At 71.1% G+C, this 57,131-nt stretch carries 53 protein-coding genes and 1 pseudogene (1 of these 54 running past the window's edge); 23 read left to right on the top strand and 31 right to left on the bottom strand.

Features of this window, described 5'->3' with window-relative positions; all coding sequences use genetic code 11:
- The 8 genes and pseudogenes from IF12_RS0113580 to IF12_RS25000 all read left to right on the top strand — a co-directional run.
- Positions 1-360 carry the 3' portion of a CdaR family transcriptional regulator gene (locus tag IF12_RS0113580; RefSeq protein ID WP_030159108.1) on the top strand. Its footprint begins 810 nt before the window's first position, so 360 of the gene's 1,170 nt are visible here — the last part of the coding sequence; its start codon lies beyond the left edge, outside the window; its stop codon occupies positions 358-360.
- Positions 361-453: 93 nt separating this feature from the next.
- Positions 454-1,389 (top strand): annotated as a pseudogene (locus tag IF12_RS0113575) (ACP S-malonyltransferase); the annotation flags it as partial.
- 23 nt (positions 1,390-1,412) lie between these two features.
- Positions 1,413-2,366, top strand: a complete 954-nt coding sequence (locus IF12_RS0113570) for a beta-ketoacyl-ACP synthase III (protein ID WP_030159102.1) — start codon at positions 1,413-1,415, stop codon at positions 2,364-2,366.
- A 26-nt stretch (positions 2,367-2,392) separates the two neighbouring features.
- Complete coding sequence (locus IF12_RS0113565; RefSeq protein WP_030159099.1) at positions 2,393-2,629, top strand: acyl carrier protein; 237 nt, start codon at positions 2,393-2,395, stop codon at positions 2,627-2,629.
- A 1-nt stretch (position 2,630) separates the two neighbouring features.
- Positions 2,631-3,848, top strand: a complete 1,218-nt coding sequence (gene fabF / locus IF12_RS0113560; RefSeq protein WP_030159097.1) for a beta-ketoacyl-ACP synthase II — start codon at positions 2,631-2,633, stop codon at positions 3,846-3,848.
- Between the two features lie 299 nt (positions 3,849-4,147).
- Complete coding sequence (locus tag IF12_RS0113555) at positions 4,148-5,347, top strand: DUF418 domain-containing protein (RefSeq protein ID WP_030159095.1); 1,200 nt, start codon at positions 4,148-4,150, stop codon at positions 5,345-5,347.
- Positions 5,348-5,420: 73 nt separating this feature from the next.
- A complete protein-coding gene (locus IF12_RS25660) occupies positions 5,421-5,957 on the top strand; it encodes a hypothetical protein (RefSeq protein WP_133884353.1) in 537 nt (178 codons plus the stop codon).
- A 131-nt stretch (positions 5,958-6,088) separates the two neighbouring features.
- Complete coding sequence (locus tag IF12_RS25000) at positions 6,089-8,698, top strand: Dyp-type peroxidase (protein ID WP_035749076.1); 2,610 nt, start codon at positions 6,089-6,091, stop codon at positions 8,696-8,698.
- A gap of 51 nt (positions 8,699-8,749) precedes the next feature.
- Here the strand turns inward: IF12_RS25000 and asnB are convergent, their stop codons facing one another.
- A complete protein-coding gene (gene asnB / locus IF12_RS0113540; RefSeq protein WP_051704372.1) occupies positions 8,750-10,690 on the bottom strand; it encodes an asparagine synthase (glutamine-hydrolyzing) in 1,941 nt (646 codons plus the stop codon).
- A gap of 284 nt (positions 10,691-10,974) precedes the next feature.
- Here asnB and IF12_RS0113535 point away from each other — a divergent pair, with 284 nt between their 5' ends.
- Entirely contained in the window at positions 10,975-11,628 is a 654-nt protein-coding gene (locus tag IF12_RS0113535) for a response regulator transcription factor (RefSeq protein WP_030159086.1), read from the top strand.
- Positions 11,625-12,791 carry a sensor histidine kinase gene (locus tag IF12_RS0113530; RefSeq protein WP_051704371.1) on the top strand — a complete coding sequence of 389 codons (1,167 nt, stop codon included), beginning with the start codon at positions 11,625-11,627 and terminating at the stop codon, positions 12,789-12,791. Before IF12_RS0113535 ends, IF12_RS0113530 begins: the two co-directional genes overlap by 4 nt.
- Before the next feature lie 72 nt (positions 12,792-12,863).
- On the opposite strand, the gene IF12_RS0113525 is transcribed toward IF12_RS0113530, so the two are convergent.
- A complete protein-coding gene (locus tag IF12_RS0113525) occupies positions 12,864-13,709 on the bottom strand; it encodes a phosphoribosylaminoimidazolesuccinocarboxamide synthase (RefSeq protein ID WP_030159082.1) in 846 nt (281 codons plus the stop codon).
- A gap of 157 nt (positions 13,710-13,866) precedes the next feature.
- On the opposite strand from IF12_RS0113525, the gene lipA reads away from it, so the two are divergent.
- Both lipA and IF12_RS0113515 read left to right on the top strand, forming a co-directional pair.
- Positions 13,867-14,796 (top strand): lipoyl synthase, encoded by a 930-nt coding sequence (gene lipA / locus IF12_RS0113520; protein WP_369807726.1) that lies wholly within the window; start codon positions 13,867-13,869, stop codon positions 14,794-14,796.
- A 43-nt stretch (positions 14,797-14,839) separates the two neighbouring features.
- On the top strand, positions 14,840-15,535 hold the full coding sequence (locus tag IF12_RS0113515) for a DUF4191 family protein (RefSeq protein ID WP_030159079.1): 696 nt from the start codon (positions 14,840-14,842) through the stop codon (positions 15,533-15,535).
- A 297-nt stretch (positions 15,536-15,832) separates the two neighbouring features.
- Here IF12_RS0113515 and IF12_RS0113510 read toward each other — a convergent pair whose 3' ends face one another.
- The 17 genes from IF12_RS0113510 to hisI all read right to left on the bottom strand — a co-directional run bounded on the left by IF12_RS0113510 (position 15,833) and on the right by hisI (position 32,612).
- A complete protein-coding gene (locus IF12_RS0113510) occupies positions 15,833-16,246 on the bottom strand; it encodes a DUF3040 domain-containing protein (protein ID WP_030159077.1) in 414 nt (137 codons plus the stop codon).
- A 161-nt stretch (positions 16,247-16,407) separates the two neighbouring features.
- Positions 16,408-17,658, bottom strand: a complete 1,251-nt coding sequence (gene dinB / locus IF12_RS0113505) for a DNA polymerase IV (RefSeq protein ID WP_030159075.1) — start codon at positions 17,656-17,658, stop codon at positions 16,408-16,410.
- A 538-nt stretch (positions 17,659-18,196) separates the two neighbouring features.
- Positions 18,197-19,360: an alkaline phosphatase family protein gene (locus IF12_RS0113500; RefSeq protein ID WP_051704370.1), complete on the bottom strand. Its 1,164-nt coding sequence runs from the start codon at positions 19,358-19,360 to the stop codon at positions 18,197-18,199.
- A gap of 88 nt (positions 19,361-19,448) precedes the next feature.
- The gene (locus IF12_RS0113495) at positions 19,449-20,111 is read right to left on the bottom strand and encodes a response regulator transcription factor (protein WP_030159071.1); all 663 of its coding nucleotides are present in this window, start codon (positions 20,109-20,111) and stop codon (positions 19,449-19,451) included.
- 48 nt (positions 20,112-20,159) lie between these two features.
- Positions 20,160-21,305: a sensor histidine kinase gene (locus IF12_RS24180; RefSeq protein ID WP_051704369.1), complete on the bottom strand. Its 1,146-nt coding sequence runs from the start codon at positions 21,303-21,305 to the stop codon at positions 20,160-20,162.
- A 183-nt stretch (positions 21,306-21,488) separates the two neighbouring features.
- Positions 21,489-22,259, bottom strand: a complete 771-nt coding sequence (locus IF12_RS0113485) for a bifunctional 2-polyprenyl-6-hydroxyphenol methylase/3-demethylubiquinol 3-O-methyltransferase UbiG (RefSeq protein ID WP_051704368.1) — start codon at positions 22,257-22,259, stop codon at positions 21,489-21,491.
- A gap of 212 nt (positions 22,260-22,471) precedes the next feature.
- Positions 22,472-23,236: a WecB/TagA/CpsF family glycosyltransferase gene (locus tag IF12_RS0113480; RefSeq protein WP_030159065.1), complete on the bottom strand. Its 765-nt coding sequence runs from the start codon at positions 23,234-23,236 to the stop codon at positions 22,472-22,474.
- A 19-nt stretch (positions 23,237-23,255) separates the two neighbouring features.
- The gene (locus tag IF12_RS0113475) at positions 23,256-24,233 is read right to left on the bottom strand and encodes an NAD-dependent epimerase/dehydratase family protein (protein WP_030159063.1); all 978 of its coding nucleotides are present in this window, start codon (positions 24,231-24,233) and stop codon (positions 23,256-23,258) included.
- 38 nt (positions 24,234-24,271) lie between these two features.
- Positions 24,272-25,279 (bottom strand): hypothetical protein, encoded by a 1,008-nt coding sequence (locus IF12_RS0113470; protein WP_030159061.1) that lies wholly within the window; start codon positions 25,277-25,279, stop codon positions 24,272-24,274.
- A 13-nt stretch (positions 25,280-25,292) separates the two neighbouring features.
- A complete protein-coding gene (locus IF12_RS0113465) occupies positions 25,293-25,793 on the bottom strand; it encodes a GNAT family N-acetyltransferase (protein WP_030159058.1) in 501 nt (166 codons plus the stop codon).
- A gap of 586 nt (positions 25,794-26,379) precedes the next feature.
- Complete coding sequence (locus tag IF12_RS0113460; RefSeq protein WP_133884354.1) at positions 26,380-27,534, bottom strand: NAD(P)/FAD-dependent oxidoreductase; 1,155 nt, start codon at positions 27,532-27,534, stop codon at positions 26,380-26,382.
- Between the two features lie 30 nt (positions 27,535-27,564).
- On the bottom strand, positions 27,565-28,677 hold the full coding sequence (lgt, locus tag IF12_RS0113455; protein WP_051704366.1) for a prolipoprotein diacylglyceryl transferase: 1,113 nt from the start codon (positions 28,675-28,677) through the stop codon (positions 27,565-27,567).
- Between the two features lie 108 nt (positions 28,678-28,785).
- Positions 28,786-29,574, bottom strand: coding sequence for a tryptophan synthase subunit alpha (gene trpA / locus IF12_RS0113450; protein WP_030159051.1), 789 nt, complete (start codon positions 29,572-29,574; stop codon positions 28,786-28,788).
- The gene (trpB, locus tag IF12_RS0113445; protein ID WP_051704365.1) at positions 29,571-30,785 is read right to left on the bottom strand and encodes a tryptophan synthase subunit beta; all 1,215 of its coding nucleotides are present in this window, start codon (positions 30,783-30,785) and stop codon (positions 29,571-29,573) included. The genes trpA and trpB overlap by 4 nt, the downstream gene beginning before the upstream one ends.
- A gap of 100 nt (positions 30,786-30,885) precedes the next feature.
- Positions 30,886-31,686 carry an indole-3-glycerol phosphate synthase TrpC gene (gene trpC, locus IF12_RS0113440; protein WP_030159045.1) on the bottom strand — a complete coding sequence of 267 codons (801 nt, stop codon included), beginning with the start codon at positions 31,684-31,686 and terminating at the stop codon, positions 30,886-30,888.
- A gap of 6 nt (positions 31,687-31,692) precedes the next feature.
- Entirely contained in the window at positions 31,693-32,271 is a 579-nt protein-coding gene (locus IF12_RS0113435) for a Trp biosynthesis-associated membrane protein (RefSeq protein ID WP_051704364.1), read from the bottom strand.
- Positions 32,268-32,612, bottom strand: coding sequence for a phosphoribosyl-AMP cyclohydrolase (hisI, locus tag IF12_RS0113430; protein WP_035749071.1), 345 nt, complete (start codon positions 32,610-32,612; stop codon positions 32,268-32,270). Before hisI ends, IF12_RS0113435 begins: the two co-directional genes overlap by 4 nt.
- A 79-nt stretch (positions 32,613-32,691) precedes the next feature.
- Between hisI and IF12_RS0113425 the strand changes: the two genes are divergently transcribed.
- The 4 genes from IF12_RS0113425 to IF12_RS23065 all read left to right on the top strand — a co-directional run bounded on the left by IF12_RS0113425 (position 32,692) and on the right by IF12_RS23065 (position 37,399).
- Positions 32,692-33,363 carry a dihydrofolate reductase family protein gene (locus tag IF12_RS0113425; RefSeq protein WP_030159036.1) on the top strand — a complete coding sequence of 224 codons (672 nt, stop codon included), beginning with the start codon at positions 32,692-32,694 and terminating at the stop codon, positions 33,361-33,363.
- Positions 33,364-33,556: 193 nt separating this feature from the next.
- Complete coding sequence (locus IF12_RS0113420) at positions 33,557-35,308, top strand: BCCT family transporter (protein WP_051704363.1); 1,752 nt, start codon at positions 33,557-33,559, stop codon at positions 35,306-35,308.
- A 50-nt stretch (positions 35,309-35,358) separates the two neighbouring features.
- The gene (locus IF12_RS0113415; RefSeq protein WP_030159033.1) at positions 35,359-36,321 is read left to right on the top strand and encodes a quinone oxidoreductase; all 963 of its coding nucleotides are present in this window, start codon (positions 35,359-35,361) and stop codon (positions 36,319-36,321) included.
- A 106-nt stretch (positions 36,322-36,427) separates the two neighbouring features.
- Positions 36,428-37,399, top strand: a complete 972-nt coding sequence (locus tag IF12_RS23065) for a hypothetical protein (protein ID WP_133884355.1) — start codon at positions 36,428-36,430, stop codon at positions 37,397-37,399.
- Positions 37,400-37,542: 143 nt separating this feature from the next.
- Here IF12_RS23065 and IF12_RS0113405 read toward each other — a convergent pair whose 3' ends face one another.
- The 3 genes from IF12_RS0113405 to hisF form a co-directional block, all read right to left on the bottom strand.
- Positions 37,543-39,369, bottom strand: a complete 1,827-nt coding sequence (locus IF12_RS0113405; protein WP_081913574.1) for an ABC transporter ATP-binding protein — start codon at positions 39,367-39,369, stop codon at positions 37,543-37,545.
- Complete coding sequence (locus IF12_RS0113400) at positions 39,366-41,309, bottom strand: ABC transporter ATP-binding protein (protein WP_197034710.1); 1,944 nt, start codon at positions 41,307-41,309, stop codon at positions 39,366-39,368. Before IF12_RS0113400 ends, IF12_RS0113405 begins: the two co-directional genes overlap by 4 nt.
- 392 nt (positions 41,310-41,701) lie before the next feature.
- Entirely contained in the window at positions 41,702-42,466 is a 765-nt protein-coding gene (gene hisF / locus IF12_RS0113395; protein WP_030159026.1) for an imidazole glycerol phosphate synthase subunit HisF, read from the bottom strand.
- 93 nt (positions 42,467-42,559) lie between these two features.
- Between hisF and IF12_RS0113390 the strand changes: the two genes are divergently transcribed.
- From IF12_RS0113390 to IF12_RS0113375, 4 genes are all read left to right on the top strand, one after another.
- The gene (locus tag IF12_RS0113390) at positions 42,560-42,796 is read left to right on the top strand and encodes a hypothetical protein (protein WP_030159023.1); all 237 of its coding nucleotides are present in this window, start codon (positions 42,560-42,562) and stop codon (positions 42,794-42,796) included.
- A complete protein-coding gene (locus IF12_RS0113385; protein WP_030159020.1) occupies positions 42,796-43,077 on the top strand; it encodes a hypothetical protein in 282 nt (93 codons plus the stop codon). Before IF12_RS0113390 ends, IF12_RS0113385 begins: the two co-directional genes overlap by 1 nt.
- Before the next feature lie 177 nt (positions 43,078-43,254).
- Complete coding sequence (locus IF12_RS0113380) at positions 43,255-43,659, top strand: hypothetical protein (RefSeq protein WP_030159017.1); 405 nt, start codon at positions 43,255-43,257, stop codon at positions 43,657-43,659.
- A gap of 18 nt (positions 43,660-43,677) precedes the next feature.
- The gene (locus IF12_RS0113375) at positions 43,678-44,427 is read left to right on the top strand and encodes a TetR/AcrR family transcriptional regulator (RefSeq protein ID WP_197034709.1); all 750 of its coding nucleotides are present in this window, start codon (positions 43,678-43,680) and stop codon (positions 44,425-44,427) included.
- Positions 44,428-44,484: 57 nt separating this feature from the next.
- Here IF12_RS0113375 and IF12_RS0113370 read toward each other — a convergent pair whose 3' ends face one another.
- From IF12_RS0113370 to IF12_RS0113345, 6 genes are all read right to left on the bottom strand, one after another.
- Positions 44,485-44,895, bottom strand: a complete 411-nt coding sequence (locus IF12_RS0113370) for an SCO5389 family protein (protein WP_030159012.1) — start codon at positions 44,893-44,895, stop codon at positions 44,485-44,487.
- Between the two features lie 129 nt (positions 44,896-45,024).
- Positions 45,025-45,993: an ATP-binding protein gene (locus tag IF12_RS0113365; RefSeq protein WP_030159009.1), complete on the bottom strand. Its 969-nt coding sequence runs from the start codon at positions 45,991-45,993 to the stop codon at positions 45,025-45,027.
- A 129-nt stretch (positions 45,994-46,122) separates the two neighbouring features.
- Positions 46,123-47,022 carry an amino acid ABC transporter permease gene (locus IF12_RS0113360; protein WP_030159006.1) on the bottom strand — a complete coding sequence of 300 codons (900 nt, stop codon included), beginning with the start codon at positions 47,020-47,022 and terminating at the stop codon, positions 46,123-46,125.
- Between the two features lie 13 nt (positions 47,023-47,035).
- Positions 47,036-47,692 (bottom strand): amino acid ABC transporter permease, encoded by a 657-nt coding sequence (locus IF12_RS0113355; protein WP_051704362.1) that lies wholly within the window; start codon positions 47,690-47,692, stop codon positions 47,036-47,038.
- A 66-nt stretch (positions 47,693-47,758) separates the two neighbouring features.
- Positions 47,759-48,700: a glutamate ABC transporter substrate-binding protein gene (locus IF12_RS0113350; protein ID WP_051704361.1), complete on the bottom strand. Its 942-nt coding sequence runs from the start codon at positions 48,698-48,700 to the stop codon at positions 47,759-47,761.
- Between the two features lie 47 nt (positions 48,701-48,747).
- Positions 48,748-49,500 carry an amino acid ABC transporter ATP-binding protein gene (locus tag IF12_RS0113345; protein ID WP_030158998.1) on the bottom strand — a complete coding sequence of 251 codons (753 nt, stop codon included), beginning with the start codon at positions 49,498-49,500 and terminating at the stop codon, positions 48,748-48,750.
- Positions 49,501-49,754: 254 nt separating this feature from the next.
- On the opposite strand from IF12_RS0113345, the gene lipB reads away from it, so the two are divergent.
- Entirely contained in the window at positions 49,755-50,525 is a 771-nt protein-coding gene (gene lipB, locus IF12_RS0113340) for a lipoyl(octanoyl) transferase LipB (RefSeq protein ID WP_081913573.1), read from the top strand.
- Between the two features lie 27 nt (positions 50,526-50,552).
- Here the strand turns inward: lipB and IF12_RS24175 are convergent, their stop codons facing one another.
- Complete coding sequence (locus IF12_RS24175; protein WP_051704360.1) at positions 50,553-51,935, bottom strand: alpha/beta hydrolase; 1,383 nt, start codon at positions 51,933-51,935, stop codon at positions 50,553-50,555.
- Positions 51,936-52,372: 437 nt separating this feature from the next.
- On the bottom strand, positions 52,373-53,164 hold the full coding sequence (locus tag IF12_RS0113330; RefSeq protein ID WP_035749069.1) for an ABC transporter ATP-binding protein: 792 nt from the start codon (positions 53,162-53,164) through the stop codon (positions 52,373-52,375).
- A 276-nt stretch (positions 53,165-53,440) separates the two neighbouring features.
- Here IF12_RS0113330 and IF12_RS0113325 point away from each other — a divergent pair, with 276 nt between their 5' ends.
- On the top strand, positions 53,441-54,472 hold the full coding sequence (locus IF12_RS0113325) for an ABC transporter ATP-binding protein (protein ID WP_051704359.1): 1,032 nt from the start codon (positions 53,441-53,443) through the stop codon (positions 54,470-54,472).
- Positions 54,469-55,497: an ABC transporter permease subunit gene (locus IF12_RS23055; protein ID WP_035749068.1), complete on the top strand. Its 1,029-nt coding sequence runs from the start codon at positions 54,469-54,471 to the stop codon at positions 55,495-55,497. The genes IF12_RS0113325 and IF12_RS23055 overlap by 4 nt, the downstream gene beginning before the upstream one ends.
- Positions 55,498-55,562: 65 nt before the next feature.
- Here the strand turns inward: IF12_RS23055 and IF12_RS0113315 are convergent, their stop codons facing one another.
- Entirely contained in the window at positions 55,563-56,732 is a 1,170-nt protein-coding gene (locus IF12_RS0113315) for an ROK family transcriptional regulator (RefSeq protein WP_030158984.1), read from the bottom strand.
- Positions 56,733-57,131: the final 399 nt, after the last annotated feature.

The following is a 57,131-nucleotide window of genomic DNA, read 5'->3' as shown; positions in this document are numbered from 1 at the left end:
GCCCCCGCGTGGCCCGACGCGCCCCGGCCGACCACGGCGACCCAACTGCTGCCGGAGCGGGCGATCGCCGGGGACGAGGCGGCCCGCCAGGGCCTGCGCGAGGGCGTGTTCCTGACGCTGCGCCGGGCCGGCGGCGAGCTGCTGGAGACCATGGACGCGTTCATCGCCTCCGGCGGCGTCCTGGAGGGCACCGCCCGGGAGTTGTACGTCCACCCCAACACGGTCCGGTACCGGCTGCGACGCATCCAAGAGGTGACCGGTTTCTCCCCCACCGATCCCCATGAGGCCTTCGTCCTCCGTGTGGGGTTGACCATAGGACGCCTGGAGAACTCCCCGGTCACCCGGCGTTCTCGCAGTTGACAACGAGTGTTGTAGATTTCCTACAAGAACCGAACGGGCTTTCAGTCCTCTGACTGCTCCCGTATCCCATGCTGCCGATGCGAAAGTCGTAATGTGCTTGCCATTCTCGCTCCCGGGCAGGGCTCCCAGAAGCCCGGGTTCCTGACGCCGTGGATCGAAGACCCCGCCGCCGCCGCGCGCCTGCGCGAGTGGTCCGACCTCATCGGTCTCGACCTGGTCCGCCTCGGCACCGAGGCCGGCCAGGACGAGATCACCGACACCGCCAACACGCAGCCGCTGCTGGTGGCCGCCGGGCTGCTCGCCGCCGAGCGGCTGCTGACCGAGGGGAGCGCGCTCGCCGCGGCCGACCTCGTGGTGGCCGGGCACTCGGTCGGTGAACTCACCGCGCTCGCGATCGCCGGGGTCCTCAGCCCCGAAGCGGCCGTGCGCCTCGCCGCCGTTCGCGGACGCGAGATGGCCGCCGCGTGCGACATCGAGCCGACCACGATGGCCGCGGTCCTCGGCGGCGTCGAGGAAGAGGTCCTCGCCGCGATCGAGGCCGCCGGCGCGTGGCCGGCGAACCGCAACGGCGCGGGCCAGATCGTCGCCGCCGGACCGGTGGCGGCCATCGAGAAGCTCACCGGGGACGCGCCCGCGCGGGCCCGGATCATCCCGCTCAAGGTCGCCGGGGCCTTCCACACCCCGCACATGGCCCCCGCGCAGGAGGCGCTCGAAGCGGTGGCGGCCGACATCGCCGTCGCCGACCCGACCCGTATCCTCCTTTCCAACCGGGACGGGAGGCCCGTGCCCAGTGGCAAGGCCGCATTGCGGCAACTGGTGGCCCAGGTCACCTCACCGGTCCGGTGGGACGCGTGCATGAGTACGCTTGGAGACCTGGGCGTCACGGCGGTCGTGGAGCTCCCGCCTGCGGGGACGCTCACCGGGTTGGCCAAGCGGGCGCTCAAGGGCGTCGAGCGCGTCAACGTCAACACCCCCGAGGACCTGGCGGCCGCCGCCGACCCGGTGCTCAACGACAGCGCCGCCGACGGCGGCGCGGCGAACGAAGGAGTCGAGTGAGCGTCAACGGATCGCGCGTCGTCAGCGTGGGGCACTACCAGCCGGAGAAGGTGCTCACCAACGACGACCTCGCCAAGATCGTCGACACCAACGACGAGTGGATCGTCTCCCGTGTCGGCATCAAGGAGCGGCGCATCGCCGCGGACGACGAGAAGGTGGCCGACATGGCCGTCCACGCCGCCCGCCAGGCCCTGGAGCACTCCGGCTACGGACCCGGCGACATCGACATGGTCATCGTCGCCACCGTCTCGGCCAAGGACGTGTGTCCCAACACCGCCTGCCGGGTCGCCGAGGCGCTCGGGATCGAGCACCCCGCGGCCATGGACGTCAACACCGCCTGCTCGGGCTTCGAGTACGCCCTCGCCCAGGCCGACATGGCCATCCGCACCGGAGGCGCCAAGCGCGCCATCGTCGTCGGCGCCGAGAAGCTCACCGCCGTGACCGACTGGGAGGACCGCACCTCGTGCGTCCTGTTCGGCGACGGCGCGGGCGCGGTGGTCGTGGAGGGCACCGACGACCCGAAGGCCGCGATCAGCCCGGTCGTGTGGGGCTCGGAGCCCTCGATGGCCGACGTCATCCGCATCGAGGAGGACGTCCCCTACATCAAGCAGGCCGGCCAGACCGTCTTCCGCTGGGCGACCACCCAGCTGGCCCCGCTCATCGAGAAGGTCGCCGAGCGGGCCGACGTGAAGATCTCGGAGCTGGCGGCCTTCGTGCCGCACCAGGCGAACCTGCGGATCATCCAGGGCATCGCCAAGCGACTCGACTTCAGCGAGGACTGCGTCGTCGCCGAGGACATCGTCTACTCCGGCAACACGTCGGCGGCATCGGTGCCGCTGGCGCTGTCGAAGTTGGTACAAAGTGGCAAGGTGGCCTCCGGCGCTCCGATCCTCCTGTTCGGATTCGGCGGCGGTCTCACCTACGCCGGGCAAGTCATCCGCTGCCCGTAATTATCGAGAGGAAATACATCATGGCTCTGTCTCGTGACGAGATCCGCGAAGGCCTGTCCGACATTCTCGAAGAGGTCGCGGGCGTCAACCCCGACGATGTCGCCGACGGCAAGTCGTTCACCGACGACCTGGACGTCGACTCGCTCGCCATGGTCGAGGTCGTCGTCGCCGCCGAAGAGAAGTTCGGCGTCAAGATCCCCGATGACGAGGTCGCCAACCTGAAGACCGTCGGCGACGCCGTCTCCTACATCGAGAAGGGTTAATGTGACTGAGGTAGTCGTGACCGGGCTCGGCGCGACCACGCCCCTCGGCGGGGACGTGGCGTCGACCTGGGAATCACTCACCGCGGGAAGGTCCGGAGTCGCCGCGCTCACCCAGCCCTGGGCCGAGCAGCTCCCGGTGCGCATCGCCGCCCGGCTCGCCGTCGAACCCTCCGAGGTGCTGCCCCGGGTTCGGCTGCGGCGCCTCGACCGTTCCGAGCAGATCGCGATCATCGCCGCGAAGCAGGCGTGGGACGACGCGGGGTTGAGCGACGACCTCGACAAGGAACGACTCGGCGTGGTGTTCGGCTCGGGCATCGGCGGCGCCACCACCCTGCTCGACCAGGACGACATCCTGGAGGAGAAGGGCGCCCGCTACGTCTCCCCGTTCACCGTGCCGATGCTCATGCCCAACGGCCCGGCGGCCGTGGTCGGCCTGGAGTTCGGCGCCCAGGCCGGCGTGCACGCCCCCACCAGCGCGTGCGCCACGTCGGCCGAGGCGATCTCCTGGGGCGTGGACATGATCCGCGCGGGCCGGGCCGACGTCGTCATCACCGGTGGGGCGGAGGCGGTCATCGCGCCGCTGCCGATCGCCGGCTTCGCGTCGATGAAGGCCCTGTCCACCCGCAACGACGACCCGACCCGGGCCTCGCGGCCCTGGGACACCGACCGCGACGGCTTCGTCATGGGCGAGGGCGGCGGTTCGCTCGTGCTGGAGCGCCGCGACCACGCCGAGGCGCGCGGGGCGCGGATCTACGCGGTCGTGGCGGGCGCGGGCCTGACCTCCGACGGGTACGACATCGTCCAGCCCCATCCCGAGTGCGCCGGCGGCGGACGCGCGATGGAGCTGGCGCTGCGGCAGGCCGGACTCGACGCCTCCGAGGTCGGTCACGTCAACGCGCACGCGACGTCGACGCCCACCGGGGACATCCCCGAGACCAGGGGCATCAAGCGGGTCCTGGGCGACTCGGTGGTCCTCACGGCCACCAAGTCGATGACCGGGCACCTGCTCGGCGGCGCGGGCGCGGTCGAGTCGATCGCGTCGATCATGGCGATCGTGGACGGGATCATCCCGCCGACGATCAACCTGGACGACCCCGACCCGCTGCTCGAGCTCGACGTGGCGGCGAACGAGGCCCGCAAGGTCGACCTCGGCGCGGCGATGAACACGGCCTTCGGCTTCGGCGGCCACAACGCGGCGCTCCTGTTCACCAAGGCGTAGTCCAACTCGACGCCGAGGCGTAGGCGAACGTCAGGGCCCCACCGCTTCGCGGTGGGGCCCTTCGGCGTCCACGGGTGGGAGTGCCCTGGGCGTTCGCGAGAGGGACCCGTGACGGTTCGCGGTTCGAAAACGCTCTGGGGTGTGACATCTCATATCTGGAAGGATTCCTCACTTCAGCGGGTGTGGCGACGCCCGCGTGCCCTCCGCGAGGAGGCCGGCATGACCGTGCGCGGGGCGCGGATTCCTTAAACTGACTGCGGAAACCAGAACGCCCGTCCGCGACCTCAGAGGAGTCCGTCGTGACTTACGCCCCCCAAGTCGAAGCGGGCCCGCCCGGCCCGCCGGCATCGATCAGCAAGGCCGAACGCTCGCTCGCCCCCGACATCGCCCGCGGCGGGATGCTCCTGTTCATCGCGCTCGCCAACGTCCCGATCCACTTGTGGGGCATGGGACTCGACCAGTACAACCACAACACCGGCCAGTCGACCGCCGACCACGTCGCGCTGTTCATCGAGCAGCTCGTCGTCGCCGACCGCTCCCGCCCGATGTTCGCGATCCTCTACGGCTTCGGGATCGCGGTCATGGCCTCGCGCATGTTCGCGCGCGGCCTCGACGCCAAAGGCGTCCGCAAGGTCCTGCGCCGCCGCTCCTGGTGGCTCATCGCCTTCGGCTTCGTCCACGCCACGCTCCTGTTCTTCGGCGACATCCTCGCGCCCTACGGCGCCACCGGCCTGATCGCGCTGTTCTTCGTGCACCTCTCCGACAAGGCGCTCAAACGCTGGATCTGGGGCTCGGGCGCCTACTTCGTCCTCATCGGACTGCCGATCCTCGCGTTCACCTTCACCGAGAACAGCGCCCCGCCGGCCTTCGTCGGGCTCCCGGCTTACGTGCAGCAGCTGCTCACCGGCTCGCTCGCTTCAATCACCGTGATCTTGGTGGGCGTCCTGCTGGCCATGTTCCTCCCGCTCGTGGCCGCCGGCATGATGCTCCAGCGCTCGGGCTGGATCGACCACCCCGAGGACCACCTGCCGCAGCTCAAGAAGGTGTTCGTCACCGGCATGGTCGTGAACGTCCTCAGCGCGCTTCCGGTGGCGCTCATCGCGCTCGGCGCCTGGGAGCCGTCCAAGCCGCTGTGGGTCGCGGCGACGGCCCTGACGCTCCTCGGCGGCGCGTACGCCGGGCTCGGCTACATCTGCGGGTTCGCGCTCCTCGCGCACCGGCTGCGCGACTTCGGCCGCCGCGGCGTGCCGGGCGCCCTCGCGGCGGTCGGCGAGCGGTCGCTCACGAGCTACCTGCTCCAGTCGATCATCATGGCCCCGCTGCTCGCCGCCTGGGGCCTGGGCCTGGGCGAGGGCATGGGCTACCTGGCGGCCTTCGGCGTCGCGTTCGGGACCTGGCTGGTCACCGTGTTCATCACGGTCGGCCTCGACAAGGCCGGCAAACGCGGCCCGTTCGAGGTCGTGCTGCGGCGGCTCACGTACGGCCCCAAGCGGTCGTAGTCGGCGGACGCCCCCGGGTCGGATCGCCGACTCGGGGGCGTCCGGCCGTCCGCGGCCGTGACACAATACGCGCGTGCAATTGAGGCAGATGCCGTTCCGACTGCTGCGGGCCGCCGTGTTCGCCGTCGTCGCGGTGACCGCCTCGCTCCTGCTGCATCTGTGGAGCGGCGGGCACGCGCCCGGCCCGCCCCAGTTCGCCGCCGCGGTCGGGCTCGTCTTCGCCGCCGCCTATGCGGCCGGCGGGCGCCAGCGGGGGTTCCTCACGCTCGCGCCGCTGTGCCTCGCGGCCCAGTGGGGCCTGCACGAGTTCTTCGAGGCGGGCGCGCAGGCCGCGACCCACGCGCACGGCGCGGGGTGGAGCATGTGGCTGGTCCACATCGCCGCGGCCTTCGCGCAGGCCTCGTGGCTGGCGCGCGGCGACGCCGCGCTCGCGGCCCTGCTCGAACTGCTCACCCTGTTCTTCGCCCGGGTCGTCCGGGTCCTGGGCGTCAACGCCCGCATCGCGGTCCGACCCCGCCGGCTCCTCCCCCGGACGCGGGTGCCGCGTCCGCTCGCGGCGGTGCGCACCGCCATCTCGCGCCGCGGCCCGCCGCGGCTCGCTTTCTCCTGAGTCCTTTCGTCCCCCAGCGCTTCAGGCGCTGACCCCTGCCCGGGGACCGGTGCGTCCCCGGGCTGCTCAGAAAGCGAGCCATGTCCACACGACCTTCGATTCCGGCTGCCCTGAAGCGGCCGCTGCTTCGCATGCATTTCTACGCAGGCATTCTCATCGCCCCATTCCTGCTGGTCTCGGCTTTGACCGGGCTGGCCTACGCGCTCTCGTACCCCGTCGAGGACGCGCTGTACGCCGATCTCAAGACCGTCGAGGCCGAGGGCGAGCCGTTGACGCTCGCCCGCCAGGTCGGCGCGGTCGCCCAAGCCCATCCCGACTGGGCCGTGACCGCGGTGCGGCCCGCCTCCGAGGCCGACGCCTCGACCGAGGTGCTCGTGGACGACGGGGTCGTCCGCGATTCCGGCGCGGTCGCCGTGGTCTACGTGAACCCCTACAGCGGCGAGATCCTCGGGGAGTCGACCACGTACGGCTCCTCGAAGGCCGGGCCGGTGCGCGAGTGGGTCTCGACGCTCCACCGCAACCTCCACCTCGGCGAGCCCGGCCGCCTCTACAGCGAACTCGCGGCCAGTTGGCTGTGGGTCGTGGCGCTCGGCGGCCTGGTCCTGTGGGTCTCGCGCCGACGCAAGGGGCTGCTTCGGCCCCGGCCGGAGGGCTCGGGCCGGTCGCGGACGCTCGCGTGGCACGGCCCGGTCGGCCTGTGGCTGGTCGCGGTCCTGCTGTTCCTGTCGGCCACGGGCCTGACCTGGTCGCGCTACGCCGGGGAGCACGTCTCGGAGCTGCGGGCGGCGCTCGACTGGAGCACCCCCTCGCTTGCGACCGATGTCGGCGGTGCGGGCGACCATGCCGCGCACGACCATTCGGGCGCTTCGGGATCGTCGGTGTTCGCGGTGACGCTGCTCGACGGGGTCCACGACACGGCGCTGGACGCCGGGCTGCGCGGGCAGCTCCAGATCACGCTGCCGACCGGGGAGGGCACGCAGTATCTGGTGACCGAGACCGACCGGTCGTTCCCGGTGGAGCAGGACCAGCTCGTGGTCGACACGGCCTCCGGCGCGCCGGAGGTGACCGAGGAGCTGCGGTTCGCCGACTGGCCGTTCATGGCGCAGGTGACGAACGTGTTCATCGCCGCGCACATGGGCCTGCTGTTCGGCCTGGCGAACCAGTTGGTCCTGGCGGCGGCGATGATCGCCCTGGTGCTCATGATCGTGTGGGGCTACCGGATGTGGTGGCAGCGCCGCCCGAAGGGCGGCCTGGTCGGCCGCGCCTACCCGCGCGGGTCGCTGCGGAAGCTGCCGTGGCCGGCCGTCGCGGCGGTGGTCGCCGCGGCCGCGGGCGTCGGGTGGTTCTTCCCGCTGCTGGGGATCTCGTTGGCCGCGTTCGCAGCCGTCGACGTGCTGCTGGGACTGCGGCAGCGGTTCAGGAAGGACTCCGGTCCGGAGGATTCCATTGGAGCGACGATGTCGCGGCGCACAGCCCTCGCGACCGCGACGGTCTCGGCCGCCGTCGGCGCCGGGGTCGGGATGGCGATCGCCTCGGGTTCGCGGAGTGAAGGCGGGGCCGGAGCGGCCGAGGGCGCCGATGCGGAGCCGTTCTACGGGGAGCGGCAGGCCGGGATCGCCACGCCGATGCAGGGCCATGCGCTGTTCGCCGCGTTCGACCTCGCTTCTTCTGATCTGGCGTCGGGTGCCGAGCTGGACGCCGCGGCGGTGGCCGCGAACCTGCAAGCGCTGCTTGAGGACTGGTCGGCAGTGGCCGCGGCGCTGATCTCGGGCGCGGCGGTGCCGAAGTTCCGGTTCGACTCGGACGAGCAGTTCGACGCCGAGGCGGTCGCGGCCGGGCTCGCTCCGGCGCGGCTGACGGTGACGATGGGGATCGGCCCGGAGGCGTTCGGCAAGGCGGGTCTGGAGGCGGCGCGGCCGTCGAAGCTCGTGGAGCTGCCGGAGTTCGACGGGGACCGGCTGCACCCGGCCTGGTCGGGCGGGGACCTGCTGCTCCAGATCTGCGGGGACGACCGGCAGGTGGTGAGCAACGCGTTCCTGGAGCTGCGCAAGCGCGCGGTCGGTCGGGCCTCGCTCCTGTGGATGCAGCACGGGTTCTCCTCGACGCCGGACGGCGGGACGCCGCGGAACCTCATGGGCTTCAAGGACGGCAGCGCGAACCCCGAGGCCGGCTCGGCCGAGTTCGACGAGCGCGTGTGGGCCCGCGACGCGGAGCCGGACTGGTTCGAAGGCGGCACGTACCTGGTGTTCCGCAAGATCCGGATGCGGCTGCCGGACTGGTCGATGCTCTCCGCCGAGGACCAGAACCTCACCTTCGGCCGGGAGCGGGACTCGGGCGTGCCGCTGAGCGGCGGCGGCGAGTTCGACCACCCGGACTTCACGGCGAAGGACGCCTCGGGTCTGGCCGCGGTCCCGGCGGACTCGCACATCGCGGTGGTGCACGACGCGGCGATGGTCCGGCGCGGATGCAACTACGACTACGGGTTCCTGACGCAGGCCGAGGTCAGCTCGGACGCGGCGACGGACGGGCACCTCGACGGGCACATGCACGCCGAGCACCCGTACGACGCGGGACTGCTGTTCGTGTCCTTCCAGGCCGATCCGCAGGTGTTCGTGGACGCGCAGGAGCAGATGGCGGCCTCGGACCGGTTGACGGAGTTCATCGTCGCCGAGGGGAGCGCCGTGTTCGCGGTCCCTCCGGGCGCGCCCGAGGGCGGGTTCGTCGGCGAAGGGCTCTTCTGAGGCGAGCGGGCTCGCGAGCGGCACCCCAGAGCCGCTCGCGAGCCCGGCCGGTCAGGCGGCGGCGCCGGTGAGGTCCTGGGAGCCCAGGTCCACCGTCGCCTCCGCCGTCCGCGGCGCGCGGGCCCGTCCGGCGCCGACCGGCGGCCGGTCGAGCTGGGCGTACCAGAGGCAGAAGACCATGACCGCCCACACCTTGCGGGCGTGGTCGGCCTCCCCGGCGCGGTGGGTGCGCAGGAGGCCGCGCGCGTACTCCAGGTCGACCAGGTGCCCGCAGCCGCTGGTCGCCATGACGTGGTCGGCCCACTCGAACATGGCCCCGGCAAGCCACTGCCGGTGCGGGGTCGGGAAACCGAGCTTGGGCCGCTCGACGATCGACGGCGGCACCAGGTTCGCGACGGCCCGGCGCAGCGCGGTCTTCGTCTGCGCGCCCTGGAGCCGGTGCTCGACCGGGACGCGCGAGGCGACCTCCCACACCGCGCGGTCCAGGAACGGCACCCGCAGCTCCAGGCTGTGCGCCATGGACATCCGGTCGGCCTTGACGAGGATGTCCCCGCGCATCCAGGTGCGCAGGTCCAGGTGCTGCATCCGCGTGGTCGGGTCCAGGTGCGCCGAGGTCTCCCAGATCGGGTCGGTCACGTCCCTGAAGGAGGAGACCTCGCGGTGCAGCAGGCGGCGCTTAGCCTCACCGGTGAAGATCTTCGCGTTGCCGACGAACCGCTCCTCGAGCTCGGCGGTGCCCCGTTCGAGGAAGCTCTTGCCCTTGACGCCCTCGGGGAGGATCGCCGACGCCCGGCGGATCAGGTGCTTCGCCGAACCCGGCAGCGATTCGATGCGCCGCAGCGAACGCGGCTCGCGGTAGATCCGGTAGCCGCCGAACAGCTCGTCGGCGCCCTCGCCGCCGAGAGCGACGGTGACGTGCTCGGCGGCCTTCTTCGCCACGAAGTAGAGCGGCACCAAGGCAGGGTCGGCCACCGGGTCGTCCAGGTGCCACACGATCGTCGGCAGCTCGGCCATGACGTCCTCGACCGACACCGGCGCGGGGATCGAGCGCACCCCGAGCGCGGCCGCGGAGGCGGCGGCCACCTCCAGCTCGTCGTAGAGGGCCGGGTCGGTGAACTGCGCGGTGAACGTCAAGATCCCGGGGTCGACCTCGCGGGCCAGCGCGACGATCGCCGTGGAGTCGATGCCGCTGGACAGCAGCGCGCCCACAGGCACGTCCGCCTGCATGTGGGCGCGCACGGAGTCGCGCAGGGCCTCGCGGATCTCGGCCGCGAGCCGGTCGGCGTCCGAGGCGGGCCGGGGCCGGAACATCGGTTCGAAGTAGCGCTGCGGGTGCGGTTCGGCGCCGGGCCGGAACATCGCGAAGTGCCCGGCCTCGAGGCGGTGCACGTGGCGGTGGAGCGTGGCCGGCTCGGGCGCGTACTGGAAGGTCGCGTAGTGGGCGACCTGATCGGGGTCGACGAAGTCGGGGTGGGCGAGGCCGGGGAGGGCCTTCTTCTCGCTGGCGAGCCAGGTGGCGCCGTCGAAGCTGGTCCAGTAGAGCGGCTTGATCCCGAAGGGATCGCGGGCGGCGAAGAGGAGATCGGCGGCCTTGTCGTAGACGACGAACGCGAACATGCCGCGGAGGCGGTGGAGCAGGTCGGGGCCCCAGTGGCGGTAGGCCGCGAGGAGGACCTCGGTGTCGCCGCGGGTGGCGAAGGTCTCGCCGTGGACGCGCACGAGTTCGTCGCGCAGTTCGAGGTAGTTGTAGATCTCGCCGTTGAAGACGATCGTGTACCGCTCGGAGTCGGTCTCGTCGCCGCGGCGCATCGGCTGGTGGGAGCCTTCGCGGTCGATGATCGCGAGTCGCTGGAAGCCCATGAGGACCCGCTCGCCGGCGCTGACCACGGCGCTCTCGTCGGGGCCGCGGTGGGCCAGGAGTGCCAGGGCCGCGGCGAACCGCTCGGCGTCGGCCGCGGTGTGGGCCGCGGCGCGGACTGCGAAGCCGCACATGGTGCCTCCAGGGAATGGAAGGTGATTCGGGTGGGAGTACAAGACTCGCCGCGGCGGGCGTGGCGCACCTCCCTCGAAGTGCCGGAACCGGTCCGGTGGAGGTCCCTCTCCTAAAAGGTCCGATGGACACCCCCCGAGACGGTCGAAGGTCCCGAATCGGCCCGTCGAAGGTCGGGTTCGCGTACCCGACCATCGGCCCGCTGTACACCCCCCGATCGGGGGGTCGAGGGCGGGCGGGCATGATGAGCCGTCATAACACGAATAGGCCACACAGGGAGGTCCACGTGATCCGAGTGCTGATCGTCGACGACGAAGCCCTCATCCGGTCGGGTTTCACCCATATCCTCAGCGCCGCCGAGGACATCGAGGTGGTGGACGCGGTCTCGGGTGCGGACGCGATGGACCGGGTCCTGGCGCTGCGGCCCGACGTGGTGCTGCTGGACATCCGGATGCCCGACGTGGACGGCCTGACGGTGCTCAAGCGGCTCAAGAACCTCTCGCACCCGCCGGTGACGGCGGTGCTGACGACCTTCGACACCGACGAGTACGTGGACGCGGCGCTCCGGCTGGGCGCGGCGGGCTTCCTGCTGAAGGACACCGAACCGGAGCACCTGGCCTACCAGGTGCGGGCGCTGGTCACCGAGGGGGCGGTGCTGTCGGCGAAGGTGACGCGGGCGGTCGTGGCCGGATACCTCCAGCGCTCGACCGAGAACCGGCCGAACCCGCGGATCGAGCGGCTCACCGAGCGCGAGCGCGAGATCCTCCTGCTGCTGGCGGAGGGGAAGGCGAACGGGGAGATCTCCGCGGAGCTGTTCCTGGGCCTGGGCACCGTCAAGGACCACGTGAGCTCGATCCTGACGAAGCTCCAGGTGTCGAACCGGGTGCAGGCGGCGCTGGCGGCGCACGACGCGGGGCTGATCAAACCGGAGGGCCGGTGAGACTCTTCGGCCGCTGGATCCGGTTGCCGCAGTGGGTGTTCGACATCGCGGTGCTGGCGGTGGCGGGCGTGCACCTGTGGCTGGTGCTGGCGTGGGACAACCAGCCGGCGGCCTCGTTCGCGGTCCTGGGGGTCGCGGCGCTGGTGTTCCGCAGGCGCTTCCCGTTCCCGGTGCTGCTGGTGACGCTGCCGGCGGCGGCCCTGGTGGGCGAGAAGGTCGCCTCGATGTTCGCGGTGTACTGCGTCGCGGACCGGGCGAAGCGCCCCTGGGACGCGCTGGTCGCCGCGGGCGTGCTCTCGGCGGCGTTCCTGGCGTGGAACACCTCGGTGCTGGCGGCGATCATCCACGAGCAGATCGTGTTCTCACCCGCGGACGCGCTCGCCTGGGCGTTCACCGGGGACATCCCGCTGCGCAGCCAGCTGTACTACGTGGTGCTGGCGGCGGTGCCGGCGATCCTGGGGCACATGCAGCACAACCGGCGGTCGCTGGCCGATCGGCTCACGGAGATCGAGGAGGCGCGCGAGCACGAGCAGTTGCTGCTGACGCAGCAGGCGCTGGCGGCCGAGCGGGCGCAGTTGGCGCGGGAGATGCACGACGTGGTCTCGCACCAGGTGAGCCTCATCGCGGTGCAGGCCGGTGCGATGCAGGTGCAGGCGCGCGACGAGGAGGCCCGCAAGGGCGCGGCGATGATCCGGCGATTGAGCGTGACGACGCTCGAGGAGTTGCGGCACATGGTGCAGGTGCTGCGGGCCTCGGGCACGCGGGCGACCGAGTTGACGCCGCAGCCGACGCTGGAGGAGTTGGACGCGCTCGTGGACGGCAGCGGGATCGAGGCGGAGCTGCGGGTCGAGCGGATCGTCGGGCTCGATCCGGCGTGCCAGCGGGCGATCTACCGGACGGTGCAGGAGGCGTTGACGAACGCGCGCAAGCACGCTCCGGGCGCGGCGGTGACCGTGGCGGTGGCGCAGCGCGGCGGCGGGGCGCACGTCAGCGTGCGGAACGCGCCGGGTTCGCGGCCGGTGCTGGAGCTGCCGGGTTCGCGGCACGGGCTGCTGGGGCTGCGGCAGCGGGCGGAGTTGCTCGGGGGGACGTTCGCGGCGGGGCCGACCCCGGAGGGCGGCTGGGAGGTCCGGATGTGGGTGCCGAGGGTCGCGGAGCGGTGAGGCGGCGCGGTTTCGTGCAGCACGGTCCGGTGCGCAGTGGGGGTCCTGGCCGGTGCTCCCCCGGTGCGTCGCTTACCAGCGGCGGCCGGTGAGGAGTTCGTACGCCTCGATGTAGCGCTCGCGGGTGGCGGCGACGATCGCTTCGGGGATCTCGGGGGCCGCCGCGGCGGCGTCGGCGTCGGTGGGGCGCCAGCCGGTGGACTTGGCCCAGTCGCGGACGAACTGCTTGTCGAAGGAGGGCTGGGTCTGGCCGGGCTTCCAGGCCTCGGCGTCCCAGAAGCGCGAGGAGTCGGAGGTGAGGACCTCGTCGGCGAGGCAGAGCGTGCCGTCGGCGTCGAGGCCGAACTCGAGTTTGGTGTCGGCGATGATGATGCCCTTTCCGAGGGCGATCTCGCCGCCGCGGGCGTAGACGGCCAGGGTGCGGTCGCGGACGCGTTCGGCGAGGTCGGCGCCGATGGTCGCGGCGACCTGGGCGAAGTCGATGGGCTCGTCGTGGTCGCCGACGGCGGCCTTGGTGGTGGGGGTGAAGATCGGCTCGGGCAGGCGCGAGCCGTCCACGAGGCCCTCGGGGAGCGCGATGCCGCAGACGGCGCCGGTGGCGTCGTAGTCGGCGAGGCCGGAGCCGGTGAGGTAGCCGCGCACGACCGCCTCGACCGGGAGCATGTCGAGGCGCTTGACGCGCACGGCGCGCCCGGCGAACTCGGCGGGGACGTCCTCGGCCGAGACGACGTGGTTGGGGACGAGGTCGGCGAGCTGGTCGAACCACCACAGGCTCAGGGCGGTGAGGAGGGCGCCCTTGTCGGGGATCGGGGTGGGCAGGACGACGTCGAAGACGCTGACGCGGTCGGAGGCGACGAGGACCAGGTCCCCGCCGTCGGCGTAGACGTCGCGGACCTTGCCCTGGTGCATGAGTTCCACTGCTGCTCCCCTGTTCGCGGCCGGTGCCCAATTAGACCAGCGGGCACGTCATCCTACGTTTCATCCGCGGCGCGGCTGTGCCCAGCGACACCTGCCGTCCGGCCCCGCCGCGGCGTAGGCTGGGCCCGTGACTTCCGTACAGCCTGAAGGACGCCGGATGCTGCGCCTCGAAGTGCGCAACGCCCAGACCCCGATCGAGAAGAAACCCTCCTGGATCAAGGTCAAGGCCAAGACCGGCCCGGAGTACACCGAACTGCGGGGCCTCGTCAAGAGCGAGGGACTGCACACGGTCTGCCAAGAAGCCGGGTGCCCCAACATCTACGAGTGCTGGGAGGACCGCGAGGCGACGTTCCTCATCGGCGGCTCGCAGTGCACCCGCAGGTGCGACTTCTGCCAGATCGACACCGGCAAGCCCGACGCGCTCGACCGCGACGAGCCGCGCCGCGTGGCCGAGTCGGTCCAGACGATGGGCCTGAAGTACGCCACGATCACCGGCGTCGCCCGCGACGACCTCGACGACGGCGGGGCCTGGCTCTACGCCGAGACCGTCCGCCAGATCCACGCGGCCGTGCCCGGCTGCGGCGTCGAGCTGCTCATCCCCGACTTCAACGCCGTGCCCGAGCAGCTCGCCGAGGTGTTCGCCTCGCGCCCCGAGGTGCTCGCGCACAACGTCGAGACGGTGCCGCGGATCTTCAAGCGCATCCGCCCGGCGTTCCGCTACGAGCGCTCGCTCGAGGTGATCACCAAGGCCCGCGAGGACGGCCTGGTCACCAAGTCGAACCTCATCCTCGGCATGGGCGAGACCCGCGAGGAGATCTCCCAGGCCCTGCGGGACCTCCACACGGCCGGCTGCGAGCTGATCACCATCACGCAGTACCTGCGCCCGACCAAGCGCCACCACCCGGTGGACCGGTGGGTCAAGCCCGAGGAGTTCGTCGAGCTCTCGGCCGAGGCCGAGGAGATCGGGTTCGCCGGGGTCATGAGCGGGCCGCTGGTGCGCTCCTCGTACCGGGCCGGGCGCCTGTACCGACAGGCGGTCGAAGCGCGCGACGCGGCCGGTCTCGGCGAGCTCGCGGGCCGCGGATAAGCCCCGGCTTGAACGGCGCGGATCGCACACTAGACTTGAGGACATGGCAAAGCAGCAGGAGAAAGAGACGTTCCGGTCACGCCTGAGGACCATCGGCATGGCCATCAAGTTCACGTACAAGCGCGACAAGTGGTTCCTGCCGCTCCAGGCCGCCGCGATCCTGCTGCCGTTCGTGATCGTCACCGCCTTGGTCATCTTCGCGAATTTCAACCTCCTGTGGTTCGTCAGCGCCGTGTTCGTGGCCCTCCTGGCGGCGATGATCGTGCTGAACGCGCGCACCAGCAAGGTGGTGAACAAGGAGGCCGTCGGCAAGCCGGGCGCGGCGTACGCGCTCATCGACGGCATCCGCGGCTGGCAGGTGACCCCGGGCGTGGCGGCCCTGTCGGAGACGCAGATGGTCCACCGCGCGGTCGGCAAGGCCGGCGTGGTGCTCCTCGGCGAGGGCGGCGGCAAGGTCCGCAAGCTCCTCGGCCAGGAGAAGAAGCGGATCTCGCGCGTGGTCGGCTCGACCCCGATCTACACGTTCCTGGTCGGCGAGACCCCGAACGACGACTTCTCGGTGACCGAGGTGCGCAAGCGGCTCACGAAGCTGCCGAAGAACATCGACTCCAAGGGCGCCAACCACGTCTCCAAGCGCCTGGACGCGCTCGGCATCGGCATGGCCATCCCCAAGGGCCCGATCCCGACCAGCGCGAACGCCGGCAAGGGCGCGCGCCGGGCGATGCTCCGAGGCCGCTAACGGGCGAGGCGACCGCCGCTGCGGTCCCCGAACGGACCGGTCCCGAACCGACGCAGTACCGAAAGACACGAAGCGGCCCGGCAGGAGAATTCTCCCGCCGGGCCGCTTTTCATCTCAGTCGATTGTCGTACCCCTCGGGCACCCTCGTATCGGGGGCCCGGCGAACGCCGCCGCGAGTCGCACACCCCTGCCCACAAGCCAGCCGCGGTGCAAGCGGATTCCGGGGCACGTGAAAACGGGCCGGCCATTCGGCTCGGCCCGTTTCGTCGCAGGCTCGTTATCGGGGGCGGGGCGGGATCAGAAGATGTCGCCGTTGTCGCGGCGGCGGCGCCACCGCTCTTCCATACGGGAGGTGAAACCGCCGGGCTTGGGGGCCTTCGCGCTCCCGCCGGTGGTGCGGGTCGCCTTGCCGTCGACGGCCTTGAGCTTCACGTTCGAGCCGCGCCGCTGGGCCCACAGACCCAGGATCAGACCGCCGAACATGAGCACCGCGCCGACGGGCGCGCCCCATTTGGCGGCGTCACCCCCGGCGATCACGGTGCCGATGACGATGCCGATCCCGAGGACGGTGACGACGCCGGCGAGGATGAACCTGCGACGCGTCACATGGGCCGGGTCTTGGGCGCGCACAGCTGAGGCGAACTGCGGGTCTTCGGACAAGGACTGCTCGATTTGCTCGAACAGCCGTTGCTCGTGATCGGAGAGCGGCACGACACTCCTCCTGCGCTAGTCTCGACGAGGCCCCTGCGCGGCCTCAGTGCTTGCATTCAAGTCTACGAGGCTTTCGCCCGAGGCGGAAGGCAGTTCGTCCTTGAATCAGTCCGTTCTGGCCCTCGTGTGTCCCATGCGGGAAAACTCGGATCGGCACTCGCTCAACGACCGGGGTTCCCCGATTCGGGGGTGTCTACACGCGAGTCCCGGCGGGCGAGGCGCCCGGCCGAGCGGACCGCGCCCTTCCCGAACTTCGCGCTCGCCACGTCCATGACCGTCTCGATGTCGCGCCAACCGTGTTCAGGTTCACCGAGGGCGACCTGACGGCCGACGGCGGCCGCCTCCACCAGATGGTCGAGCTTGACGCCGATGAGGCGCACCGGCGCGGTCGCGGCCGCATCGGCGAGTTCCCGTGCGGCCTCGTAGATCTCATGGCCGACGTCGGTGGGGGCCACGAGCGTCCGCGAGCGCGTGATGGTGCGGAAGTCGCCGAAGCGGATCTTCACCGTGACCCCGCGCCCGGCCCAGCCGGCGGCGCGGGCCCGGGAGGCGACCTTGCGGGAGAGCTCGAGCAGCACCGGGCCCCACACGGCCGCGTCGGGAGCGTCGTGGCCGAAGGTGGTCTCGTTGCTGATGGACTTCTCGACCCGCTCGGGCCGGACCGGCCTGGGGTCGATGTTGCGGGCGAGCGCGTAGAGGTGCTCGGCGCTGGCGGTGCCGACCGAGGCGGCGAGGCTGTCGACGTCGAGGCGGGCGAGGTCGCCGACGTCGCGCATGCCGAGGCGGGTGAGCTTCTCGGCGGTCTTCTCGCCGATGCCCCAGACGGCGCGGATGGGGAGGCGGTGCAGGAACTCGAGCTCAGTGGCGACGGGGACGACGCCGAGGCCGTCGGGCTTGGAGGCCTCGGAGGCGAGCTTGGCGAGGAACTTGGTGGAGGCGATGCCCACGGTGCAGGTGATGCCGTGGTCGGCGCGGACGCGGGCGCGGATGGCGCGGGCGATCTCGGTGGGGGTGCCGATGAGGCGGCGGGCGCCGGAGACGTCGAGGAAGGCCTCGTCGACCGAGATGGGCTGGACGTGCGGGGTGAACTCGCGGAAGATCGCCATGACCGCGCGCGAGACCTCGCCGTAGGAGGTGGTGGGCTTGATGAAGACGCCTTGGGGGCAGCGGCGGCGCGCGATGGCGGTCGGCAGGGCCGAGTGGACGCCGAACTCGCGGGCCTCGTAGGAGGCGGCGGAGACCACGCCGCGGGGCCCGAGCCCGGCGACGATCACGGGCTTGCCGCGCAGGGAGGGGTCGCGGGCGATCTCGACGGACGCGAAGAAGGCGTCCATGTCGGCATGGAGGATATGGGTTCCGTCATCGGAAAGATCGGGGCCGATATACCGATGGAGATCGCGGGTCACACACAGATCGTAGCCAGGGGGTACGACAAGAAGCAGCGAACAGAACCGAGCCCGAACCAACGCCAACGCCAACGCCAACGCCAACGCCAACGCCAACGCCAACGCCAACGCCAACGCCAACGCCAACGAATTGTCACACCCCCGAGGCACTTTTGATACGGGGGACCCGCCGCACCGACACACCCGACCCCGGGGGCGCCGAACCGCCCGCCCCGACATCCCCGAATGTCAGACCCACCGGTCATCTTTGAACCGGGGGAACCTGCGAACCGACACACCCGACCGCAGGGGCGCCGAGGCACCCTAGCCTCCCGAAACTCCCGCAGTCCGCCCGCGAATTGTCGTACCCCCGAGGCACTTTTGATACGGGGGACCCTCCGGACCGACACGCCCGACCCCGGGGGCGCCGAAGCGCCCGCCCCGACATCCCCGAATGTCAAACCCACCGGTCATCTTTGAATCGGGGGAACTTGCGAACCGACACACCCGACCGCGGGGGCCGGATCGGCCCCGGCGCTCGACGCCGCCGCCCTCGCTTCGCCGTTCAGCCCATCCGGTAGGTCCACAGCGGGATCGCCATCTCGGCCGCCGTCAGGCCGCCATGCTGGCCGATGAGCCTCGCCACATGCGGCGGCTCGCCTTCAACGCCGACCACCGCGAACGTGTCCTTGCACGCCACCACCAGATCGCCGATGCGCTCGCGGCTCCGCGCCGTGACCTCCGGCCCGAACCAGCCACGGTCCACCGCCTCATCGCGGTCGAGCAGCTCGGCCCGGTCCCCCACCGCATCGGTCCACGCCTGCCGCACCTCCTCGGTCGCCCCCGGCGCCGTGTACAGGTACCGCATCCGCCCGTCCCCGCCGATCGACTCGACCCCGTGCAGCAGGTCGGGCCGCTCGTCGACGTGCAGTCGGTCGGTCACGTTCACCATGCCGTGGTCGGCGGTCACGAACAGTGCCGCGTCCCGCGGCAGGCCCGAAAGGATCCCGTCGATCGCCTCGCTGACCTTCGCGACCGATTCGAGCCACTCCGGCGAGCCGATGCCGTGGAAGTGCCCGGCCGTGTCCACCTCGTTCAAGTACGCGTACACCAGGCTCCGGTCGCCGCGCGCCAGCGCCGCCACCGTGCCCTCGGCGACCTCGTGCGGGGCGACGGCGGGGAGCCAGTCGGCGCCGCGGTAGATCGCGCGGGTCAGGCCCGTGTCGCGGAAGACGCCGTTGGAGACGACGGTGCAGACCACCCCGTCGGCGGTGGCGCGTTCGAAGCAGGTCGGCTGCGGCTGCCAGGTCTCGGGGTCGGGAGCGCCGTCCCAGCGGATGTGGGTGACCAGGTCGCCGGAGTCGGGGACGCGGACGGTGAAGCCGATGATCCCGTGGACGCCCGGCGGCATCCCGCATGCCAAGGAGGCCAGGCTGATCGGCGTCGAGGAGGGAACGGTCGCGGTGATCGGGGTGAGGGTGCCGAGTTCGCCGTGGTGGATCGCGCCGACGGTCGCGCTGGCCTGGGCGGCCTGGCCGAGCAGGTGGTAGCCGAAGCCGTCGAGGAGGAGCACGGCGACGCGGCGGACGCCGTCGAGTTCGGTGCCGCGCAGGAGCGTGCCGCTCGGGCCGGGGACTCCGAGTGCCGCGAGCGCGGTCGGCATGATGTCGGCGAGGGTGCCGGTGCCGTATGCGGGCTGGACTGGTGCCAGGTGCGGGCTCGAAGGCATGGCCCGAGGCTAGCCGGTTCGGTATCGGTTCGGCCACATCGGGTGCCGCGCCGGGCGTTTCCGTTCGCTCCTCCTCCGGCGGCGCGGTTCAGACTTCGGGGACGTCGAGTCCGGAGCGGTAGGCGATGGCGACGAGTCCGGCCCGGTCGCGCGCGGCGAGTTTGGACAGGAGCTTGCCGACGTGGGTGCGGACGGTGGCGGGGCTGATGAACAGCCGCTCGCCGATCTCGTCGTTCGCCAGGCCGGTGGCGACCCATCGCAGGATCTCGAGTTCGCGGTCGGTGAGGTCGGCAAGGTTGGGGTGCGGTCTGGCGCCGCCGGTGCCGCGTTCGGCGTAGGCGTGGATGACCTTGCGGGTGACGTCGGGGCTGAGCAGCGAGTCTCCGGCGGCGGCGAGGCGCACGGCCCGCAGGAGGTCTTCGGGCGGGGCGTCCTTCATGACGAAGCCGGCCGCGCCGCTAGAGAGGGCGTCGAAGATGTAGTCGTCGATCTCGAAGGTGGTGATCATGACGACGCGTGTGGCGGCGAGGTTCCGGTCGCGGCTGATGCGCCGCAGCACTTCGAGGCCGTCGATCCCGGGCATGCGCACGTCGAGCAGCGCCACGTCGGGCCTGAGCCGCTGGATGAACTCCCAGGCCTGGTCGCCGTCCTCGGCTTCGGCGGCGATGCGGATGTCGTCCTCGTTCTTGAAGAGGTTGCGCAGCGCCATCCTGATGAGGCTCTGGTCGTCGGCGATCACGAGGTCGATCATGCGCGGTGTCCCTTTTCTCGGTGTCGCTCCCGGGCTGCGAGGCGGTGGTCAGTCCGCGTCGCGGCCGTAGGGCAGTGCGGCTTCGACGGTGAATCCTCCGCCTGGCCGGGGCGCGGCGCTGAAGGTGCCGCCTCCGGCTTGCACGCGTTCCATCATCCCGGTGATGCCCTGGCCGGCCCGGTCGAGGTCGACCGGGCCGCCGCGTCCGTCGTCTTCGACGCGGACGCGCAGGTTCGGCGGGTCGCAGTCGATGCGGACTTCGGCGCGGGTGGCCTCGGCGTGCCGGATGACGTTGGTCAGCGACTCCTGGACGACCCGGTAAGCGGTGGCGGCGATATTGGCGGGCACGGTTTCGGGGTCGCCGGTGACGGTGTACGCGACGTCGAGGCCGCCCGAGCGCACACCATCCACAAGAGAGGGTATATCGGCGATGGCGCCGGTCGGTCGCAACTCGGGCTGCTCGCCTTTGCGCAGCGGCGCGAGGGTGGCGCGGAGGTCGCGCAGGGCGCGGTTGGAGGCGTCGCGGATGGCCTGGAGGTTCTCGACGACCTCGGGCGGCGTGCCGGGATGCTTGTCGAGGACGTGCAGGGCCACACCGGCGTTCATGCTGACGACCGCGAGGCTGTGGCCGACGACGTCGTGGATCTCGCGGGCCATCTGGACGCGTTCGTCGGCGCGGTAGCGCTCGCGTTCGGCCTCGCGTTCGCGGGCGCGTGCGCGGCGGGCCTCGCGGACGATCCGGCCGCCCGCCGCGGCGATGCCGAGCCAGACGAGGGTGATGCTGGTGTTGACCAGCAGGTCCGAGGAGTCGCCGAAGACGTAGGTCTGGAAGGCGACGTGGACGGCGAAGACGGCGGCGAGGACGATGAGGCTCGTCTTGAGCGGCCGGGCGAAGACGTAGAAGAAGACGGCGACGGCCGGGAGCAGGAAGATCGGGCCTTCGGGCAGTCCGAGGTAGAGGTAGAGATAGAGCGCGGACATCGAGCCGGCGAGCGCGACTTCGGGCGACAGTCGCCGGACGGCGAGGAACGCGGCGGTGAGCCAGATGAGGGCGAAGGCGAGCCGGCCCGGGTCGTGGTTCTCGTCGGCGCCGATGGTGGTGAAGCTGGTGAGCAAGCCGAGCAGGACGGCGAGGCCGATGTCGAAGGCGGGTGCCGGGATCCTGCTGTTCCGGGCGGCTGGTGGCGCGTTCACGGCTCCAGGCTACGGTCCGGCTGGCGCGTCGGCCTCGGCAGCGGAACGTAACCGGGTCTACGTTCCAGCGCGTAGAGGGCGCGCGGCGTTCGCAGCACGGCGCACAGCACGAGCGATAAAGAACATCGCCGTGCATTGTACATTATACGCAGTACGCAGTACGCAGTACGCGCGACGGTGCGATCAGCGCATGGGCTTGCGGGCGAGCAGGTGGATGCTGGTGGCCATGTCGCGGAACGGGACCCGCGAGGCGCATGCGAGCTCGAACTCGCGGAGGGCCTCGCCGGTGCCGGCCTCGGATTGCGGGGTCGTGGCCGGGAGGAGGTCGCCGACCACGCCGACGCCGTGGACCTGCTCGGTGACGAGCCCGGAGCCGCCGACGAGGGCGGTCAAGGTGGCGGTCTCGAACCGGCGCTTGATGGTGTCGCGCCCCTCGACCACGCCGTCGACGTGGACGAGCAGGTCGAGAGCGGTCGTGAACTGGCCCGACAGGGCCTTGCCGAAGACCGCGGCGATCCGGTTGGCGACGAGGATGCTCACCGCTCCCCCGGGCGCGCAGACGGCTGCGAGCGCGTCGAGGGCGGTGTCGGGGTATTCGACCATCTCGAGCACGGAGTGGCACAGCACCAGGTCGGCGCTGCCGCGCTCGGCGACGTCGGGCAGTTCGTCGGCGTCGGCCTGCACGGCGTGGACCCGGTCGGTGACCCGGGCGTCGGCGGCGCGCTGCCGGAGGGAGGCGAGGGCGTTGGCGCTCGGTTCGACGACGGTCACGTCATGGCCGAGTTCGGCGAGAGGGACGGCGAACCCGCCGGAGCCGCCGCCGACGTCGAGGATGCGCAGGGTCGCTCCGGTGCCCGCCGCGAAGCGCTCGATCTCTGCCGACAGGACCGACCACACGACGGCCATGCGCGGGTGGTGCCCGGCGTGGGTGCTCTCTTTGGGAATGTCGACCATGCGCCACAGCCTAGCGCCGCTGCGGCGTGCGGGTAAGGAGGGAGTCAGAGGTCGGCGGCGGGTTCGCGGACCGGAAGTGCGAGGCGAAACATGAACGGAGGGTCCCGGCAAATCGGACATCGATGGGCCCCCGGTATCAACCCTGCCTCGGGGGTACGACAGTGCCGGGCCCCTCGGCTCGGACAGCCGAGTCGAGGGGCCTTCACTGAACGCTAGTCGCGCAGGAACGGGGGGCGGGTGCGGATCTGGCGGAGGTAGGCCGGGTTGTTGACCAGGTACCGGCGCCACAGACGCTTCGGCTCCTTCGTGAGCCGGTAGAACCACTCGAGTCCGTTGCGCTGCATCCACGGCGGGGCCTGCGGGACGAGCCCCGCGTGGAAGTCGAACGCGGCGCCGACCCCGAACAGGGCCGGTGCGGTCAGGCGGTCGCGGTGCGCGGCCATCCAGCGCTCCTGCTTCGGCGTCGACAGCCCGACCCACACCAGCTGCGCACCGGAGTCGTTGATGCGCTTGACGATCGCGGCGTCCTCCTCCTCGGTGAGGGGCCGGAACGGCGGCGAGTAGGTGTCGGCGATCTTCAGGCCCGGGATGCGCGCGGTGAGCTTCTCGGCGAGCAGTTCGGGCACGCCGTCCTTGCCGCCGTACAGGAACGAGGACCAGCCGCGTTCGGCCGCGCGTCCGAGCACGTTGAGCATGAGGTCGGGCCCGTAGACCCGGTCCATCCACTCGGCCCCGGCCTTGTGCCCGGCCCACACCATCGGCATCCCGTCGGGCGTGGTGAGCCCCGAGGCGTTGTGGATCGCCAGCAGCTCGGGGTCGCGCTGCGACTCCATGACGCCGTGCACCCCGGTGACGCACACGTAGTGGCGTTCGGACTCGTCGACCCAGCGGGTGACCTCGTCGAGGGCCATCTCCTGGTTGACGGTGGAGACGCCGACGCCGAGGACGTCGACGCGGCGGAGCTTCGAGTCGGCCATCACAGGTTGCCCGCGCCCGCTAGAGCGTGGCCTTGACCTGGTCGTAGACCCATTCGTAGGTCTTCGCCATGCCCTCGCGGAGGCTGATGGACGGCTCCCAGCCGTAGTACTTCTGGATGAGCGTGTTGTCGGAGTTGCGTCCGCGCACGCCCAGGGGGCCGTCGATGTGCTTGAGCTCGATGTCGATCCCGGCGATGTCGGCGACCAGGTAGTACAGGTTGTTGATGGTCGTCAGCTCGGAGGAGCCGAGGTTGAGCGGCTCGGTGACGTCGCCGCGGGTGAACATCTTGGTGCCGTGGACGCAGTCGTCGATGTAGGTGAACGAGCGGGTCTGCTCGCCGTCGCCCCAGATCTCGACTTCCTTCTGGCCGGTGAGGGCCGCGACGGCGATCTTGCGGCAGGTCGCGGCGGGGGCCTTCTCGCGGCCGCCGTCCCAGGTGCCCTCGGGGCCGTAGATGTTGTGGTAGCGGGCGATGCGCGTCTGGAGGCCGAAGTCCTCGCGGAAGTGGCGGCACATGCGCTCGGAGAACAGCTTCTCCCAGCCGTAGCCGTCCTCGGCGTCGGCGGGGTAGGCGTCCTCCTCCTTCAGCGGCGCGATGTTCGCCTCGGTCTGCTTGTACCCGGCGTAGACGCAGGCGGAGGAGGAGTAGAAGAAGCGGCCGACCTCGGCGTCCTTCGCGGCCATGAGCATGTGGGTGGAGGGCAGGACCGAGAGCATGCACAAGGCCTTGTTGTTCTCGATGAAGCCCATGCCGCCCATGTTGCACGCGAGGTTGTAGACCTCGCCGGCGCCGTCGCCGACGGCCTCGCGGCACGCGGCCAGGTCGGCCAGGTCCCGCTGGAGGTTCTCGGTCTCGCCGTGGACCTGGTACCACTCGTCGAGGGGCTTCACGTCGACGGCGCGAACGGTCTTGCCCTCGGCGAGGAGGCTCGCCACCAGGTGCCCGCCGATGAACCCACCGGCTCCCGCCACTACCGCGTCCACGCTTGCCGCCATCGTCACTCCTCTTGGTTCCGGGTCGGGGAAACAGAGCCTCAGCCTACCCGCAGGCTCGCGCCGCCCACCAGCCGGGAAATGGGGTGTAAGTCACCGTCGGGAGAGGATTCGGGCGCGTTTTCCGAGGCCCCGGATTCGGGCTCGGCGGGCTCGGTCGCGACGTGCTCCGGTTCGCGGCGCAGCAGTTGGGCCGGGCCGATGAGGAACAGGTTCGGGTCGGCGTCGGCGTCGAAGCCGGACTCGAAGCGCGGGGCGACGCAGTACAGGCGCGCGTCCGGGTCGCCCAGGAGCCGCTTGACGTGGCGCAGGCGCTTGAGCTGGCGCTCGACCATCCGGAACTTCCAGCGGACGGTGCCGAGGGCGATGGCGCCGCCGTCCGCGTCCCACACGGCGAGTTCGAGGGTGCGCATCTGCCGGAAGCGCGGGTCGGGGACGACGATGCGCGTGGACGCCGCGGCGGCCGGGTCGCCCAGCGCCCATTCGCGGGCGAGTCGGTTGAACTCCGGGCGGCACACGTACCGGTCGAAGCGGGCGCGGGTCATGCGCCACAGCCGGTCGGTGATGTAGCCGCGGCGCCAGCGCGGCAGGTGCTCGCCGAGCATCGCCCCGGCGAAGCGCGCGAGGCGGTTCTCGAACGTCCAGAAGGGATTGTCGGGGTCGAGGGGGTTGAGTTCGGCCCGCACGAGCCCGGCTTCGGCGAGGACGGGGAGGATCGCCTCGATCTCGGCCTCGGGGAGGGCGGTGGTGAGGCGGAGGTCGTAGACGGTGCGGGGCCGGATGGTGAGGTCGCGGAGGATCTTGTCGACGTTCTCGTCGGGTTCCTCGCCGAGGGCGTCGGCGACGGCCGACGCGGCGGCTTCCAGGAAAGGGCTGTCGGGCCGGAGGAAGGCGTCCTTGACCCACGTGTCGATGTCGCCGAGGCGCTGCGGCAGCTTGCCGGCCCGCGCCACGAGGGCGGGGTCGGAGCCGAGGGCGGCGTGGACTGCGACGGCCGTCTCCGGGTCGGCGACGCCCAGGGAGAGGATGGAATCGCGCAATTCGTTCATGGCGAAAGTGATGCTACACAGCCGATGCGAGTTCGCGGAACATCAGGTGGAGGTCGACCGGGCCTTCGACGGGGTGGCGGAAGGCGCCGGGGAGGAGCGCGAGGGTGGTGAAGCCGAGGGAGTGCCACAGGTCGACGGCGGCGGTGTTGGTGGCGACGACGGCGTTGAACTGCATGGCGGTGAAGCCGTCGGCGGCGGCGCGGGCGAGGGCGGCCTCGCCGAGGGCGCGGCCGACGCCCTTGCCGCGGGCGGCGGGGTCGACCATGAAGCCGGCGTTGGCGATGTGGGAGCCGCGGCCGGGCTGGTTGGGATGGATCTCGGCGATCCCGGCGACGCGTCCGTCGATCTCGGCTACGAGGGCCGAGGCGGGGGCGGTCTTCTCGATCCAGTAGGCGCGCAGGAGGTCTTCGGGGGTGTCGGGCTCCCACACGAAGTGCTCGCCGGAGGCGACGATCGGCTGGGCGAAGGCCCACACGGCGGGCCAGTCCTCGGGGCGGGCGTCACGGATCTGCATGGCCCGAAAGCGTATCCCGTCGCCGGGGGCGGCGCCAAGGTTGAGGTAGGGCCGCGACGCGGTCGCGGCGCCAGAGGATCGGCGGAGGTGCGACTTGGGCGCAGCACGAAAAGGTCGGGAGCCGCTGAACGCCAGGCCCCCAGACACAAGGGTGACACCGGGGTCCGACATCAGGCACAGCGCGGACCGCGAACCGGGGCGCTGCCGCCGCCGCGCAGCACGAAAAGGTTCGACCCCGTTGAGCGCTGGGCCCCCAGACACAAGGGTGACAGGAGGGTACGACATTGGGTACGGCGCGGATCGCGAACGGGCGTGTGGCCGCCGCGGAGCAGCACGAGAAGGTTTGACCCCGCTCAACGCTGGGCCCCCGAGCACAAGGGTGACACGGGGGTCGGACATACGACGCAGCGCAGACCGCGAAGCGGCGCGCGGCTACCGCCGCGCAGCACGAGAAGGTTCGACCCCGTTGAGCGCTGGGCCCCCGAGCACAAGGGTGCATCCGGGGGCCGACATTTCCGGGGGTCTCGGAGTCGCCCGTCAGCGTGATGTAGGTCTCACCGACTTCGAGCGCTATACTTCTAGCCGGTCAGCGGGGCGGCTGCCAGTCGGCCAGGGAGATCGCCTGGTTCTGGACCCACGAGTCGGGCACTGCCCTTAGCAGGCCCCTGGTGACGCCTCTGCCGCCCGAAGCGATCGTGTGGACGCGCCTCGACAGCCGCGCGACCCGCTTGATCCGCGGCAACCGCGCCCGGTCATACGAGGCGAGGGCGTCCGGCACCGACTCGGGGCTGCGCCGCAGCGCCCACCCGAAGGTCACCGCGTCCTCCAGCGCCAAACTCGCGCCCTGCGCCAGGACCGGCGCGACCCCGTGCGCGGCGTCGCCCATCAGCACCAAGCCACCGTTGCCGACCGGCTGGTGCAGCTTCGCCGGGACCGGCCACACGAACCGCACCGGCTGCTGCGTCAACTCCGAAGGCCGGGTGGCGGCGATGTACTTCCCCACCGGCGCGGGCCAGTCGGCGAACCAGCGGTTGATCAGCTCGTGCTGGATCTGCGGGGACTCCGGGCGCATCCCGCCGGGCACGGTGGCCCACCAGCACGCCCCGGCGTGCCCGAGGTCGCCGTAGCCGAAGCGGCGGCGGTCGGGCCCGTAGATCTCGACGGCCTCGGCCGACCGCTCGGGCGCGCGGTGGGCCGGGATGATGCCCCGGAAGACCACGGCCCCCGCCTCGGTGGTCGGCGAGCCGGGCACGATGAGCTGCCGGGTCGGCGAGTCGATGCCGTCGGCGGCGACGACGAGGTCGGCGTCCCAGCGGCGCGTGGCGTCCCCGGCCGCGAGGTCGACCAGGTCGATCCGGTCGACCTGGGTGGCAGGGAAGACCTCGACGCTGTCGCCCAGGCGCGACACGAGCGCCTCGTAGAGCATCGCGTTGTGGACCATCACCGACGGCGTGCCGTCCTCGGCGCCGACCACGGCCCCGGAGAACGAGCTCGACAGCCGGTCCTCATTGCGGATCTCGAAGCGGTCCACCGGGGTCCCCGAGGCGTCGAGGGTCGCGTCGACGCCGAGCGCGCGCAACGCGCGCACGCCCGAGGCCCACAGGACCATGCCGAGGTCGTCGCCTCTGAGGCGCTCGCGCCGCTCCAGCAGCGCCACCCGCCAGCCGAGCTTCGACAGCACGATCGCGCTCGCGAGTCCGGCGACGCCGGCTCCGACGACTACGGCTCTACGGTTATGCATCTGCACCTGCCCGGGGGGAAGCGGTGGCGGTCAGCCGTCGTCTCGGGTCCGACCCGCGTCGGCCGAGGCCGGGGGGTCCTCCCCGGACGCGTCGCCGGTTTCGGGATCGGAGGCGGGGTCGTCCGCGGTGGAGTCGTCGGCAGTGGAGTCGTCGGCGGGCTCGTCGGGTTCGGGGTCGTCCGGCTCCGCATCCTCCGCCGAGGCCTCGCCCGGCTCCTCGTCTTCGGTCTCGTCGAGGTCGACGCCCTTGGGGAGGACGCCGTCGACGTACCCGGCGGCCACGGCGGGCTTGGAGTCCCAGGCGACGGCGACGCGTTCGCCGCCTTCGAGGACGAACACCTGGCGGGTGCCGCGGACGACCAGCAGGTAGGCCACGGCGAGGACGACCACGACGATGCTCGTCCACTGGTTGAGGCGCAGCCCGAGGAAGTCCTGGGCGTGGTCGATGCGCAGGCCCTCGATCCAGAAGCGGCCCAGGCCGTACAGGGCCACGTACAGGGCGACCGCGCGGCCCGCGCCGAACTTGACGCGCCGGTCGGCAAGGAACACGACCAGGGCGACGCCGAGGTTCCACAGCAGTTCGTACAGGAACGTGGGGTGGAAGAGCGTGTTCCCGATGTACTCGGGGGTCTGCCGGCGCACTTCGTCGGCGTTGATCTGGACGGCCCACCACGCGTCGAGCGGCTTGCCGTACAGCTCCTGGTTGAACCAGTTGCCGAGGCGCCCGATGGCCTGCGCGACCGGGATGCCCGGGACGATCGCGTCGGCGACCATCGTGAACGGGAGCTTCAACTGGCGGCAGCCGATCCACACGCCGACGCCGCCGAGGAGGATCGCGCCGGGGATGCCGAGGCCGCCTTCCCAGACGGCGATGATCTTCCAGGGGTCGCCGTCGGCGCCGAAGTAGGCTTCGGGACTGGTGAAGACGTGGTAGAGGCGGCCGCCGATGATGCCGGAGGGCACCGCCCACACCGCGAGGTCGAGCACGGCCCACTTGGGGGCGCCGCGCCGGCGCATCCGCGCCTCGGCGATCCAGCAGGCGACGGCGATGCCCGCCAGGAGGCAGAGTGCGTAGGCGCGGATCGGGATGGGGCCGAGGTGCCAGACGGACTCCGACGGGCTCGGAATATAAGCGAGGTCCACGACGATTAAACCTATCGGTTGTGCGAGCGAGCCGCGGCCCCGGCCTGCGCGCGAGCGCCGACCGGGGCCGAAACGGCATGGTATGGAAGCTGATTCGTGACCGCCGCGCTAGCGGCGGACGCCTTCGGCGAGATCGGCGGTGAGTTCGGCGAGCCGCTGGTGTCCTGAGGGGATGTCTTCGGACTCCAGGTAGCAGCCGACGATGGCGGAGCCGACGATGACCGCGTCGCCGTAGGCGCCGATCTCGGCGGCCTGGTCGCCGTTCTTGACGCCCAGCCCCACGCCGACGGGCAGGTCGGTGTGGGCGCGGGTGCGCCGCACCAGCTCCGGCGCGGCCGCGGAGGTCGCGGCGCGGGCGCCGGTGACGCCCATGACCGACTGGGCGTACACGAAGCCGCGGCAGGCCGCCACGGTCGAGGCGATCCGCTCCTCGGTGGAGGAGGGCGCGACGAGGAAGATCCGGTCGAGGTCGTGCGCGTCGGAGGCGGCGATCCACTCGCCAGCCTCGTCGGGGATGAGGTCGGGCGTGATGAGCCCGGCCCCGCCGGCGGCGGCGAAGTCGCGCGCGAAGCGGTCGACCCCGTAGCGCTCCACGAGGTTCCAGTAGGTCATGACGAGGATCGGGACGCGGCCGGCGACGGCCTCGGTCACCTCGAAGACCTGCCTGGTGCGAAAGCCTGCCGCCAGGGCCCGGTCGGCGGCCTTCTGGATGGCCGGGCCGTCCATGACCGGGTCGGAGTAGGGCAGGCCCAGCTCGATGAGGTCGGCTCCGTGGTCGATCATGATGTCGACGGCCTTGATGGAGTCGGCCAGGGTCGGGAACCCGGCCGGGAGGTAGCCCACGAGCGCGGACCGGTCCTCGGCGCGGGTCTTGGCGAACGCCGCTTCGGCCCTCATGCCCGGTCCCCTTTCTTCTCGGGGGCGCCCGCGAAGCCGAAGTACTCCACGACGTTGCCCATGTCCTTGTCGCCGCGCCCGGACAGGTTGACCAGGACGCGGGTGCCGGGTGCGAGGGACTTCGCGAGGCGCAGCGCCCCGGCGAGCCCGTGCGCCGACTCGATCGCGCAGATGATGCCCTCGGTGCGGGCGAGCTTCTCGAGCGCGTCCATGGCCTCGGCGTCGTCGACCGCCTCGTAGACGGCGCGGCCGGTCGCGGCGAGGTGGGCGTGCTCGGGGCCGACGCCCGGGTAGTCCAGGCCCGCCGAGATCGAGTGCGACTCGACGGTCTGGCCGTCCTCGTCCTGGAGGACGTAGGTGCGGGCGCCGTGGAGGACGCCGACCTGCCCGGCGGTGATGGTCGCGGCGTGGCGGCCGGTGTCGTAGCCGTCGCCGCCGGCCTCGAAGCCGTAGAGCTTCACGGACTCGTCGTCGAGGAACGCGGTGAAGATCCCCATCGCGTTGGAGCCACCGCCGACGCACGCGGCCACGACGTCGGGGAGGGCCCCGGTGCGCTCCTGGAACTGGGCGCGGGCCTCGTCGCCGATGCCGCGGCAGTAGTCGCGCACGAGCATCGGGAACGGGTGCGGCCCGCCGACCGAGCCGATGAGGTAGTGCGTGTGGTCGACCGAGGCGACCCATTCGCGCAGGGCCTCGTTCATCGCGTCCTTGAGCGTGCGCGAGCCGGTGGTCACGGGGACGACCTCGGCGCCGAGCAGGCGCATCCGGGCGACGTTGAGCGCCTGGCGGCGGGTGTCCTCCTCGCCCATGTAGACGGTGCAGTCGAGCCCGAAGTAGGCCGCGGCGGTCGCCGAGGCGACCCCGTGCTGGCCCGCGCCGGTCTCGGCGATGATCCGGGTCTTGCCCATGCGCTTGGTCAGCAGCGCCTGGCCGAGGACGTTGCGGATCTTGTGCGCGCCGGTGTGGTTGAGGTCCTCGCGCTTGAGCCAGACCTCGACGCCGGCCTCCTCGGAGAGGCGCTCGGCGAAGTACAGCGGGGACGGCAGGTTGCCGTACTCGCGGCCGAGCGCTTCGAGCTCGGTCGTGAACGCCGGGTCGGCGAGCGCGGCGGTGTGGGCCGCCTCGAGCTCGTCGAGCGCGGCTATGAGCGCCTCGGGGACGAACCGGCCCCCGAACTCGCCCCAGTGGCCGCTGGGATCTGGATTGGGCACGGTGTCGCTCCCCTTCTCTGACTCGTCCGGTCCGCGGACCGGGCCTCAGCTGTGCTCCGGCCGCGTCGCGGCCGGCGGGTCGGGCGCTCCGCGCCGACGGCTAGATCGGCCGGGGCGTGGCCGGGTGGGACCCGGCCGTGACCAGTTCGGCGACCGCGTCGCGCGGGCTCTTCTGCTTGACCACGCCCTCGCCGACGAGCACGGCGTCGGCTCCGGCGGAGGCGTAGCGGATGAGGTCGCGGGTGCCCCGCACCCCCGATTCGGCGACCTTGACGACGTCGCGGGGCAGGCCCGGGGCGATGCGTTCGAACACCGACCGGTCCACCTCGAGGGTAGTCAGGTCGCGCGCGTTGACGCCAATGACTTTCGCCCCCGCGCGCAGCGCCCGGTCGGCCTCGCCCTCGGTGTGGACCTCGACCAGGGCGGTCATGCCCAGGCCCTCGATGCGCTCGTGGAGGGACACGAGGGTGTCCTGGTCGAGCGCGGCGACGATGAGGAGCACGAGGTCGGCGCCGTGGGCGCGGGCCTCCAGGACCTGGTACGGGGAGACCACGAAGTCCTTGCGCAGCACCGGGATCTGGACCTTGGCGCGCACGGCGTCGAGGTCGTCCAGGCTGCCTTTGAAGTAGTTGGCCTCGGTGAGGACCGAGATGACGGCGGCGCCGCCCGCGGCGTACTCGGCGGCGAGCACCGCCGGGTCCGGGATGTCGGCCAGGGCGCCCTTGGACGGCGAGGCCCGCTTGACCTCAGCGATGACGCTCACTCCGCCGCCGGCGAGCGCGGCGTACCCGTCGAACGCGGGGCGGGCGGCCTCGGCGGCCTCGCGGATCCGCTCGATGGGGATCTCGGTCTGGCGCCGTTCGAGATCGGCGCGGACTTCGGTGATGATCTGTTCCAGCACGTTCACCTAAGATCGTCCCTTCTCCTGCGCCGATGCCGTGATATTAGGCGACGAGGGGTCACGGCCCGAGTCGAGGGCGTTCCACAGCGACACCGGGTCCTCTGCTATGGCGTCGCCGCCTGCGGGGCCTCCGTCGTAGCGGTCGGCCGAGGACGGCCAGCGCCCGGCGCGCGCGGTGGTCGCCGCTCCGGCGGCGGCGAGGGCGAGCCCGGCGGCGGCGAGCGTGACCGGCCAGGCGCCCGAGCCCAGGTGGAGGACCCCGGCGAGGGCCGCGGCGAGTCCGGCGAGGGCGGCGACGACGCCGAGGATCCGGCGGGCGCGGTTGCCGGTGGCGAGCATCGCGAGGAAGGCCGCGCCGCCGGCGAGGGCGCACGGCAGGGCCCAGGCGGCGAGGTCGGTCCCGGACTGGCCGGTGGTGGCGGTGATCCCGGCGTGACCGGTCGTGGTCGTGGAGGTCCATTCGCGGGAGGCCGCGAGCGCGGCCAGTGCGGCGGCGAGGACGCCGGCGAGGAGGACGCGGGTGCGTTCGGCCGCGCGCCGGTCGGGGGCCGGTTCGGTCTCGGGTGGTTCGGCCTTGTCGCTCATGCGATCTGCCTTCCGGTGAAGCAGGTCCGGGTGCCGGTGTGGCACGCGGGGCCGGTCTGCTCGACCTGGAGCAGGACGGTGTCGCCGTCGCAGTCGACCGCGACCGAGACGACCGCCTGGTGGTGGCCGGAGGTCTCGCCCTTGACCCAGTAGGCGGAGCGGCTGCGCGACCAGTACGTGGCCTTGCGGGTGGCGATGGTGCGCCGCAGCGCCTCGGCGTCCATCCACGCGAGCATGAGGACTTCGCCGGTGTCGTGCTGCTGGGCGATGGCGGGGACGAGCCCCTCGTCGTTAAACGCGAGGTTCGCGAGGACGTCGTCGCTGGTCTGTCGGCCTTCCACGTCTACCGATTGTGATCGCACCGCATCGGCGGCCTCCACCCGGGCCCGGGTCGGAGTGAATCGTGGGATTCTCGGGGGCATGGAGCGCCCTTATGTGATCGTTTCGGCCGCGATGAGTCTCGACGGCTTCCTCGACGACGACGCGCCCGAACGGCTCGTGTTGTCGAACGCGGCCGATTTCGACCGGGTGGACGCGGTGCGCGCGGGCGTGGACGCGATCGCGGTCGGGGCCGGGACGGTGCGGGCGGACGACCCGCGGCTGCTGGTGCGCTCGCGGGAGCGGCGCGAGGCGCGGGCGGCCGCGGGGAGGGCGCCCTCGCCGCTGCGGGTCGTGTTCTCCCCTTCGGGGGACCTGGACCCGCGGGCGCGGCTGTTCCGTACCGGTGAGGACCGGCCGGTGGTCTACACCTCGGCGGCGGGGCTGCGGGAGTGCCGGCTGGGGCCGGAGGCGGCCGAGGTGGTGGCGACCGCCGAGCGCGAGGTGGATCTGGAGGCGGCGCTGGCGGACCTGGCGGGCCGGGGGGTGGAGCGGCTGCTGGTGGAGGGCGGCGGGGTGGTGCACACGGCGTTCTTCTCTGCGGATCTGGTGGACGAGGCGCATCTGGCGGTGGCGCCGTTCCTGCTCGGGGAGCGGGGCGGGGCGCGGTTCGTGTACGCGGCGGGGTTCCCGCAGTCGCCGGATCGGCCGCTGCGGCTGGTGGAGGCGCGGGCGATCGGCGAGATCGCGCTGCTGACGTACCGGCGGGACTGAGCCGCGGCCGTCCACGCGCGGCCCGAACGCGCACTTTGGACGACCGGGCTTTCGCGGAACGGCGCGCCTTGAGCGATTCGGTCGCTGAACAACTGCGCCCCTTCGGGACCATGCTGCGTGAAAGCGGCGGGAGGCGGCGGGTTCGTCACTTATGGTGGGTTCAGCGCCTGTGCCGATGAACGGAGCCCGCCCGATGGCAACGACCGAGACCCCCGCTGAACCCGAGGACGCGCTGCCGCAGTCGCCGCTGCCGCCGGTCGAGAGCGAGGAGCGCCAGGCGACGCTGCCGGTGGACAAGCCGGTGTTCTGGGTCAGCGCGATCGTGATCGTGGCGGTCATCGTCTTCGGCGCGGTGTTCCCCGACCGGTTCGAGAGCGGTTCGACCGCGGCCCTGGACTGGGTGATCGGGAACTTCGGGTGGCTGTTCATCATCGCGGGGAACATCTTCGTGGTGCTGGCGATCTACATCGCCGTCAGCCGGTACGGCAACATCCGGTTGGCGGCGTCCTCCGACGAGGAGCCGGAGTTCGGGACGCTGCCGTGGATCTCGATGATGTTCGCCGCGGGGATGGGCATCGGCCTGATGTTCTACGGCGTGGCCGAGCCGCTGTCGCACTACCTGGACGCGCCGCCGCCGCTCCAGTTGGACCCGGCCTCGCCGTTCTACGCGGACCAGCTCCGGGAGGGCTCGCTGGTCTACTCGTTCTTCCACTGGGGACTGCATCCGTGGGCGATCTACGCGGTGGCCGGTCTCGCGCTGGGCTATTCGACGTTCCGCAAGCAGCGCGGGAACAACCTGAGCGACGCGTTCGCGCCGCTGACGGGCCGGCGGCGGTGGGGTCCGGCGGTGGGCCGGCTCATCGACCTGCTCGCGGTGTTCGCGACGGTGTTCGGGACGGCCGCGAGCCTGGGGCTGGGGGCGCTCCAGGTCGCGGTGGGGCTGGAGATCGTCGCGGACGTGCAGAGCTCGCAGCAGTTGGAGATCATCGTCATCGTCGCCTTGACGGCGGCGTTCGTGGCCTCGGCGTTCTCGGGGGTGCACCGGGGCGTCAAGTGGCTGTCGACGACGAACGTGGTCCTGGCGCTGTTCCTGGTCCTGTTCGTGTTCATCGCGGGGCCGACGCTGTTCATCCTCGACGCGTGGCCGAACGCGGTCGGCGGGTACCTCGCGGAGCTGACGAGCCTGTCGAGCGTGACCGGCGCGTTCGGCGGCGAGGAGTGGATGGCGAAGTGGACGATCTTCTACTGGGCGTGGTGGCTGTCGTGGGCGCCGTTCGTGGGCACCTTCATCGCCCGCATCTCTCGGGGGCGGACGATCCGCCAGTTCGTCGTCGGGGTGCTGCTGGTGCCCTCGGCGGCCTCGACGCTGTGGTTCGCGATCCTGGGCGGGACGGCGCTGTGGAAGCAGTCGCAGGGGGCCGACTACGGCGCGGAGCTGGCCAAGGGCGAGGAGTACGCGCTGTTCGCGATGCTCGACTCGCTGCCGCTGTACAGCCTGCTCGCGGGCCTGTCGATGGTCTTGGTGGCGATCTACTTCGTCACCGGCGCCGACTCGGCCTCGCTGGTGCTCGGGTCGCTGTCGAGCCGCGGTTCGCTGGCGCCGAAGAAGCCGCTCGTGGTGTTCTGGGGCGCCACGATCGGCGCGGTCGCGGCGGTGCTGCTGGTCTCGGGCGGCCTCGAAGGGCTCAAGAACGCGACGATCATCGTGGCGCTGCCGTTCGTGGTGGTCATGCTCGCGCTGTGCGTGGCGCTGATGAAGGAGCTGTCGAAGGACCCGGCGGCGAACCCGCTGCGGGCCCACCTGCGGCAGAAGGGGTTCCGGGAGGCCGTCCGCAAGCTCGTCGGCGAGGAGGTCGAGACGCGCAGCGGGCACCGCAACCCGTGGGGCCGGGCCCGGATGCGGTTCGGGGTCAGGAACGGACGCCGGACCGGCGGGGAGGAATAGGGACACGGGCCGCTAGGTTATGCAGTGAACCTGCGGCGGAAGGAATCCTCATGAAGGCGATCGTGGTCTCTGCGACCGGCGGGCCGGGCGTGATGCGGCTGCTGGAGGGCGAGGACCCGGGCCCGCGCCCGGGCCAGATCGCCGTCAGGGTCGCGGCGGCGGGCGTGAACTACATCGACGTCTACCACCGCTCGGGCGCCTACGGGCTGCCGCTGCCGTTCACGCCGGGCCTGGAGGGCGGCGGCTACGTCGCGGCCGTCGGCGAGGGCGTGACCGATTTCGAGGTCGGCGACGAGGTCGCGTGGAAGAGCGTGCCGGGCTCCTATGCGGACGTGGTGGTGGGCGACGCGGCCGAGTTCGTGGCCGTCCCCGAGAAGGTGGCGGTCGAGACCGCCGCGGCGGTCATGCTCCAGGGGCTCACCGCGCACTACCTGTGCAACACCGTCTACCCGGTCCAGGAGGGCGACACGGTGATCGTGCACGCCGCCGCCGGCGGCGTAGGGCTCCTGCTCACCCAGATGGTCAAGTACCGCGGCGGGAAGGTCATCGGGACCGTCTCGACCGACGCGAAGGCGGAGCTGGCTCGCCAGAACGGCACCGACCACGTGCTGCGCTACGACGGCTTCGCCGCGAAGGCCCGGGAGATCACCGACCGCGAGGGCGTCGCGGCCGTGTTCGACGGCGTCGGCAAGACCACGTTCGACGAGAGCGTCGCCGCGCTGCGCCCGCGCGGCGTCATGGCCCTGTTCGGGCAGTCCAGTGGACCGGTGCCGCCGGTGGACCCGCAGGTGCTCCACCGGGGCGGCTCGCTGATCCTGACCCGCCCGACCCTGGCCGACTTCACCGCGACCCGCGAGGAGTACGTGCGCCGCACCGAAGAGGTGTTCCAGATGATCGAGGACGACAACCTCCTGGTCCGCGTGGGCGAGACCTTCCACCTGGAGGAGGCCGCCGAGGCCCACCAGGCCCTGGAGTCGCGCAAGACCGCCGCGAAGCTCCTGCTCATTCCCTGAGGTGTGAACGAACGGTCCGAGACGACGCGCGCGAAATAGGCGGCCTTCGCGGAATACGACCCTATGATCCGGTGGCATCCGCTCCTCAATGGAAGGACCACCGATCGTGCATCTCCCGACCGGCCGGCGCGTGACACTCGTCGGTGCGATCGGCGCCGCGCTGCTGCTCGCCGCTGCGCCCGCCCTCGCCCAGGACGACGAACCCGGTTACGCCGCATGGACTCTGGAAGGCGGCAGCCGCGCCTACACGGGAACGATGACGCTGCCGGGGAACTTCCCGGCCGCCGAGTTCACCAGCGACGCCCGCTCCGACTCGCTGCTGCGCACCGGCATGAACACCTGGCTCGGCGAGAACACGCCGTTCGGCGAGGTCTACGGCTCCAGCCGGAACCAGCCCTATCCGTCGCTGCGGCCGAACACCAACACGCCGCCGATCCCCTCGACCACGACGTACACCTTCGCGGCCCCGACCCCGGCGAGCGGATGGGGCTTCGCGCTGGGCGACATCGACGCCGACACGGTCACCGTCTCGGCCACCGGCGCCGACGGCGAGCCCGTGCCGGTCGGCGCGCTCGGCTTCCAGGACACGTTCAACTTCTGCGAGACGACGCCGCGACCGAACACCTGCACGGGGGTGACCGATTTCCACCAGCCCACGTGGGACCCTGCCACGGGCACGCTCGCCGGCGACGGGGCCGACCGGACCGGAGGCGTCGGCTGGTTCCAGCCCACGGTGCCGCTGACGACGCTCACCTTCACGTTCACGCCGCTGAGCGGAGCCCCCACCTACCAGACCTGGTTCGCGAAACTCGCGCTGCCGGACCCCGAGGAGCCGACCGACGAGCCGGGCACCGAAGCGCCCACAACGCCACCGACAGCGGCACCGACCGGCGAACCGGGCGCCGAGCCGAGCGCGACCGAGCCCGGCGGCTCGGCCAAGCCCGCGGCGGACGGCGGCCGACCGACCCTGCCGAGCACCGGGGCGCCGCTGCTCGCCACCGCGGCCGCGGGCCTCGCCGCACTGGGAGCCGGAGCGCTCCTGCTGGCCGCCCGACGCGCACGCACAGAAACGAACTGACGGGTCGGGGTCGCGGCGTACCGCGACCCCGACCCGCCAATCCAATCCAATCGGCTACATCGCCGGTTCGAGCAGACCTGCCCCGCTCGCCGGTCGGAGCGGGTCCGGCCGGCTCGCTCATGCGATCCGGCCAGTCCCGCCCGCTAGTTCGAGCGGGTCTGCTCGACCCAGGAGCCGTGGAGCCCCGCGTAGACCGAGCCCTCCTCGGCGGCGAGTTCGGCGTGCGGGCCCTGCTGGACGAGGCAGCCGGAGTCGAAGACCAGGACCTCGTCCGAGGTCTCCGCCGTCGACAGGCGGTGGGCGATGATCACCGTGGTGCGACCGCGGGTCACCGCGTCCAGTGCGGCCGAGAGCCGCAGCTCCGTCGCCGGGTCCACCGCGCTCGTGGCCTCGTCCAGGACCAGCAGGTCCGGGTCGGCCACGTAGGCGCGCACCAGCGAGACCAGTTGGCGCTCACCGACGCTCAGGTTCGCACCGCTCTCCCCCAGCTCGGTCTCCAGGCCGCCCGAGAGCGCCTCGACCCAGTCTTGGAGCCCCAGCTCCGCGAACGCCACGTAGATCTCCGCGTCCGTCAACTCGGGCTTGGCGAACCGGACGTTGCGCGCCAGGGTCCCGTTGAACAAGAACCCCTCCTGCGGCACCATCGTCACGCGCCCGCGCAGTGAGGCGAACGTGACGTCGGTGAGCGGCATCCCGCCGAGGACCACATGGCCCGAGGTCGGGTCCATCAGGCGCGTCAGCAGCTTCGCGAACGTGGTCTTGCCCGAACCGGTCTCGCCGACCACGGCCACCTTCGAGTGCGGCCGGATCTCGACGTCGATCCCGTGCAAAACCTCCTCGCCGCCCGGATAGGAGAACCGGACGCCTTCGAAGCGGACCCCGAGCGGGCCTTCAGGAAGGTCCACGCCGTCAACCGGGTCGGCCACGTCGGGCGCGGTGTCGATGATGTCGAGCACCCGCCGCCAGCCCGAGACCGCGTTCTGGGCCTCGTTGAGCGTCTCGGTGCCGATGACGATGGGCTGGGTGAAGAGCACGACCAGGAACAGGAACGCCGTCAGGGCGCCGACCGTCATCGAGCCGTTCGCGACCAGGAACGCCCCCAGGACCACCACGACCGCGTTGACGCCCAGGTAGACGAGTTCGCCCGCGCCGAAGGAGAACGCCGAGCGGCTGATCGCGCGGGTCTGGTCCTTGCGGTGCTCGTCGATCGAGGCGTCCAGGCGCTCGCTGGTGCGCCGCCCGACCCCGTACGCGCGCACCGTGCCCGCGCCGACCACCGACTCCGAGACGGCCGACAGCATCCGCGAGACGCTCCCGCGCACCTGCGTGTAGGCCGAAGCCAGGTGCCCCTGAAGCCATTTGATCAGCCAGGTCACGGGGATGAACACGATCCACACCGCGATCGCGAGCTGCCAGGAGTAGACGAACATGACCACGGTGGCGACGATGATCTGCGCCGTCGAGGTCACCAGGATCATGCCGCCCTGCTGGAGGAACTGGCTCACCTGGTCGATATCGGTCGTCACGCGCGCGGTGAGCGACCCGCGCCGCTCCGACTGCTGGTGCAGCATCGACAGGTCGTGGATATGCCGGAAGGTCTTGCGGCGCAGGTTCGCCAGCGCGTGCTCGGAGACGACGAACAGGCGCCGGTTCATCAGGTAGTTCGCCGCGGTGGTCAGGAGCAGGGCGGCCACGCCGATGGCGGCGACCACGGTGACGTACCCGAGGTCGGGGCCGCCTTCGCCGAGGATGCCCTTGTCGAGGATCTGCTGGGCGCCGATGGGCACGACCAGGCGGCCCAGGGCGGTGACGGCGGCGAGGAACACGGTGAAGCCGAGGCCGCGGCGCAGTTCGGGCGAGAGCCGGAGGCCGCGCTTGACGGTCTCCCAGGGGCCGGGCGGGGCGTCCGCGGGGGCGGCGGCCCGCTGCTCGGGGGCCCGCTTTTCGGTGTCTGGCTGCTGCGCGCTCACGCCGCGGTCTCCTCGTCGTTGAACTCGCTTTTGTTGAACTCGCCGCCGCTGAATGCGCTGTCGCCGTATTCGGCGTCGTGGAACTCGCCGTCTTTGAGTTCGCCGTCCTTGAACTCACTGTCGAATTCGCGCTCGGCCTCGGCCCGCTCGTAGGCGGTCACGAGTTCGGCGTACGGGCGGTGGTCCCGGAGCAGCCCGGTGTGGGTGCCCTGGGCGGTGATGCGGCCGTCTTCGAGGAAGACGACGCGGTCGGCGAGGGCGATGGTGGCCCTGCGGTAGGCGACGACGAGGACGCTGGCCGACTCGGAGGAGTGCTTGAGGCCCGAGAGGATCTGGGACTCGACCTTCGGGTCGACGGCGCTGGTGGCGTCGTCGAGGACGAGGAGGCGGGGTCTGCCGGCGAGGGCGCGGGCGAGGGTGAGTCGCTGGCGCTGGCCGCCGGAGAGGGTGGTGCCCCGTTCGCCGACTTCGGTGTCGAGGCCGTCGTCGAGGGAGGCGGTGAACTTCTCGGCTCCGGCGGCGACGAGGGCGTCCCAGAGGCGGTCGTCGTCGAGGCCGGCGCGGTCGAGGGAGAGGTTGGCGCGGACGGTGTCGTCGAAGACGAACGGGATCTGCTGGACGAGGGCGGTGTTGCGGGCGAGGGCGGCGTGGGTGAGGTCGCGGAGGTCCTCGCCGTCGAGGCGGACGGTGCCGCGGGCGGGGTCGATGAGGCGGGCGGCGAGGTGGGCGAGGGTGGATTTGCCGGAGCCGGTGGCGCCGACGAGGGCGACGGTGCTGCCGGGCTCGACGGTGAAGCTGACGTCGGTGAGGGCTTCGTGGCCGTCGGGGTAGGCGTAGGCGACGTGGTCGAAGGCGAGTTCGGCGGCGGCGCCGGTGTCTTGGAGTTCCTTGTCGCCGTAAGTCATGTCGCCGGTGGCGGCGAGGACGTGGTCGACGCGTTCGCGGCCGACGACGGAGCCGGGGAGGTCGCCGAGGACCCAGCCGATGGCGCGGACGGGGAGGGCGAGGACGGAGAACATGAAGGCGACGGTGACGAGCTGGCCGAGGTCGATCGCGCCGGCCTGGAAGCGGGCGAGGCCGACGAGGAGGGCGAGGATGACGCCGATCTCGGGGAGTCCGGCGATGGCCGGTTCGAAGGCGGCGCGCAGGCGGCCGACGCCGATCATAGCGTCGCGCAGCTCGGTGGCGGAGGCGCTGAAGCGTTCGGTCTCGGCGGCTTCGCGGCCCATGGCCTTGACGACGAGGGCGCCGTCGAAGGACTCGTGGCCGACGGCGGAGACTTCGGCGCGCAGTTCCTGGGCGCGTTTGGCGCGGGGGGCCATCTTGGTGGCGAAGAGGGCGTTGAGGGCGAACAGGGTCGGGAACATGGCGAGGGCGACGAGGGCGACGGCCCAGTCGATGGAGAAGAACGCGACCATGGCGATGGCGACCATGAAGAGGGTGCCGCAGGCGAAGGGGAGCGGGGCGAGGGGGCGGGTGGCGGCCTCGACGTCGGCGTTGGCGTTCGAAAGGAGGGTGCCGGTGGGGTGCTTCTGGTGCCAGGAGACGGGGAGGGCGAGGTAGCGGCGGGTGATTCGGCGGCGCCAGTGGGCCTGGACGCCGAACATCATGACCCCGGCGCCGATGCGGCGGGCGCACATGGAGGAGAAGCGGATGATCGAGGTGCCGAGGAGGGCGGCGACGCCGATGACGACGGAGCCGAGGGCGACTTCGCCGTTCTCGTAGGCGGGGACGGCGATCTCGGCGACGACCCAGCCGATGACGAAGGAGAGGAAGAGGGTCAGGGCGGTGTTGACCATGGCGCCGAGGGCGGCGACGGCGAACGGCTTGGGCGCGATTCGGATCATGGCGCCGATGTTGCGCAGTCCGCGGCGGAGGATGCGGGCGTCGGTGGTCTGTTCGGCTGCGGTCGGTGCGGCGTCGCCGGTGGGCAGCGTCATTGGTTCTCCGGTCGGTGGGTGTCGCCAGGCGGGTTCCTAGCCGGTCGGCAGGCAATCGGTAGCAATGATGCCTCGCGCCGCCGACGGACGCCACCCGGATTCGCGGAGGGCGCAGGCGCGCGGGGGGCGAAAGTGCCGTGACCGGTGTTGCGCCGGTTGCGGAACCCACTGGTGCAACGGCGATCGGAAGTCGGGCATTCCCGGGCCGCGCCAGACGGCGAACCACCGACAGATTCGGCGCACTACCGCTTACTGATTACCATCCCTATCCCCCACCCTCCCGGGGAAAGGTAGCCCCAACATTCCCGCCCGGGTACGACAAGAACCGGCCCCGGCGGCCGCCGTGTCACCCTAAGGTGTGAGGCGCCGCCGGCGAGCCGAAAGGGCCGCGGTCAGCGGACCGGGTGGCCGGCTTCGCGCAGTTCCTGCTTGACCTCGCTGATCGCGACGTCGCCGAAGTGGAAGATCGAGGCCGCGAGCACCGCGTCGGCACCCGCGTCCACCGCCGGCGGGAAGTCGGCGGCCTTGCCCGCCCCGCCCGAGGCGATCACGGGGATGCTCACCGCGGCGCGCACCGCGGCGATGAGGTCGAGGTCGAAACCGCGCTTCATGCCGTCCGAGTCGATCGAGTTGAGCAGGATCTCCCCCGCCCCCAGTTCGGCCGCCCGCGCGCACCACTCGACCGCGTCGAGCCCGGTCGACCGCTTCTGGCCGCCGTGCGTGGTGACCTCCCAGCCCGAATCGGTCTCGCGCCCCGAGGCGACATCGGCCGACAGGACGAGGACCTGGTTGCCGAACCGCTCGGCGATCTCCGAGATGACCTCGGGCCGGAGGATCGCGGCGGTGTTGATGCCGACCTTGTCGGCCCCGGCGCGCAGCAGCCGGTCCACATCCTCGGGCGTGCGCACGCCGCCGCCGACGGTCAGCGGGATGAACACCTGCTCGGCGGTGCGGGCGACGACGTCGTACATGGTCGCGCGGTCGCCGGAGGAGGCGCTGACGTCGAGGAAGGTCAGCTCGTCGGCCCCCGCCGCGTCGTACGCGGCGGCGAGCGCCACCGGGTCGCCCGCGTCGCGCAGGTTCTCGAAGTTGACGCCCTTGACGACCCGCCCGGCGTCCACGTCCAGGCAGGGGATCACTCGCACCGCAACACTCATGCCGCAACTCTAGCGATAGGACCGCTCCCGCCCGCGTGTCGCTCCACCGTCGATACGGTCGCCTAATTTACGATTCCTGTTATGGTTGCTGTTATGAAGACGATCACGGTGAACATCTCAGATCACGCCTACAAGCAGTTGAAGGATGCGGCTGAGCGCGACGGGAAGACGCTCGCCGCGTACGCCCGGCCGGCGATCGAGAAGGCGGCGTACGCCGCCAGCCTCGCCAAGTTCGCGGGACCCGACGGCGGTCCGCCCCACTACGACCCCGAGTACATGGCGAAGTACCAGGCCGATGTCGACCGCGTCATCTACGGGGACAACGGCTGATGCGACCGGGAGAGATCCGCGATCGGCTCGACGCCGATCAGATGGGGCCGGTCGTCGTGATCAGCTCGGAGCTGTTCAACTTCGGGATGAACCGAGTGCTCGTCGCACCGCTGCTCGCGACGGCGGGAATCGCCCCCAGCATCCCCGTCAAGGGAGGCCACCTCGCGTTCCCGCTGCTCCTTTCGCTTCCCCTGGCCGCGCTCAGCGATCCTCGCGGCCGCATCGACGACGCCGACCTCGAAGAGGTGCACGGCTACCTCGCCGGGGCCATGACTCGCTGACCACCCGCCCACGCGTACGACACAGTCGGCCCTCCTCCGCCGAGCGGAGGAGGGCCGACTGTGTCGTACGCGATACTTCTCCTCCAAATCTTGAACATGTTCAAGAAGGTGCGGTAGCTTGAAATGGAAGTTGAACATGTTCAACTCACTGAGCCCCCGCACAGATCGGAGCCTGTCATGGACATGACGGTCATCGCCTACACCGCCTATCTCGTCGTCGCCGTCCCCCTCACCGTCTGGGTCGCCCGCACCCTCGGTGCCAACGGCTACCACTTCATCAAGGACGTCTTCGCCGGCGACGAGCAGCTCGCCCGCGCCGTCAACCGGCTCCTCCAGGTCGCCTTCTACCTCTTGAACTTCGGGTTCGTCGCACTGTGGCTGCGGACCAGCGCCCCCATCCCCGACGCCCGCGGCGTCTTCGAGACCGTCGCCGTCAAGGTCGGCGCCGTGCTCCTGGTCCTCGGCGTCCTGCACGTCCTCAACATCATCGTGCTCAACGGCTTCCGCAAGCGGGCCCACGTCGACGCCCGCGCCCTCTCGGCCATGGAGCCGCCCCAGCGACCCCGGCCCTACGGCGCCTGACCCAAGTAGGATCGCCGCGTGAGCGCAACTGCTTCGACACCATCGAGTCCCGGCGACACGGGCACCGGCCCGGAGTCGGCCACCGCATCCGCCCGCCCCTCCACGAAGGGCGAGCGGACGCGGCAGCGCATCATCGAAGTCGCCCTCGACATGTTCGCCGAACGCGGCTACGACAAGACCACGATGCGGGCGATAGCCGCCGAAGCCGGGGTGTCCGTGGGCAACGCGTACTACTACTTCAAGTCCAAGGAGCACCTCATCCAGGGCTTCTACGAGCAGGCCACGACCCGCCACGCCGAGCTCACCCCGCAGCTCCTCGACGGCAAGGAGACCCTGGCCGACCGGATCGAGGCGGCCCTGGTCGCATGGCTCGACATCGCCGGGCCCTACCACGCGTTCGCCGGCCAGTTCTTCAGGAACGCCGCCGACCCCTCCAGCCCGCTGAGCCCGTTCTCGGCGGACTCGACCGAGAGCCGCGACCGCGACATCGCCCTCTACCGGGAGGTCTTGGAGGGCTCGAAGACCAAGGTTCCGCGCGACATGGCCGACATCCTGCCCGAGATGCTGTGGCTGCACCAGATGGTCGTGGTCCTGTACTGGGTCTACGACGCCTCCCCCGACCAGGAGAAGTCCCGCGAGCTCGCCCGGCGCACCGCGCCGCTAGCCGCCCGCGTCGTCGCCCTCTCGCGCCTGAAGATCCTGCGGCCCTTGGTGAAGCAGGGTGAAGAGCTCGTCAGGGACTTCCTGATCACGCGCCGCCCGGCCTGACCGACGCCGAAGGCCGGCGGGACCGTTCGGTCCCGCCGGCCTTCGCTCGGCACCGGCTCAGCAGTCGCGCAGTTCCGGCGACTGGTTGAGCAGCTGCCCGCGCGGCGAGATGAACTTCCGGTAGGTGTCCGAGTCGACCTCGGACACGGGGAACGCCGCGATCCGGTGGCAGTTCTGGAACGCGAGCTTCACGCCGTAGTGGCGCTCCAGCGCCCCCCGCATCGCGTCCGAGGCCAGGACCCGCAGCAGCTGCCCGCGGGCCTGCTCGTCCGGCGGCGGCGTGGTGTTGTCGGCGAACTGCGTCGAGCCGCTCGACGAGACGACCCCGTTCTTCAGGTCGTTCACGACTTTCGCGATGAGCTCCCATGCGAACGGCAGCGACTGCTTCACGCAGTCGATGAAGTCGGCGTCGCCGACCTCCCCCGTTTCGGCCTTGGCGAGCAGGTCTTCAGAGACGTCAAGGGACATGCGTACTCCTCTCGGTTCGAATCGGTTCATTGTGCTCGGTCCGGTCCCCGCCCGCTGTCAAGTAGTGGACGCAGACGGGTTCGCGGAGGCGCACCGTCCAGAGCGGACCGCACGGCGCTGTGCGGCCGGTCAGACCGGCTGCGCCTGGAGCAGGTGCTCCCCGAGGACGTATCCGGGCACGATCTGGTCGGCCAGATCGACCCCGGCGCGGTCGTTGCCCCAGGCCCGGGCGGCCCGGCGGTGGAACTCGTGGGCCTGGCGGGTGAACTTCCCCCAGTCCTTGCCGCCGGCCGCGGCCCGCTCGCGCGCGGCGTCGATGACGGCGAGGTTCTCCGGTTCGAGCGACTCGACGGGCCCGACGCGGCCGCGTTCGGCGGCCTTGACGTACCGCGAGCGCGCGCACCAGCCCAGCAGCGCGTCGCCGACGTGCTCGCGCAGGAACGCGACGTCGTCGGCGTCGTCGATCTTGTTGCCGATCACGGCGATGTCCACGTCGTAGTCCTCGGCATAGCCGAGGTACTGCTTGTAGACGCCGACGCTGCGCAGGGTCGGCTCGCACACCAGGAAGGTGTGGTCGAAGCGGGTGAACATGCCGGAGGCGAAGGCCTCGGCACCGGCGACCATGTCGACGACGACGTATTCGTCGGTCCCGTCGACCAGGTGGTTGAGCAGCAGCTCGACGGCGCCCACTTTGGAGTGGTAGCAGGAGACGCCGAGGTCGTCGTCCACGAAGCCGCCGGTGGCGGCGAAGCGGATGCCCTCGTGCTCGGTGAAGAGCCGGTCGAGGACGGGGTTCGACTCGCGGACGGTGAGCAGCCGCGAGCCGGGCCCGGGCGGCGTGGTCTTGAGCATGAGGTCGGCGGAGGGGACGAGCGGGTTGCTCCCCCGCAGGTACTCCTTGATGTCCCCCAGGTGCTCGCCGAGGACCGGGCCCATGGCGGCGGCCTCGGGGTCGAGTCCGAGCGCGGCCGCGAGGTGCTGGTTGATGTCGGCGTCCACGGCCATGACCGGGTGGCCGAGCGCCGCTGCGCGCCTGGCGAACAGCGAGGCCATCGTGGTCTTGCCCGAGCCGCCCTTGCCGACGAAGGCGATTTTCATCGCGTTGATCCCCCACCAATTGAAAATGGTTGTTGATTTCAAAAGGAGGGTAGCAGAGCCCTGAAGTGAGTTCTGCTCATACGCCAAGGGCCCCACCGCTTGACGCGATGGGGCCCTGAAGCGGTGCGGTCACTCCGCGACGGCGGAGGTCTCGATCTGCTGGACCGCCCTGGCGGGGGCGGCGGTCTTCTTGCGCAGGCGCCGCTCGACGAGCACCACCAGCTTCGAGAGGGCGTACGCCAGCACGAAGTAGATGAGCGCGGCGATGATGAGCGCCTGGAGGTAGGACCTGCCGTAGTCGTTGCCGACGATCTTGGCCGAGTGCAGCAGCTCGGGGTAGGTGATGACGTAACCGAGCGAGGTGTCCTTGAGGAGGATCACCAGCTGCGCCAGGACCGCCGGGAGCATGTTCCGCAGCACCTGGGGCAGCACCACGAGGCGCTGCACCTGGCCGTGGCGCAGGCCGACCGCGTGGCCGGCCATGGCCTGGCCCGGGGGCAGGGCCGCCACGCCCGCCCGCAGGATCTCGGCCAGGACCGCGCCGTTGTAGATGCCCAGGCCCAGGACCAGGAACGTCAGGCGCCGCGTGTCGCCGCTCCAGCCGAGGACCTCGCTGGTGAAGCCGAGGCGCCCGTCGATGGTGAAGGTGACCCAGATGAGCAGCACCAGCGGCAGGGACCGGAAGAACTGGACGTAACCGGTGGAGGCCCAGCGGGTCAGCGCGAACCGGGAGATCCGGCCGAACCCGAACACCACGCCGAGGAAGAGGGCCACGACCGAGCCGAGCACGAACGCGAGGAGCGTGTCGAGGATGGCCGGGATCCAGGTGGTCTTGACGACCAGGACGTCGAGCGGGTTGGCCCAGCGGGAGGCCTCGAAGAAGCCCTCGGCGTTGAGCTGGACGGCCGCGAAGGCGAGGACGGCGATGATGACCACCGCCGAGATGAGGGAGGCGATGGCCGAGTTGCGCCTGCCCCTGGGGCCGAGCGCGTCGAACAGGACCGTGCTCTCTTGCTGTCTTCTGCTCATGAGTCACCCGCTCTCATCGGACGAAGGCGGTGCGTTTTTCAACGAACCGCACCAGATAGCTGAGGACGAAGGCGATCAGCAGGTAGCTGACGGTCACGCCGATGATGACCCCCCACAGGTCGAAGCGGCTCTGCGTGTCCTCGATGAGCCGCCGCGACTGCGCAGTCAGCTCCGGCACGCCGATGGCCAGCACGAGGGCGCTGTTCTTGACCAGTGCGATGAGGAGCGAGCCGAGCGGCGGGATGACCACCCGCACGGCCTGGGGCAGGATCACGCCGCCGAGGGACTGGCTGAAGGTGAGCCCGATCGAGCGGGCGGCCTCGGCCTGCCCCAGCGGGATCGAGTTGATGCCGCTGCGAAGGGTCTCGCCGACGAACGCCCCGGTGTACATGCCGAGTCCGAGCAGCGCCCAGACCCAGTTGTCGGCGACGATCCCGACGCTGGGCAGGCCGAAGTACATGATGAACAGGACGGCCAGGAGCGGGACGTTGCGGAACAGCTGCGTGTAGGCGTTGGCGGCCCAGCGGGCCGGAAGGGCGGGGCTGACGTGCATGACCACCAGGATCATGCCGATGAACAGGGCGATTGCGTAGCTGGCGAGGGTGACCCACACCGTGGTGCGCATGCCCGCCCACAGGGCCGCGACCATCAGGTCGAAATTGTCGAACAAGCGGTCTCCTCCATCGGGCGGGCGGTGGCGGCCGCTTGCGCGACCGCCACCGCTGCGCCGAACGGTCTACTTGGCTTCGTAGTTGAGCGGGACGGGCAGTGCGGCCGGGGTCTGCATTCCGGCGGCGCCGAAGGTGAGGTCGAAGGCCTTCTGCCAGTCGCCGTTGTCGATGATCTCGGAGATCATGCCGTCGATGAACAGGCGGGCGTCGGTCTCGCCGAACGGCATCGCGATGCCGTAGGGCTCTTCGGTGAAGATGTTCGCCGAGTCCAGGACGCGGAAGGCGTCCGGCTTGTCGACGGTGAAGCCGTACAGGATGGTCTCGTCGGTGCTGACCGCGTCGGTCTGGCCGTTCTCCAGCGCCTGGGCGCAGGCGGCGTAGTCGGCGAGCGGCGTGATGTCGGCCTCGGGGTTCTCGGCCTCGAGGTTGCCGATCGAGCCGGAGCCCTCGGCGATGCACACGCGCTTGCCGGCGAGGTCGGCCACGGAGTTGATGTCGGTGTTGTCGGCCGCGACCATGACGTTCTGGCCGGTCTCGAAGTACGGGCCGGCGAAGTCGAAGGAGTCGAGGCGCTCGGGGTACATCGAGTAGGAGGCGATGACCACGTCGACGGTGCCGTCGTTGACGTACGTCTCGCGGTTCTGCGAGGTGGTCTCGACGAACTTCAGGGTCGCGTCGTCGCCCTCCTCGACGACCTCACCGAAGATGTACTGGGTCAGCAGACGCGCGATCTCGGCGTCGATGCCCTCGATCTTGCCGGTGGCGGTGTTCTTCTGGCCGATCAGCGGCTGGTCGAACTTGACGCCGACGGTGAGGAAGCCCTTGTCCTGGATGTCCTGGATGAAGCCCGCGGGGATCTCCTCGGCCTGCTCCAGCACGTAGGAGCCTACCGACTCCTCCAGCTCGTCCTGCTTCTCCTGCTCCTGGCTGGCCTCGCCTGAACAGGCGCCGAGGGCCAAGAGTGCCGCGGCCGCGGTGGCCGCGGCTGCCTTGCGGAATGCGCGCATGGCGGTTTCCTTTCCTTATGGGGCGAACAGTGTGGTGTTCTTGTGGCTCAGTGGGTCATGACCTTGGACAGGAAGTCCTGGGCGCGTGCGGTCTTCGGGTCGTCGAAGAACTCGTCGGGGGTCGCGGTCTCCACGATCTGCCCCTCGGCCATGAACACGACCCGGTTGGCCGCGCGGCGGGCGAAGCCCATCTCGTGGGTGACCACGACCATGGTCATGCCTTCGCGGGCGAGGTCCTGCATGACGTCGAGGACCTCGTTGATCATCTCGGGGTCGAGCGCGGAGGTCGGCTCGTCGAACATCATGAGCTTGGGGTCCATGGCGAGGCCGCGGGCGATCGCGACGCGCTGCTGCTGCCCGCCGGAGAGCTGCGAGGGGTAGACGTCGGCCTTGTCGGCGAGGCCGACGCGGTCGAGGAGCTGGCGGGCGCGCTCGTTGGCCTCGGCCTTGGGCGTGCGGCGCACCTTGAGCGGGCCGAGCGTGATGTTCTGCATGACCGTCAAGTGCGCGAACAGGTTGAAGTGCTGGAAGACCATGCCGACGTCGGCCCGCAGGTTGGCGAGCGCGCGGCCTTCGGCCGGGAGCGGCTTGCCGTCCACGGTGATCGTGCCGGAGTCGACGACTTCGAGGCGGTTGATCGTCCGGCACAGCGTGGACTTGCCGGAGCCGGACGGTCCGATGAGGACCACCACCTCGCCGTCGCCCACGGTCAGATCGATGTCCTTGAGCGCGTGCAGCTCCCCGAAGTGCTTGTTGACCCCGGAGATGGTGACCATCGGAGCCTTCGGCGTTGATTCCATTCGTATCCCTGTGGTCGTTTGCAACCCTCGACTGGCGCGGGGCGAGCGGATTGGGCTTTAAGTACCCTAGGCATAGTAGTGTGACAGCTCACGCGCAGTTCTCGGGGCGGCGCAGGGCCGCAACTAGTCTGCAATTAAGTAACGGCATCATAAAGAACGACCCGCTCATAACGGGAACGAAGCCTCCCGGGAACACGCGTGACGCACGTGGCCTCCGGTGGCCGTTGCGGCCCCTTCGGGATTAGGGTCGAACCATGACCGCACCAGTGGAATCCGCGCGAACCGCGGTTGAAGGCAGCACGGTTGAGGCGAGCACGGTTGAGGGCAGCACCGTCGAGGCGAGCACTGTCGGGGGCGGCACCGACCCCTCGGTTCAGTTCGTCACGGCCGACGGGATCACCGTCGAGAAGCGAGGCCTGGTCGACTACCAGGAGGCCTGGGACTACCAGAAGGAGCTCCAGCAGCGCCGGATCGACGACGAGATCGGCGACACCGTACTCCTCCTCCAGCATCCGAGCGTGTACACCGCCGGGCGGCGCACCGAGACGTGGGCGCTGCCGCAGGACGGCACGCCGGTGGTCACGGTCGACCGGGGCGGCCAGATCACCTGGCACGGGCCGGGCCAGATCGTCGGGTACCCGATCGTCAAGATGCGCAGGAAGGTCGACGTGGTCGGCTACGTGCGCCGCGTCGAGGACATGATCGCGGCGGTCTGCCACGAGTTCGGGGTGGCCTCGGCTCGCGGGCGGATGCACGACCGCACCGGCGTGTGGCTGCCGGCCGACGACAAGGGACCGGAGCGGAAGATCTGCGCGATCGGGGTGCGAGTGCGCTGGGCGACGACCATGCACGGCTTCGCGCTCAACTGCAACCCGGACATGACGTACTGGGACCGGATCGCGCCGTGCGCGATCACCGACGCGGACGTCACGAGCCTGTCGCGCGAGCTGGGCCGCGAGGTCACCGTCGAGGAGGTCCTGCCGGTGGTCGAGAAGCACCTGGGGATGCTGCTCGAACAGGACTGAGCGACCTGGGCTCGGTCGCGCTTCGCGTCAGACGCAGTCGGCGTAGGCCTCGGGCTGCTCGTCGGCGAGCTGCGGGTCCTCGTTGAGCAAGACCTTGAGGATGTTGTTCCAGGCGTCGGACTCGGGGTAGAAGATCTCCGAGTGCGAGTGGACGCCTTCGACGGGCTTGCCCGAGATGCCCTGGTCGGCGAGGCTGAGCCCGTAGTCGTCGACCGCGTCGGGGGCGTCGGAGAGGTTCCCGGCGGCGAGGTTGCGCACGCCGGGGAAGTCGTCGGGGTCGGCGCCGTGGCCCAGCAGCGGCACGTACGGCATGCCCTGGACGTAGGAGATCGGGTCGCCGGGGGCGGTGATCGAGAAGCGGGAGCGGCACGGCTCGGTGTAGTCGGCGGGGCTGTAGACGTCGTTGCCCATGCCGGCCGAGGCGATGTGGAGGACCTGGTCGGCCTGCACGTCCCGAGTCTCGGAGTAGCCGATGACGGCGCCGCCGTAGGAGTGCCCGGCGAGAGTGAGCGGGGTGTCGGCGCCGATCTGGTTGCGCAGGTCGAAGGTGAAGGCCGCGAGGCTCTCGGCGGCGACCTGGGACCAGGAGGCCCAGGACTCCTCGACCCAGCCCGAGGGCCAGGAGGCGGCGGCCCAGACGACGATCGCGAGGTCGCCGTCGGCGGCGTCGACGAAGGACTTGGCGCGTTTGTAGTAGAGGTCGAAGTTCTCGCTGGAGAGCACGGCCGAGCCGCCGGGGACGAGGACGGCGACGTTCGCGGCGGTGTGGAGGTCGCCGACGACCTCGATCCAGGAGCCGTCGCCGGCGTTGTTGTACGGGTCGAGGTAGAGGAACTGCCGGTCGGTGCCGATGAGGGAGGCGAGTTCCTCGCGGGGCGGGCGCTCGGCGCCCGCCGTCCAGGGGCGCTCGGGGCCGGCGTAGGCGGTCGAGGCGGCGGTGGTGGATTCGAGCACGAGCCGGTTCGCGGCGATGCGGGCGTCGAAGGGCGCCCCGGGCAGCTCGGCGACGAGCGAGGGGTAGAGGACGGCGAGCCAGGCGGTCGGCGCTTCGCCGAGGTCGGTGAAGAAGGCGTTGACCTCGACCGGGTCGAGGCCGCCGCCCGCGGCCCGGAGTTCGGCGAGGGCGGCGCCGAGTTCGCCTGAGTCGGCGGTGGGCCTGGCGGCGGTGAGGTCGGCGGTGGCCTCGGGGTCGGCGAGGGCCGCTTCGAGGGCGGCCTCGGGATCGTCGCCGGTGACCGGGGCGGCGTCGCGGAGGGCCGCGAGCTCTGCTGCGGGGTCGGCGGTGAGGGTGGGGACCTCGTGGAGCTGCTCGGCCTCGGCCCCGCCGATGCGGGTGAGGCCGGCGAGGTAGACGAGCGCCAAAGCGGCGACGGCCGTCAGGACCGTCGCGCGCCACCACCGGAATCTCACCGGGTCAGCCTAACCGAGGCGGGAGGAGCGCGGCGAACGCTGCGAGTGTGAAGGCGGCCTCGGGAAACGGCCGCTCGCGGGCGCCGGGGACGCCCCGGGACGCCGGATCTCGCGCCTCCCGGCGACGATTCCGGCACGAGGATGCGGCCTGTCGCGGCGACCGGAACCGGTGGAAACCGGATGCGGCCGGATCGCGGGCACGCCGAGAGTCACCAGGAACCGAATTCGCGGCCCCCGGTCAAAAACCCTGACACCGGGGTACGACAATTCGTGCCCGAAGCGGTGCCGACGGTGGCGCGATTCACATCGGCGGGCGGTTCGGCGGGCACGCCTGTCGTGTCCGGGAGCCGTGCTTCGGGCCCCCGATATACAGGGTGCCTCGTGGGTACGACAATGCGGCGGGGCCGCTCTGGATACAGCCGGTTCGACGCGGCCGGTCAGGCGGCGGTGGCGGTGAAGCGGCTGCCGTTCGCGGTGAGGGTCAGCGGGAGGCCGAAGGCCTTCGACAGCGTCTCGGAGGTCAGCGCCTCGCCGATCGGGCCCGCGGCGATCACGCCGCCCGCCGACAGGATCAGCGCGTGCGTGAAGCCCGGCGGGATCTCCTCCACGTGATGCGTGACCAGCACCAGCGCCGGCGCCTCCGCGTCGCGGGCGAGCCCGGCGAGCGTCGCCACCAGGGCCTCGCGGGCGCCCAGGTCGAGCCCGGCCGCCGGCTCGTCCAGCAGCAGCAGCTCCGGGTCGGTCATGAGCGCGCGGGCGATGAGCACCCGCTTGCGCTCGCCCTCCGAGAGCGTCCCGTACAGCCGGTCGGCCAGCTGCGCGACGCCGAGCCAGCGCAGCAGCGAGGCGGCCCGCTCGTCGTCCTCCGGGTCGTACTCCTCGCGCCAGCGGCCCATCATGCCCCAGGCGGCGGTGCGCACGACGTCGAAGGCCTTCTCGTCGTTGGGGATCGCGTCGGCGACGGCCGTGGTGGACAGGCCGATGCGCGGACGCAGCTCGAAGACGTCGACCCGGCCCAGGCGCTCGCCGAGGATGTCGACCACGCCCGAGGTCGGGTGGTTGCGGGCTGCCGCTAGGTTGAGCAGCGTCGTCTTCCCCGCGCCGTTCGGGCCGAGGATGACCCAGCGCTGGTCGGCGTCGACTTGCCAGTCGACGCCGTCGAGGAGCTGGTTGCCGCCGCGACGGACGGTGACGCCGGACAGGTCGAGGACGCGTTCAGACTGAGCCACGGGTCAATGAAACCACGGACCGCCGACTCTCGAACGCGGGCGGCCCGCGCGGCGGCCGTAGGACACACGCGCGGACCTCGCGTGTCGGCTTCGCCGGTCCGAGGTCGCGGTCGCGGCGCGGCCTCGTCCGCGAGCGGCGCCGTCGGCCGGGCGAACTCCGCGCCGCCTACGCCGCGCAGTGCAACGCCGCCGCCTCCAGCGGCGTCTGATTAGTGCCGATGCCCACTCGGCGGGGCCCCGGCCCCGTCCGCTCCACTGAAGACTGGAATCGAGTACATGCCCCCCATCATCGAGATATCGGGGCTGCGGAAGACCTACAAGAGGGCCTTCCGGCAGCCGCACCACGCCTTGGACGGCCTCGACCTGGAGGTCGCCGCCGGCCAGGTGCACGGCTTCCTCGGGCCCAACGGCTCGGGGAAGACCACCACGCTGCGGGCCCTGCTGGGCCTCATCCGCGTCGACGGCGGGACCATGCGGATCTTCGGCGAGGCGGTGCCCCAGCTCCTGCCGCAGGTGGTCTCCCGCATCGGCGCCGTGGTCGAGTCCCCGCAGTTCTTCAAGCACTTCTCCGGGCGCCTGACGCTCCAGCTCCTCGCCGAGAGCGCGGGCCTCCCACGGACCCGCGTCGACGAGGTCCTGGAGCAGGTCGGCCTGCGCGAGGCCGCGAAGGTCTCGGTCCGCGGCTACTCCCTGGGGATGCGCCAGCGCCTCGCGGTCGCGCAGGCGCTGCTGAAGCAGCCGCGGCTGCTCATCCTCGACGAGCCCGCGAACGGCCTGGACCCGGCCGGGATCCACCACATGCGCGAGCTGTTGCAGTGGCTCGCGCATTCGCAGGGCGTGACGGTGGTGGTCAGCTCGCACCTGCTGTCGGAGGTGCAGCAGTTGTGCGACGCGATGACGATCGTGTCGCGGGGCCGCCGGATCGTGGACGGCAAGGTCGCCGACATCCTCGCGGGCCATTCGGGGACGAGCCTGAGCGTCCGGTTCCCGGACGCGGCCTCGCTGCCGGAGGCGGCCCTGGCGCTCACCGCCGAGGAGGGGGTGTCGGCCGCGATCGACCGGGAGCGGCTGGTGGTGACCGGCGCGCCCGAGGCGGCGTGGGTGACGCACACGCTCGCCGACGCGGGGATCTACCTGTCGGAGTTGACGACGGAGACGAAGAACCTGGAGTCGGTGTTCCTGGAGTTGACCGGGACGGCGCCGACTCCCGGCGGGACCGTCCAGATCGGGCAGTCGGTGGTGCCGCCCGCGGCGGTGCCGGTCGGCGATCCGCCGGTCGATGTCCAGGTGGAGGGTGTGGAGCGGTGAACCTGTTCAAAGCGGAACTGCGGCGGATCGTGCGCCGCCGCCTGTCGTTGATCTTCGGCATCCTCGTCGTGGCCGCGGTGCTGGTCGTGTCGGTGGTGACCTTCTTCAGTTCGAGCAAGGGCCCGACCGAGTCGGCCCTGGCCGAGGCGCAGGCGCAGGCCGACGCCATGAACGCCGAGTACCACGGCGAGTACGCCGAATGCATGGCCGACGAGGCGTTCTTCGAGGGCCCCGGTTGGGAGTGGACCGCCGAGGAGCCCGGCTTCGAGGAGCTGACGCAGCAGGAGCGGTGCGAGTGGTACGTCGGCAGTCCCGGCTACACGGCTGAGGACTTCCTGTGGTCGTACACGTTCGACCTCTCCGAGGAGGGCGTGGTGATGCTTATCGGGCTGGCGATCGTGGCGGGCCTGGTGATGATGCTGCTGGCGTCGTCGGCGATCGGCGCCGAGTGGTCGAGCGGCGGCATGTCGAACCTGCTGGTGTGGCATCCGAACCGGTTGCGGGTGTGGGGTGTGAAGCTCGCGGCCTCGTGCGCGGTCTGCGCGGCGGTGGTGATCGGGGTGCTGGCGCTGGCGTTCGGGCTGCTCTTCGTGGCGGCCGCGGCGCGCGGCGAGGTCGGGACGCTGGACGCGGCCTGGTGGGAGGAGACCCTCCAGGTGCTGGGCCGCACGGTGGCGCTGACGCTGGGGATGACGGTGCTCGGTGCGTCGCTGGCGATGCTGGGGCGGCACACGGCGATCGCGGGCGGCGTGATCGCGGGGTACCTGATCGTCGGCGACATGCTGGTGCGGGTGGCGGGCATGGCGTTGCGGATGCCGTTCCCCGACCGGCTCTCGCTGTACACGTGGGTGACGGCGTGGGTGAACGGGCGCATCGAGTTGTACGACTGGAGCGCTTCGAACTTCGACGGCACGGCCGACATCATGGTGATCAAGGCGACCGAGGCGGGGCTGCTGCTCGGCGCGGTGGTGCTGGGCTTCGCGCTGCTGGCGACCTTGGTGTTCCGGCGCCGCGACGTCGGTTAGCGGGTAGTGATTTCGCTGCCGCCGTCGCATTGCGACGGCGGCAGCGGTGTTCTCGGGGCGGTTGCTCAGTCGAAGAGGCTTTCGCGCACGCCGTCGAGGCCGTGGAGGATCGCGCCGCGCATGACGGGCTCTTCGACGACCGCGCCGGCGACGACGCTCGGGGTGACGGGGGCGAGCTGGGAGGTCTGGGCGGCGACGCGGCCTGCGAGTTCGAGCCCGCCGGCGTAACCGACCGGGCCGCCGAGGACGACGACGGTGGGGTCGAGCAGGACGCAGACGGCGACGATGCCGAGGGCGATGCCGCGGGCGATCTCGTCGAGGCAGGCGGTGCCCGCCTCGCCCGCGGCGATGGCCGCGCGCAGGATCTCGCCGGGTTCGGCGGCGTCGAAGCCGTGCTTGGCGCCGATGTCGAGGACGGCGTCGCCGCCGATGACGCGCTGGTAGGAGCCTTTGGAGAGGCGGGTGACGACGCCGCCGGTGGGCAGGTCGCCGCCGGGCACGGGCAGGAACCCGATCTCACCGGCCGCGCCGCTGGCGCCGCGGTAGAGCCGTCCGTTGAGGATGACGCCGAGGCCGAGGCCGCCGCCGAACCACGCGTACACGAAGTCGGAGGCGCCGCCGGCGCCGCCGGAGCGCTGCTCGGCGATGGTGGCGAGGTTGACGTCGTTCTCGATGGCGACGGTGGGGGCGAACTCCTCGTTGAGGGCGGTGCGCAGGCCGCGGTGCCAGGCCGGGAGGTTCCAGGAGAAGCCGATCTCGCCGCTGCCGGGGTCGATGACGCCGGGGGTGCCGAGGACGATCCGCTTGACCTTGGCCATCTCGATCCCGGCGTCGGCGACGGAGTCGGTGACGACGCGGCGCACGACCGCGACCGGGTCGGTGGAGCCCTCCACGTCGATCTCGGCGCGGCCGACGATGCGGCCGGTGAAGTCGGCGCAGGCGCCTTTGGTGGTCACGGGCCCGACCTCGACGCCGACGACGTAGGTGAAGGTGGGGACGGCCGCGTACAGGGAGGCGTTGGGGCCGCGGCCGCCGGATTTGGAGCCGATGACCTCGACGAGGCCGCGCCCTTGGAGGCGCTCCATCATCTGGGAGGCGGTGACCTTGGACATCGAGGTGCGCTCGGCGAGTTGGGCCCGGGTCTGCGGGCCGTCCTCGAGCAGCAGCTTGAGCGCGGCCTGGTCGTTGAGGACGCGCAGCAGCTTGGGCACCCCGGGGGTGTGGCTCTTCGGCATTGGCTCTTCCTTCTCCTCCGAGCCCACATTATCCACGGACGATCCATGCGACCGCTTTCACCGGCACGCACGGGCCCGAATTCGGCCTGCGGACGCCCTACAGCGATCCGATCCGGCTGCGCTCACCGCACCGCACCGCACCGCACCGCACCGCACCGCACCGCACCCGCACCGCACCGCACCGCACCGCACCGCACCGCACCGCACCGCACCGCACCGCACCGCACCGCACCGCACCGCACCGCACCGCACCGCACCGCACCGACGATTGTTCGCCTTCACTCACGCTTTCCGGTGAACAACCGCCGCCCGGCGGCTTTTCGGCCCGATTCCTGTCGGTGGCCCGAGCAACGCTTGCGCCAGACTTCCTTCCCCTCTCGGGAGGGTGGGGGTTAGGGA

Source organism: Glycomyces sp. NRRL B-16210 (genome assembly GCF_000719515.1).
Taxonomy (GTDB): domain Bacteria; phylum Actinomycetota; class Actinomycetes; order Mycobacteriales; family Micromonosporaceae; genus Glycomyces.
Note: the sequence above shows the minus strand (reverse complement) of the source record. Positions and strands in the feature narration are given on the sequence as shown.

Coding starts and splice junctions, on each gene's coding strand:
- IF12_RS25000 (WP_035749076.1), top strand. CDS start 6,089: ATGCATTTCTACGCAGGCATTCTCATCGCCCCATTCCTGCTGGTCTCG.
- asnB (WP_051704372.1), bottom strand. CDS start 10,690: ATGTGCGGCTTCGCAGTCCGCGCCGCGGCCCACACCGCGGCCGACGCC.
- lipA (WP_369807726.1), top strand. CDS start 13,867: ATGCTGCGCCTCGAAGTGCGCAACGCCCAGACCCCGATCGAGAAGAAA.
- IF12_RS0113515 (WP_030159079.1), top strand. CDS start 14,840: ATGGCAAAGCAGCAGGAGAAAGAGACGTTCCGGTCACGCCTGAGGACC.
- IF12_RS0113500 (WP_051704370.1), bottom strand. CDS start 19,360: ATGCCTTCGAGCCCGCACCTGGCACCAGTCCAGCCCGCATACGGCACC.
- IF12_RS0113495 (WP_030159071.1), bottom strand. CDS start 20,111: ATGATCGACCTCGTGATCGCCGACGACCAGAGCCTCATCAGGATGGCG.
- IF12_RS0113485 (WP_051704368.1), bottom strand. CDS start 22,259: ATGGTCGACATTCCCAAAGAGAGCACCCACGCCGGGCACCACCCGCGC.
- IF12_RS0113480 (WP_030159065.1), bottom strand. CDS start 23,236: ATGGCCGACTCGAAGCTCCGCCGCGTCGACGTCCTCGGCGTCGGCGTC.
- IF12_RS0113475 (WP_030159063.1), bottom strand. CDS start 24,233: ATGGCGGCAAGCGTGGACGCGGTAGTGGCGGGAGCCGGTGGGTTCATC.
- IF12_RS0113470 (WP_030159061.1), bottom strand. CDS start 25,279: ATGAACGAATTGCGCGATTCCATCCTCTCCCTGGGCGTCGCCGACCCG.
- IF12_RS0113465 (WP_030159058.1), bottom strand. CDS start 25,793: ATGCAGATCCGTGACGCCCGCCCCGAGGACTGGCCCGCCGTGTGGGCC.
- IF12_RS0113460 (WP_133884354.1), bottom strand. CDS start 27,534: ATGCATAACCGTAGAGCCGTAGTCGTCGGAGCCGGCGTCGCCGGACTC.
- trpA (WP_030159051.1), bottom strand. CDS start 29,574: ATGAGGGCCGAAGCGGCGTTCGCCAAGACCCGCGCCGAGGACCGGTCC.
- IF12_RS0113435 (WP_051704364.1), bottom strand. CDS start 32,271: ATGAGCGACAAGGCCGAACCACCCGAGACCGAACCGGCCCCCGACCGG.
- IF12_RS0113425 (WP_030159036.1), top strand. CDS start 32,692: ATGGAGCGCCCTTATGTGATCGTTTCGGCCGCGATGAGTCTCGACGGC.
- IF12_RS0113420 (WP_051704363.1), top strand. CDS start 33,557: ATGGCAACGACCGAGACCCCCGCTGAACCCGAGGACGCGCTGCCGCAG.
- IF12_RS0113415 (WP_030159033.1), top strand. CDS start 35,359: ATGAAGGCGATCGTGGTCTCTGCGACCGGCGGGCCGGGCGTGATGCGG.
- IF12_RS0113400 (WP_197034710.1), bottom strand. CDS start 41,309: ATGACGCTGCCCACCGGCGACGCCGCACCGACCGCAGCCGAACAGACC.
- hisF (WP_030159026.1), bottom strand. CDS start 42,466: ATGAGTGTTGCGGTGCGAGTGATCCCCTGCCTGGACGTGGACGCCGGG.
- IF12_RS0113390 (WP_030159023.1), top strand. CDS start 42,560: ATGAAGACGATCACGGTGAACATCTCAGATCACGCCTACAAGCAGTTG.
- IF12_RS0113385 (WP_030159020.1), top strand. CDS start 42,796: ATGCGACCGGGAGAGATCCGCGATCGGCTCGACGCCGATCAGATGGGG.
- IF12_RS0113380 (WP_030159017.1), top strand. CDS start 43,255: ATGGACATGACGGTCATCGCCTACACCGCCTATCTCGTCGTCGCCGTC.
- IF12_RS0113370 (WP_030159012.1), bottom strand. CDS start 44,895: ATGTCCCTTGACGTCTCTGAAGACCTGCTCGCCAAGGCCGAAACGGGG.
- IF12_RS0113365 (WP_030159009.1), bottom strand. CDS start 45,993: ATGAAAATCGCCTTCGTCGGCAAGGGCGGCTCGGGCAAGACCACGATG.
- IF12_RS0113360 (WP_030159006.1), bottom strand. CDS start 47,022: ATGAGCAGAAGACAGCAAGAGAGCACGGTCCTGTTCGACGCGCTCGGC.
- IF12_RS0113350 (WP_051704361.1), bottom strand. CDS start 48,700: ATGCGCGCATTCCGCAAGGCAGCCGCGGCCACCGCGGCCGCGGCACTC.
- IF12_RS0113345 (WP_030158998.1), bottom strand. CDS start 49,500: ATGGAATCAACGCCGAAGGCTCCGATGGTCACCATCTCCGGGGTCAAC.
- lipB (WP_081913573.1), top strand. CDS start 49,755: ATGACCGCACCAGTGGAATCCGCGCGAACCGCGGTTGAAGGCAGCACG.
- IF12_RS0113325 (WP_051704359.1), top strand. CDS start 53,441: ATGCCCCCCATCATCGAGATATCGGGGCTGCGGAAGACCTACAAGAGG.
- IF12_RS0113315 (WP_030158984.1), bottom strand. CDS start 56,732: ATGCCGAAGAGCCACACCCCCGGGGTGCCCAAGCTGCTGCGCGTCCTC.